Annotated in this window: 54 protein-coding genes (2 of these 54 cut by a window edge); 49 read left to right on the top strand and 5 right to left on the bottom strand. The window is 39.8% G+C overall.

The annotated features are described in order from the left end of the window. The 9 genes from acnA to H7T93_RS00625 form a co-directional block, all read left to right on the top strand. A protein-coding gene (acnA, locus tag H7T93_RS00665) for an aconitate hydratase AcnA (protein ID WP_070476384.1) crosses the window boundary here: on the top strand, nt 1–2,256 show its 3' portion. The gene continues 408 nt to the left of window position 1, outside the view; the window shows 2,256 of its 2,664 coding nt (coding positions 409–2,664); its start codon lies beyond the left edge, outside the window; it ends in the stop codon at nt 2,254–2,256. A gap of 1 nt (nt 2,257) precedes the next feature. After that, nucleotides 2,258–3,382, top strand: coding sequence for a citrate synthase (locus H7T93_RS00660; protein ID WP_014634261.1), 1,125 nt, complete (start codon nt 2,258–2,260; stop codon nt 3,380–3,382). A gap of 13 nt (nt 3,383–3,395) precedes the next feature. Then, the gene (icd, locus tag H7T93_RS00655) at nt 3,396–4,571 is read left to right on the top strand and encodes an NADP-dependent isocitrate dehydrogenase (RefSeq protein WP_048674467.1); all 1,176 of its coding nucleotides are present in this window, start codon (nt 3,396–3,398) and stop codon (nt 4,569–4,571) included. 261 nt (nt 4,572–4,832) lie between these two features. Then, nucleotides 4,833–5,096 (top strand): phosphocarrier protein HPr, encoded by a 264-nt coding sequence (locus H7T93_RS00650; protein WP_002884015.1) that lies wholly within the window; start codon nt 4,833–4,835, stop codon nt 5,094–5,096. A 4-nt stretch (nt 5,097–5,100) separates the two neighbouring features. Then, entirely contained in the window at nt 5,101–6,834 is a 1,734-nt protein-coding gene (ptsP, locus tag H7T93_RS00645; protein ID WP_175057513.1) for a phosphoenolpyruvate--protein phosphotransferase, read from the top strand. Nucleotides 6,835–7,052: 218 nt separating this feature from the next. Beyond that, on the top strand, nt 7,053–8,486 hold the full coding sequence (locus H7T93_RS00640) for an NADP-dependent glyceraldehyde-3-phosphate dehydrogenase (protein ID WP_175057514.1): 1,434 nt from the start codon (nt 7,053–7,055) through the stop codon (nt 8,484–8,486). Nucleotides 8,487–8,601: 115 nt separating this feature from the next. Then, nucleotides 8,602–9,429: an alpha/beta hydrolase gene (locus H7T93_RS00635; protein ID WP_004182709.1), complete on the top strand. Its 828-nt coding sequence runs from the start codon at nt 8,602–8,604 to the stop codon at nt 9,427–9,429. A 46-nt stretch (nt 9,430–9,475) separates the two neighbouring features. Beyond that, entirely contained in the window at nt 9,476–10,216 is a 741-nt protein-coding gene (locus tag H7T93_RS00630) for an esterase family protein (protein ID WP_002884014.1), read from the top strand. 46 nt (nt 10,217–10,262) lie between these two features. Then, entirely contained in the window at nt 10,263–11,426 is a 1,164-nt protein-coding gene (locus H7T93_RS00625; RefSeq protein ID WP_002890685.1) for an ATP-grasp domain-containing protein, read from the top strand. A gap of 52 nt (nt 11,427–11,478) precedes the next feature. Here the strand turns inward: H7T93_RS00625 and H7T93_RS00620 are convergent, their stop codons facing one another. Further along, nucleotides 11,479–12,561, bottom strand: coding sequence for a DEAD/DEAH box helicase (locus H7T93_RS00620; RefSeq protein WP_175057515.1), 1,083 nt, complete (start codon nt 12,559–12,561; stop codon nt 11,479–11,481). Between the two features lie 91 nt (nt 12,562–12,652). Between H7T93_RS00620 and udk the strand changes: the two genes are divergently transcribed. The 7 genes from udk to mprF all read left to right on the top strand — a co-directional run bounded on the left by udk (nt 12,653) and on the right by mprF (nt 24,580). Beyond that, complete coding sequence (gene udk, locus H7T93_RS00615) at nt 12,653–13,288, top strand: uridine kinase (RefSeq protein ID WP_002890688.1); 636 nt, start codon at nt 12,653–12,655, stop codon at nt 13,286–13,288. Between the two features lie 36 nt (nt 13,289–13,324). Next, nucleotides 13,325–15,244, top strand: coding sequence for an ABC-F family ATP-binding cassette domain-containing protein (locus tag H7T93_RS00610; protein WP_049528783.1), 1,920 nt, complete (start codon nt 13,325–13,327; stop codon nt 15,242–15,244). A gap of 89 nt (nt 15,245–15,333) precedes the next feature. Continuing rightward, complete coding sequence (locus tag H7T93_RS00605; RefSeq protein ID WP_048674474.1) at nt 15,334–15,594, top strand: YiaA/YiaB family inner membrane protein; 261 nt, start codon at nt 15,334–15,336, stop codon at nt 15,592–15,594. Nucleotides 15,595–15,733: 139 nt separating this feature from the next. Then, the gene (locus tag H7T93_RS00600; RefSeq protein ID WP_175057517.1) at nt 15,734–18,355 is read left to right on the top strand and encodes an ATP-binding protein; all 2,622 of its coding nucleotides are present in this window, start codon (nt 15,734–15,736) and stop codon (nt 18,353–18,355) included. Between the two features lie 12 nt (nt 18,356–18,367). Next, a complete protein-coding gene (locus H7T93_RS00595; RefSeq protein ID WP_175057518.1) occupies nt 18,368–20,905 on the top strand; it encodes a hypothetical protein in 2,538 nt (845 codons plus the stop codon). 403 nt (nt 20,906–21,308) lie between these two features. Then, nucleotides 21,309–22,028 (top strand): alpha/beta fold hydrolase, encoded by a 720-nt coding sequence (locus tag H7T93_RS00590; protein WP_175057519.1) that lies wholly within the window; start codon nt 21,309–21,311, stop codon nt 22,026–22,028. Then, nucleotides 22,025–24,580: a bifunctional lysylphosphatidylglycerol flippase/synthetase MprF gene (gene mprF, locus H7T93_RS00585; RefSeq protein ID WP_175057520.1), complete on the top strand. Its 2,556-nt coding sequence runs from the start codon at nt 22,025–22,027 to the stop codon at nt 24,578–24,580. The genes H7T93_RS00590 and mprF overlap by 4 nt, the downstream gene beginning before the upstream one ends. Nucleotides 24,581–24,634: 54 nt before the next feature. Here the strand turns inward: mprF and gatD are convergent, their stop codons facing one another. Both gatD and murT read right to left on the bottom strand, forming a co-directional pair. Then, nucleotides 24,635–25,423 (bottom strand): lipid II isoglutaminyl synthase subunit GatD, encoded by a 789-nt coding sequence (gene gatD, locus H7T93_RS00580; RefSeq protein ID WP_048674479.1) that lies wholly within the window; start codon nt 25,421–25,423, stop codon nt 24,635–24,637. Further along, nucleotides 25,423–26,766, bottom strand: a complete 1,344-nt coding sequence (murT, locus tag H7T93_RS00575) for a lipid II isoglutaminyl synthase subunit MurT (RefSeq protein ID WP_201041572.1) — start codon at nt 26,764–26,766, stop codon at nt 25,423–25,425. The genes gatD and murT overlap by 1 nt, the downstream gene beginning before the upstream one ends. Nucleotides 26,767–26,867: 101 nt before the next feature. Between murT and cdaA the strand changes: the two genes are divergently transcribed. The 32 genes from cdaA (at nt 26,868) to H7T93_RS00415 (ending at nt 55,722) form a co-directional block, all read left to right on the top strand. Continuing rightward, nucleotides 26,868–27,719, top strand: a complete 852-nt coding sequence (gene cdaA, locus H7T93_RS00570; RefSeq protein ID WP_084914693.1) for a diadenylate cyclase CdaA — start codon at nt 26,868–26,870, stop codon at nt 27,717–27,719. After that, nucleotides 27,716–28,681 (top strand): YbbR-like domain-containing protein, encoded by a 966-nt coding sequence (locus tag H7T93_RS00565; RefSeq protein WP_201041571.1) that lies wholly within the window; start codon nt 27,716–27,718, stop codon nt 28,679–28,681. Before cdaA ends, H7T93_RS00565 begins: the two co-directional genes overlap by 4 nt. Before the next feature lie 220 nt (nt 28,682–28,901). Beyond that, complete coding sequence (gene glmM, locus H7T93_RS00560; protein WP_013990769.1) at nt 28,902–30,254, top strand: phosphoglucosamine mutase; 1,353 nt, start codon at nt 28,902–28,904, stop codon at nt 30,252–30,254. Nucleotides 30,255–30,256: 2 nt separating this feature from the next. Beyond that, nucleotides 30,257–30,697: a GtrA family protein gene (locus H7T93_RS00555; RefSeq protein WP_175057522.1), complete on the top strand. Its 441-nt coding sequence runs from the start codon at nt 30,257–30,259 to the stop codon at nt 30,695–30,697. A 98-nt stretch (nt 30,698–30,795) separates the two neighbouring features. Further along, the gene (locus H7T93_RS00550) at nt 30,796–31,482 is read left to right on the top strand and encodes a tRNA (adenine(22)-N(1))-methyltransferase (protein ID WP_201041570.1); all 687 of its coding nucleotides are present in this window, start codon (nt 30,796–30,798) and stop codon (nt 31,480–31,482) included. Continuing rightward, nucleotides 31,472–32,260, top strand: a complete 789-nt coding sequence (locus H7T93_RS00545) for a Nif3-like dinuclear metal center hexameric protein (RefSeq protein WP_175057524.1) — start codon at nt 31,472–31,474, stop codon at nt 32,258–32,260. Before H7T93_RS00550 ends, H7T93_RS00545 begins: the two co-directional genes overlap by 11 nt. Nucleotides 32,261–32,272: 12 nt before the next feature. Continuing rightward, the gene (locus tag H7T93_RS00540; protein ID WP_037600988.1) at nt 32,273–33,100 is read left to right on the top strand and encodes a ZIP family metal transporter; all 828 of its coding nucleotides are present in this window, start codon (nt 32,273–32,275) and stop codon (nt 33,098–33,100) included. Between the two features lie 66 nt (nt 33,101–33,166). Then, nucleotides 33,167–34,255, top strand: coding sequence for an NAD(P)/FAD-dependent oxidoreductase (locus tag H7T93_RS00535; protein ID WP_175057525.1), 1,089 nt, complete (start codon nt 33,167–33,169; stop codon nt 34,253–34,255). A 186-nt stretch (nt 34,256–34,441) separates the two neighbouring features. Further along, nucleotides 34,442–35,788: an acyl-CoA thioester hydrolase/BAAT C-terminal domain-containing protein gene (locus tag H7T93_RS00530; RefSeq protein WP_175057526.1), complete on the top strand. Its 1,347-nt coding sequence runs from the start codon at nt 34,442–34,444 to the stop codon at nt 35,786–35,788. A gap of 212 nt (nt 35,789–36,000) precedes the next feature. After that, nucleotides 36,001–36,870 (top strand): glucose-1-phosphate thymidylyltransferase RfbA, encoded by an 870-nt coding sequence (rfbA, locus tag H7T93_RS00525; RefSeq protein ID WP_002883992.1) that lies wholly within the window; start codon nt 36,001–36,003, stop codon nt 36,868–36,870. After that, entirely contained in the window at nt 36,870–37,463 is a 594-nt protein-coding gene (locus H7T93_RS00520) for a dTDP-4-dehydrorhamnose 3,5-epimerase family protein (RefSeq protein ID WP_195917799.1), read from the top strand. The genes rfbA and H7T93_RS00520 overlap by 1 nt, the downstream gene beginning before the upstream one ends. Before the next feature lie 271 nt (nt 37,464–37,734). Continuing rightward, entirely contained in the window at nt 37,735–38,781 is a 1,047-nt protein-coding gene (gene rfbB, locus H7T93_RS00515; protein WP_070476375.1) for a dTDP-glucose 4,6-dehydratase, read from the top strand. 64 nt (nt 38,782–38,845) lie between these two features. Further along, a complete protein-coding gene (locus H7T93_RS00510; protein WP_201041569.1) occupies nt 38,846–39,934 on the top strand; it encodes a hypothetical protein in 1,089 nt (362 codons plus the stop codon). A 210-nt stretch (nt 39,935–40,144) separates the two neighbouring features. Further along, entirely contained in the window at nt 40,145–40,885 is a 741-nt protein-coding gene (locus H7T93_RS00505) for a hypothetical protein (RefSeq protein WP_070476371.1), read from the top strand. Between the two features lie 95 nt (nt 40,886–40,980). Then, nucleotides 40,981–42,117 carry a radical SAM family heme chaperone HemW gene (hemW, locus tag H7T93_RS00500; protein ID WP_013990758.1) on the top strand — a complete coding sequence of 379 codons (1,137 nt, stop codon included), beginning with the start codon at nt 40,981–40,983 and terminating at the stop codon, nt 42,115–42,117. Next, entirely contained in the window at nt 42,118–42,861 is a 744-nt protein-coding gene (locus H7T93_RS00495) for an acyl-ACP thioesterase domain-containing protein (RefSeq protein ID WP_070476369.1), read from the top strand. Nucleotide 42,862: 1 nt separating this feature from the next. Next, nucleotides 42,863–43,636 carry a TIGR01457 family HAD-type hydrolase gene (locus H7T93_RS00490; protein WP_021145568.1) on the top strand — a complete coding sequence of 258 codons (774 nt, stop codon included), beginning with the start codon at nt 42,863–42,865 and terminating at the stop codon, nt 43,634–43,636. Beyond that, the gene (locus tag H7T93_RS00485; protein ID WP_070476367.1) at nt 43,626–44,270 is read left to right on the top strand and encodes a TIGR01906 family membrane protein; all 645 of its coding nucleotides are present in this window, start codon (nt 43,626–43,628) and stop codon (nt 44,268–44,270) included. The genes H7T93_RS00490 and H7T93_RS00485 overlap by 11 nt, the downstream gene beginning before the upstream one ends. An 8-nt stretch (nt 44,271–44,278) precedes the next feature. After that, the gene (locus H7T93_RS00480; protein ID WP_070476562.1) at nt 44,279–45,013 is read left to right on the top strand and encodes a PHP domain-containing protein; all 735 of its coding nucleotides are present in this window, start codon (nt 44,279–44,281) and stop codon (nt 45,011–45,013) included. A 161-nt stretch (nt 45,014–45,174) separates the two neighbouring features. Then, entirely contained in the window at nt 45,175–46,098 is a 924-nt protein-coding gene (locus H7T93_RS00475; RefSeq protein WP_070476364.1) for a phosphodiester glycosidase family protein, read from the top strand. Beyond that, complete coding sequence (locus H7T93_RS00470; RefSeq protein ID WP_037610984.1) at nt 46,079–46,468, top strand: hypothetical protein; 390 nt, start codon at nt 46,079–46,081, stop codon at nt 46,466–46,468. Before H7T93_RS00475 ends, H7T93_RS00470 begins: the two co-directional genes overlap by 20 nt. A 749-nt stretch (nt 46,469–47,217) precedes the next feature. Next, nucleotides 47,218–48,270, top strand: coding sequence for a histidinol-phosphate transaminase (gene hisC / locus H7T93_RS00465; RefSeq protein ID WP_021144335.1), 1,053 nt, complete (start codon nt 47,218–47,220; stop codon nt 48,268–48,270). Then, on the top strand, nt 48,267–49,247 hold the full coding sequence (locus H7T93_RS00460; protein ID WP_201041568.1) for an ATP phosphoribosyltransferase regulatory subunit: 981 nt from the start codon (nt 48,267–48,269) through the stop codon (nt 49,245–49,247). The genes hisC and H7T93_RS00460 overlap by 4 nt, the downstream gene beginning before the upstream one ends. Next, nucleotides 49,240–49,890: an ATP phosphoribosyltransferase gene (gene hisG, locus H7T93_RS00455; protein ID WP_021144333.1), complete on the top strand. Its 651-nt coding sequence runs from the start codon at nt 49,240–49,242 to the stop codon at nt 49,888–49,890. The genes H7T93_RS00460 and hisG overlap by 8 nt, the downstream gene beginning before the upstream one ends. Continuing rightward, nucleotides 49,887–51,170, top strand: a complete 1,284-nt coding sequence (hisD, locus tag H7T93_RS00450; RefSeq protein ID WP_021144332.1) for a histidinol dehydrogenase — start codon at nt 49,887–49,889, stop codon at nt 51,168–51,170. Before hisG ends, hisD begins: the two co-directional genes overlap by 4 nt. Nucleotides 51,171–51,189: 19 nt before the next feature. Then, nucleotides 51,190–51,774: an imidazoleglycerol-phosphate dehydratase HisB gene (gene hisB, locus H7T93_RS00445; protein WP_201041567.1), complete on the top strand. Its 585-nt coding sequence runs from the start codon at nt 51,190–51,192 to the stop codon at nt 51,772–51,774. Continuing rightward, nucleotides 51,771–52,379 (top strand): imidazole glycerol phosphate synthase subunit HisH, encoded by a 609-nt coding sequence (gene hisH / locus H7T93_RS00440; protein ID WP_021144331.1) that lies wholly within the window; start codon nt 51,771–51,773, stop codon nt 52,377–52,379. The genes hisB and hisH overlap by 4 nt, the downstream gene beginning before the upstream one ends. A gap of 47 nt (nt 52,380–52,426) precedes the next feature. Then, a complete protein-coding gene (hisA, locus tag H7T93_RS00435; RefSeq protein WP_201041566.1) occupies nt 52,427–53,146 on the top strand; it encodes a 1-(5-phosphoribosyl)-5-[(5-phosphoribosylamino)methylideneamino]imidazole-4-carboxamide isomerase in 720 nt (239 codons plus the stop codon). Nucleotide 53,147: 1 nt separating this feature from the next. After that, on the top strand, nt 53,148–53,906 hold the full coding sequence (hisF, locus tag H7T93_RS00430) for an imidazole glycerol phosphate synthase subunit HisF (RefSeq protein WP_064524677.1): 759 nt from the start codon (nt 53,148–53,150) through the stop codon (nt 53,904–53,906). After that, complete coding sequence (gene hisI, locus H7T93_RS00425) at nt 53,903–54,241, top strand: phosphoribosyl-AMP cyclohydrolase (RefSeq protein ID WP_004182677.1); 339 nt, start codon at nt 53,903–53,905, stop codon at nt 54,239–54,241. The genes hisF and hisI overlap by 4 nt, the downstream gene beginning before the upstream one ends. Nucleotides 54,242–54,249: 8 nt before the next feature. Beyond that, complete coding sequence (gene hisE / locus H7T93_RS00420; protein ID WP_002884043.1) at nt 54,250–54,564, top strand: phosphoribosyl-ATP diphosphatase; 315 nt, start codon at nt 54,250–54,252, stop codon at nt 54,562–54,564. Nucleotides 54,565–54,732: 168 nt separating this feature from the next. Next, the gene (locus H7T93_RS00415) at nt 54,733–55,722 is read left to right on the top strand and encodes a hypothetical protein (RefSeq protein WP_201041565.1); all 990 of its coding nucleotides are present in this window, start codon (nt 54,733–54,735) and stop codon (nt 55,720–55,722) included. A 102-nt stretch (nt 55,723–55,824) separates the two neighbouring features. Here the strand turns inward: H7T93_RS00415 and H7T93_RS00410 are convergent, their stop codons facing one another. Both H7T93_RS00410 and H7T93_RS00405 read right to left on the bottom strand, forming a co-directional pair. Further along, a complete protein-coding gene (locus H7T93_RS00410) occupies nt 55,825–56,508 on the bottom strand; it encodes a DUF4956 domain-containing protein (RefSeq protein ID WP_201041564.1) in 684 nt (227 codons plus the stop codon). After that, nucleotides 56,501–57,280, bottom strand: a complete 780-nt coding sequence (locus H7T93_RS00405; protein ID WP_201041563.1) for a polyphosphate polymerase domain-containing protein — start codon at nt 57,278–57,280, stop codon at nt 56,501–56,503. The genes H7T93_RS00410 and H7T93_RS00405 overlap by 8 nt, the downstream gene beginning before the upstream one ends. 382 nt (nt 57,281–57,662) lie before the next feature. Here H7T93_RS00405 and H7T93_RS00400 point away from each other — a divergent pair, with 382 nt between their 5' ends. After that, nucleotides 57,663–57,671 carry the beginning of a carbohydrate-binding domain-containing protein gene (locus H7T93_RS00400; protein WP_201041562.1) on the top strand. 1,254 nt of this gene lie beyond the right edge of the window, so 9 of the gene's 1,263 nt are visible here — the first part of the coding sequence; the start codon lies at nt 57,663–57,665; its stop codon lies off the right edge, out of view.

Below are 57,671 nucleotides of genomic sequence, written 5' to 3'. Positions count from 1 at the left end.
CTTGAAGATAATATCAATCTAGAGTTTAAACGTAATAACGAGCGCTATGAATTTCTTAAGTGGGCTGAAAAGTCTTTTGAAAATTATCGTGCGGTTCCACCAGCTACAGGTATTATTCACCAGGTTAATATTGAATTTTTGAGTGATGTCATTATTGAAAATGATGGGCTCCTATATCCTGACTCTATGTTTGGTACAGATAGTCACACGACTATGATTAATGGTATTGGCGTCCTTGGTTGGGGCGTTGGCGGAATTGAAGCTGAAGCAGCGATGCTCGGTGAAGCATCTTATTTTCCAATTCCAGAGGTTATTGGTGTACATTTGACAGGAGAGTTGCCTAAAATTGCAACGGCAACAGATTTGGCTCTCAAGATTACTCAGGTGCTTCGTTCTGAAAATGTGGTTGGTAAATTTGTTGAGTACTTTGGACCTGGCTTGAAGAGTTTGTCTCTAGCTGACCGTGCCACAGTCGCTAATATGGCACCAGAATATGGTGCGACCTGTGGTTATTTTCCTATTGATGACGAGACTCTTAACTACATGCGTTTAACTAACCGTGATGAGGATCATATCCAAGTCACTGAAGCCTATACAAAAGCCAATCATCTTTTCTATGATCCAAGTAAAGAAGCCAAGTATACTAAGATTGTTGAAATCGATTTGTCATCTATTAAACCTTCTATCTCAGGTCCTAAACGTCCACAAGATTTGATTCTCTTATCAGATGCTAAGCAAGAATTCCAGGATGCAGTGGTACGAGAAGCAGGTGTCCGTGGTTTCGGTTTGGATAAGGAAGAGTTAGTAAAAACTGCAAACGTTGACTTTGAGGATCATTCAGAAACAATTCAAACAGGTCATGTGGCCATTGCAGCTATCACATCATGTACCAATACTTCAAATCCTTACGTTCTTATGGCAGCCGGTCTTTTAGCTAAAAAAGCGGTTGAGAAAGGATTAAAAGTCTCTCCAACAGTGAAGACATCTTTGGCACCCGGTTCTAAGGTTGTTACTGGTTATCTCAAAGCTTCAGGCTTGCAAACCTATCTAGATAAGCTTGGCTTTAACTTGGTAGGTTACGGTTGCACAACCTGTATTGGGAACTCAGGAGACTTACGTCCTGAGGTGGCTAAGGCTATTGTAGACACTGATTTATTAGCGAGTGCTGTTTTGTCAGGAAATCGTAATTTTGAAGGGCGTATTAATCCACTTGTTAAAGCGAATTTCTTGGCTAGCCCACCATTGGTTGTTGCTTATGCCTTAGCTGGTAACACGAATATTGATTTGACAACTGAACCTTTAGGTTTTGACGACAATGGTCAAGCTGTTTATTTAGAGGATGTTATGCCATCTCGTGATGAAATTGAGACTTATGTTGATAAATACGTCACCCGTCAACTCTTCCAAGATGAATATGCCAGTGTCTTTTCTGATAGTGAGAAGTGGAATGCCATTCCTACTGAACAAAGTCAAAATTATAAATGGAATCAAAACTCTACCTATATTCAAAACCCGCCTTACTTTGATGCTTTAGGAGATGATTTGAGCATTAAACCATTGAAAGATTTGAAGGTTTTGGCTAAATTTGGAGATACGGTTACAACAGACCATATTTCTCCGGCAGGTAATATTGCCAGAAATAGTCCAGCAGCTCGTTATTTGACTGAGAATGGTGTTGATTATCAAGAATTTAATTCTTATGGTAGCCGTCGTGGTAATCATGAAGTCATGATGCGAGGAACCTTTGCTAATATTCGTATCAAGAATGAGCTAGCAGATGGAAAAATTGGTGGATATACTAAATATGATGGTGACATTCTACCTATATATGATGCTGCTATGAAATATAAAGAAGCTAATCAAGATACGCTTGTAATTGCCGGTAAGGATTATGGTATGGGCTCAAGTCGTGACTGGGCGGCTAAAGGTGCTAATCTTCTTGGTGTAAAAGTAGTGCTTGCTGAGAGTTTTGAGCGTATCCACCGTTCAAATCTCGTTATGATGGGGATTTTACCAGTCCAATTTATGGAAGGAGAAAATGCTGAAAGTCTTGGATTGACAGGACAGGAGACCTTTAGCTTTGACCTTTCAGAAAATCCAGGTGTCCATGATGTTATCACTGTTACAGCTTCAACACCTGAACAAACCAAAACCTTTAAAGCCTTGGTACGCTTCGATGCAGATGCTGACATTCGCTACTATAAAAATGGTGGTATCTTGCCAATGGTTGTAAGAAAAAAATTGAAGGGGGCCTAATATGACAACAGTTGAAATTAATGGACTTAAGGATATGATTGCCTGTAATACTAGGATTTCATCTATTATCGATGATCATTTATCGTATTCGGGATATGATATTTCTGAGTTTATGGAAAATAAAGCGTCTTTTGAGGAAGTGATTTATCTCTTGTGGAATGGTCATCTTCCTACGCAAATGGAACTTAAGTATTTTGAAGCTGAGTTGCGTAAGAACTATGATATTTCTGATGCTGTAGAACAATGCATTCTTATCCAGTCTCGTCCACATTTGCACCCAATGAGTGTGTTACGTTCAACAGTCTCCCTTCTTGGAGTTTACAATGTTGACGCCGAGGAAAGATCCATGGAGGCAATTTATCAGCAAAGTATTGAATTGATGGCTAAATTGCCTACAATTATTACGACTTTTGCACGCTTACGTACTGGTAAAATGCCTCTCAAACCAAGAGAAGATTTAGGTTTTGCAGCTAATTTTCTCTACATGCTGAATGGTGTTGAACCTTCTGAAATTGAAATTGAAGCTATGAATAAGGCATTAATTCTACATGCTGACCATGAGTTGAATGCTTCAACTTTTGCAGCGCGTGTTTGTGCCTCGACTCTGACAGATATCTATTCTTGTGTCACAACAGCTATTGGAGCTCTAAAAGGTCCCCTGCATGGTGGAGCTAATGAACGCGTCTTTGATATGCTTAAAGAAATCCGTGAATCTGGTGATGTTAATGCTTACTTGCAGGAAAAACTTGATTCTAAAGAAAAAATCATGGGATTTGGACACCGTGTATACAAGAAACAGGATCCTCGTGAAATTTTCTTAAGAGATATGGCTAAAAAGTTGACAGAGGGTACTGAGAATGAAGAATTCTTTAATATGTCTCAAGAAATTGAAGAATTCATGAAAGATAAGAAGGGATTGATTCCCAATGTGGACTTCTATTCAGCCACCGTATACCATACTCTAGGAATTGACAGCGATATCTTCACCCTTATCTTTGCTATGAGTCGTGTTGCCGGCTGGATTGCTCATATTCAAGAGCAGCAAAAAAATAATAAATTGATTCGTCCACGCTCGCAGTACATCGGACAAGAAAATATGACGTATATTCCTTTAGAAAAACGCTAGGGAGGAAAGCTATATGGCAGAAAAAATCGTAATGAAAAATGGACAGCTTCAAGTTTCTGATCGTCCAATTATCCCTTTTATTGAAGGAGATGGTGTTGGACATGATATCTGGAAGAATGCCCAAGCAATCTTTGATAAAGCAGTAGAAGTAGCCTATGAAGGAAAGCGTCATATTGAGTGGCAAGAGCTTTTAGCCGGTAAGAAGGCTTATGACAAAACAGGTGAATGGTTGCCGAAAGAAACCTTGGAGGCTATTCGAGAAAGTTTAGTAGCTATTAAGGGACCGCTTGAGACGCCAGTAGGTGGTGGTATTCGTTCTTTAAATGTAGCTTTACGTCAAGAACTTGATCTCTACGCTTGTGTTAGACCTGTTCGTTACTTTGACGGAGTAGCAAGTCCACTTAAGGAACCAGAAAAAACAAATATTACTATCTTCCGTGAAAATACTGAAGATATTTATGCGGGGATTGAATGGGAAGCAGGAACGGCAGATGTCAAGCGCGTGATTGAGTTTCTCCAGACAGAAATGAATGTTAATAAAATTCGCTTCCCAGAATCAAGTAGTATCGGAATCAAGCCAATTTCAATAGAAGGAAGTAAACGTCTCATTCGCTCTGCTATCGATTATGCTCTCAAGAACAATCTAAAGAAAGTGACATTGGTTCATAAAGGGAATATTCAAAAATTCACAGAAGGTGGCTTCCGTAAATGGGGTTATGAAGTAGCTCAGGAAGACTATAAAGCAGAATTGCTAGCTGGTCGTCTAGAGATTAATGATATAATCGCTGATAACTTTCTCCAACAGATTCTTTTGAATCCAGAAAAATTTGATGTTGTTGCCTTAACTAACTTGAATGGTGATTATGCCAGTGATGCCTTGGCTGCACAAGTTGGTGGTATCGGCATCTCCCCTGGAGCCAACATTAACTATCAAACAGGCCATGCTATTTTTGAAGCAACACATGGAACAGCTCCAGATATCGCGGATCAAGATAAGGCTAACCCTTGCTCAGTTTTATTATCTGGCTGCATGCTTCTAGATTATATTGGTTGGACTGAGGCAGCTCAACTGATTACAAGTGCTATTGAGAAGACATTTAAAGCTGATATCTTTACAGCTGACTTAGCATTTGGGAAACAAGCTTATTCAACGAGTGCCTTTAGCAATCAAATTCTTTCAATTATGTGATTGTTTTTGCTCGAAAATGAAAATTAACGATTGAAAACACCATGAAAGAAATTTTCTGAAATTGTTGTAAATAACTAGAGACTAGTATTTGTTTATGTTTTGAAAAATGAAAATGACCAGTAAAATGAGAGACAAGCTTTCGAAAAACTTGTAGAAAGTACGTTTTAACCTTGCTAATCTCAATTAGCTATGTTATAATTCTAAATTGTAAGGGTTATCATTGATAACTCAAATATTCCAAATGAAGAAGGAGAATCCATTATGGCTTCTAAAGATTTCCACATTGTTGCAGAAACAGGTATCCACGCACGTCCAGCTACTTTGCTTGTTCAAACAGCTAGCAAATTTGCTTCAGATATCACTCTTGACTACAAAGGTAAAGCAGTTAACCTTAAATCTATCATGGGTGTTATGAGCCTTGGTGTTGGTCAAGGTGCTGACGTAACTATCTCTGCAGAAGGTGCTGATGCTGATGACGCAATCGCAGCAATCGCAGAAACAATGACAAAAGAAGGATTGGCATAAGAATATGACAGAAATGCTTAAAGGAATCGCAGCATCTGACGGTGTTGCAGTTGCTAAGGCATATCTGCTTGTTCAACCGGACTTGTCATTTGAAACTGTAACAGTTGAAGATACAAGTGCAGAAGAGGCTCGTCTAGATGCTGCTCTAGCGGCGTCACAAGACGAGCTTTCTGTTATCCGCGAAAAAGCAGTTGAAAGCCTTGGTGAAGAAGCGGCAGCCGTTTTTGATGCTCACTTGATGGTTCTTGCTGACCCAGAAATGACTGGTCAAATTAAAGAAACTATCCGTGCTAAACAAGTTAATGCTGAAGCTGCTTTGACAGAAGTAACAGACATGTTTATCGCTATTTTTGAAGGTATGGAAGACAACCCATACATGCAAGAACGTGCAGCGGATATTCGTGACGTTACAAAACGTGTGCTTGCTAACTTGCTTGGTAAGAAATTGCCTAACCCAGCAACAATTAACGAAGAATCAATCGTTGTTGCTCATGACTTGACACCATCTGATACAGCTCAGTTGAACAAAAAGTACGTAAAAGCTTTTGTTACTAATATCGGTGGACGTACAAGTCACTCTGCAATCATGGCTCGTACACTTGAAATCGCAGCCGTTCTTGGTACAAATAACATCACAGAACTTGTCAAAGATGGCGACATTTTGGCGGTTTCAGGTATTACTGGTGAAGTTGTTATCAACCCAACTGAAGAGCAAATTGCTGAGTTTAAAGCAGCTGGTGAAGCTTACGCTAAACAAAAAGCTGAATGGGCTCTCCTTAAAGATGCTCAAACAGTTACTGCTGATGGAAAACATTTCGAATTGGCTGCTAACATCGGTACACCTAAAGACGTTGAAGGTGTAAATGATAACGGTGCTGAAGCTGTTGGTCTCTATCGTACAGAATTCTTGTATATGGATTCTCAAGACTTCCCAACTGAAGATGACCAATATGAAGCTTACAAAGCAGTTCTTGAAGGTATGAACGGTAAACCTGTTGTCGTTCGTACAATGGATATCGGTGGGGATAAAGAACTCCCTTACTTCGACCTTCCTAAAGAAATGAACCCATTCTTGGGTTACCGTGCTTTGCGTATTTCTATCTCTGAAACTGGTAATCAAATGTTCCGTACACAATTGCGTGCTTTGCTTCGTGCATCTGTTCACGGTAAATTGCGTATCATGTTCCCAATGGTTGCTTTGTTGACTGAGTTCCGTACTGCTAAAGGTATTCTTGAAGAAGAAAAAGCTAAATTGGTTGCTGAAGGTGTTGCCGTTGCAGACGATATCGAAGTAGGTATCATGATTGAAATCCCAGCTGCAGCTATGCTTGCTGACCAATTTGCTAAGGAAGTTGATTTCTTCTCAATTGGTACAAATGACCTTATCCAATACACAATGGCTGCTGACCGTATGAACGAACAAGTTTCATACCTTTACCAACCATATAACCCATCAATCCTTCGTTTGATTAACAATGTTATCAAAGCGGCTCATGCTGAAGGTAAATGGGCTGGTATGTGTGGTGAAATGGCCGGTGACCAAACTGCTGTTCCACTTCTTGTTGGAATGGGCTTGGATGAGTTCTCAATGTCAGCGACATCTGTTCTTCGTACACGTAGCTTGATGAAGAAACTTGACACAGCTAAAATGGAAGAATACGCTAACCGTGCTCTTACTGAATGTGCAACAATGGAAGAAGTTCTTGAACTTTCAAAAGAATACGTTAACGTAGACTAATCATAAAAAGTGGAGGCTTAGGCTTTCACTTTTTTTATATCTAAACGGAGACAAAATAATTGACTCATTCTTTAGTTAGGAGTAGAATACGGCTAACCTAGGTTAACAATTTTAACTATTTTTTGTCAAAATTTTCTGAATAATTCTCGTTTAAATCTTGGAATATTTCTAAAAAAATGATAAAATAGGTTTTATAATAGATAAAAGGAGTTACTATCTTGGCTAAACAATACAAAAACTATGTCAATGGTGAGTGGAAAACATCTGAAAACGAAATTACTATCTATGCACCTGCAAACGGTGAGGAACTTGGATCAGTTCCAGCAATGAGCCAAGCTGAAGTAGACGAAGTCTACGCAGCAGCTAAAGCAGCACTTCCAGCATGGCGTGCGCTTTCATATGCTGAACGTGCAGCTTACCTTCATAAAGCAGCAGATATCTTGGAACGTGATGCAGAAAAAATCGGTCAAGTTCTTTCTAAAGAAATCTCTAAAGGTTTGAAATCTGCAATCGGTGAAGTTGTTCGTACTGCTGAAATCATCCACTATGCAGCTGAAGAAGGTTTGCGTTTGGAAGGTGAAGTACTTGAAGGTGGTGCATTTGACGCTGGTAGCAAGAAAAAAATCGCTGTTGTTCGTCGCGAACCAGTAGGTCTTGTCCTTGCTATCTCTCCATTTAACTACCCAGTAAACTTGGCTGGTTCTAAAATTGCTCCTGCCTTGATTGCTGGTGACGTTGTTGCCTTCAAACCACCAACACAAGGTTCTATCTCAGGTCTTCTTTTGGTTGAAACATTTGTTGAAGCTGGTATCCCTGCAGGTGTCTTGAACTCTATCACAGGTCGTGGTTCTGTTATCGGTGACTACATCGTTGAACACAAAGCAGTTGATTTCATCAACTTCACAGGTTCAACACCAGTTGGTGAAAATATCGGTCGTTTGGCAGCTATGCGTCCAATCATGCTTGAACTTGGTGGTAAAGATGCCGCTATCGTTCTTGAAGATGCTGATCTTGACTTGACTGCTAAAAACATTGTTGCTGGTGCCTTTGACTATTCAGGTCAACGTTGTACAGCTATCAAACGTGTCCTTGTAATGGATAGCGTTGCAGATGAATTGGTAGAAAAAGTAACTGCTTTGGTAGGTAATATCACTGTTGGTATGCCTGAAGAAAGCGCAAGCGTTACACCACTTATCGATACAAAAGCAGCTGACTTCGTTCAAGGTTTGATTGATGATGCCGTTGAACAAGGTGCTACTGCTAAAACTGAATTGAAACGTGAAGGTAACCTTATCTACCCAGCTGTCTTTGACCATGTGACAACTGACATGCGTCTTGCTTGGGAAGAACCATTTGGTCCAGTATTGCCATTCATCCGTGTATCTTCAGTTGAAGAAGCAATCAAGATTTCTAACGAATCTGAATTTGGACTTCAAGGTGCTGTCTTCACACAAGACTACCCACGTGCATTTGCAATTGCTGAACAACTTGAAGTTGGTACAGTTCACATCAACAACAAAACACAACGTGGTACAGACAACTTCCCATTCCTTGGTGTTAAAGGATCTGGTGCCGGAACTCAAGGTGTGAAATACTCTATCGAAGCTATGACTCGTGTGAAATCAACAGTATTTGATATCGCAAACTACTAAGAGTGTAGCTATTCAATCATTAAAAAAGTGTAAAGAGTCCCAATAATAGGGGCTCTTTTTCTTTTAAAATATGGTATAATAGAACTAAATTTCGAATATAGAGAGTTTTCTGACAATGAATAAATCTTATTTTTACTTGGTTATGAAGACGCATGAGTTAGAGGTACCATACACTGGTCAACTTCGTCGTGTGCGTGTTCTTCTACCTAAGAACTATGAAACGGATACAGATCGTTCTTACCCTGTCGTGTATTTCCATGATGGTCAGAATGTTCTTTATAGTAAGGAGTCCTTTTCTGGCTATTCTTGGAAGATTATCCCAACAATCAAGCGTAATCCTGATATTTCGCGCATGATTGTTGTAGCCATTGATAATGATGGTCCTGGCCGTATGAATGAGTATTCTGCGTGGAAGTACCAAGAATCTAATATCCCTGGTGTCCAGTTCGGAGGTAAGGGTGTAGAGTATGCAGAGTTTGTCATGGATGTGGTTAAACCCTTTATTGATAAGGAATACCGTACCCTCTCTGACCGTCAGCATACAGCTATGATTGGTTCATCTCTCGGTGGTAATATCACTCAGTTTATGGGGCTTGATTATAAGGAGCAGATTGGTTGTCTTGGGGTATTTTCTTCAGCTAACTGGTTGCATCAGGATGCTTTTGATCGTTACATGTCGCGTCAAAAGCTCGATTCAGATCAACGTGTCTACATATATGTAGGAACTGAGGAAGCTGATGATACTGACAAGACCTTGATGGCTGGTAATATTAAGCAGGCTTATATAGACTCTTCATTGAGCTATTACCATGATTTGATTGCTCGTGGGGTTGATTTGGAAAATATCAAGATTCACATTCAGTCTGGTGCTGAACACAATGAAGAAGCTTGGGCTGAGAATTTACCAGACTGTCTTCGCTTTTTCGCTGAAAAATGGGACTAGTCTTTATTAACGCAAATTAATTTAATTTAGGAAAAGGAATATAAATATGAATATCGAACATCTTAGCCACTGGAGTGGTCAACTTAACCGTGAAATGTATGTTAACCGTTACGGTCACGCTGGTATCCCTGTTGTGGTTTTTGCCTCATCAGGTGGTAGCCATAACGAATACTATGACTTTGGTATGATTGATGCTTGTGCACGTTTTATCGAAGAAGGACGCGTACAATTCTTTACACTTTCAAGTGTTGATAGTGAAAGCTGGCTTTGTGATTGGAAAAACCCACATGATCGTGCTGAAATGCATCGCGCTTATGAACGTTATGTTATTGAAGAAGCTATTCCATTTATCAAACACAAAACTGGTTGGTTTGATCCAATGATGACAACAGGTTGTTCAATGGGGGCATACCATGCGCTTAATTTCTTCTTGCAACACCCTGATGTTTTCAATAAAGTAGTAGCCCTTAGTGGTGTCTACGATGCTCGTTTCTTTGTGGGTGAGTTTGGAGGGGACGAAGCTATTTACCAAAATTCCCCATCAGATTATATCTGGAACCAAAATGATGGTTGGTTTATCGACCGCTACCGTCAAGCTGAGATCATCGTATGTACAGGTCTTGGTGCATGGGAACAAGATGGTCTTCCATCTTACTATAAACTCAAGGAAGCCTTTGAACAAAAGAATATTCCAGCTTGGTTCTCTGAGTGGGGTCATGATGTCGCTCACGATTGGGAATGGTGGCGTAAACAAATGCCTTATTTCCTTGACAATATGAACCTATAATTTCTTTGTCCATCCCATCTAAATAACTATAAAAGAGGAATTACTAATGAATTATCTTGTTATTTCACCATACTATCCACAAAACTTCCAACAGTTTACAGTTGAACTTGCTAATAAGGGCATCACTGTTCTTGGTATTGGTCAAGAGCCTTATGAACAATTGGATCAACCTTTGAAAGAGGCTTTGACTGAGTACTTCCGTGTAGACAATCTGGAAAACTTGGATGAAGTTAAACGTGCGGTAGCCTTTCTTTTCTATAAACACGGACCAATTGACCGAATCGAATCTCATAACGAATACTGGTTGGAATTGGATGCTGCTCTTCGTGAACAGTTCAATGTTTTTGGTGCTAAGCCAGAAGATCTTAAGAAGACTAAATTTAAGTCTGAAATGAAAAAACTCTTCCAAAAAGCTGGAGTTCCAGTTGTACCTGGTGCTGTCATTAAAACTGATGAAGATGTGGATAAAGCTGTGAAAGAAATCGGTCTTCCAATGATTGCTAAGCCAGATAATGGGGTTGGTGCAGCTGCAACCTTCAAACTTGAAACAGAAGATGATATCAATCACTTTAAGGCTGAGTGGGATCATGAAACAGTTTATTTCTTTGAAAAATTTGTAACTTCAAGCGAAATCTGTACTTTCGATGGTTTGATTGATCATGACGGTAATATTGTCTTCTCGACAACTTTTGATTATGCCCACACACCACTTGACTTGATGATTTACAAGATGGATAATTCTTACTACGTTCTTAAGGAAATGGATCCTAAGTTACGTAAGTATGGTGAGGCAATTGTCAAAGAATTTGGTATGAAGGAACGTTTCTTCCATATTGAGTTCTTCCGTGATGGTGACGATTATATTGCTATTGAATATAACAACCGTCCAGCAGGTGGTTTCACAATCGACGTGTATAACTATGCTCACTCTCTCGATTTGTACAAGGGGTATGCGGATATCGTTGCTGGCGAACCATTCCCAGCTTCTCAGTTTGAGCCACTTTACTGTTTGGCGACTTCACGTCGTGCAAGCTCTCACTATGCTTATTCAGAAGAAGAACTTTTTGATAAGTATCGTGAACAACTTAAAGTTAAGAAAATCATGCCTGCAGCCTTTGCGGAGTTGCAAGGTGACTTCCTCTATATGTTGACAACTCCAAGTCGTGAGGAAATGGAACAAATGATTGAGGACTTTGGTAAAAAAGCCTAATTTGTATATGTTAAAAGCACTTCAGTTTACTCTGAAGTGCTTTTGTAATGCCTTATTTTTCGTGAAGTTCTTGATTTTTAAGAACCAGTTCTGAAACTTTGGCGAATTTTTTAAGTTTTTTGAGGTCTTCTGGATGGGTTACAAAGCTAATGACGCTACCTTCATTTCCCATACGACCAGTACGTCCTGCACGGTGAGTATAGGCTTCGCGATCTCGAGGAATATCGAAATTGATGACTACCTCTAGATTTTCAATATCGATGCCGCGTGCCAAGAGGTCAGTACCTAGTAAGAGTGAAATCTCATGATTCTTGAATTTTTCCAAGATAACCTTACGGAATTTGACGTTGATGTCACTAGCCAATGATACCGCTGAGGCCCCGTTAAATTGGAGGCGTTCTTCAGTAGCCCCAAGGTCAGAAAGACTGTTGAAAAAGACAAGGCCACGGAAGTCAGGAATATTGGAGAATTTACGAAGAAGTTCGACACGGTTACGTTTATCAACGCTGATATAATAATGTTTGATGGTGTCTAATTCCTGATCAGATAGGTCATAAACGATGGTATTTTCGACAAGATTTTGATCATCAATTTTGTTGGTTGCCGAAATATAAATCATTTGATGGTCACGAGGAACATGGTGGCTGATTTTTGTCACAAAGTGGTATTGGCTATCACTGAGAAGCTCATCAAATTCATCTAGGACGATGGTGTTGACATTCATCATCTTGATCTTTTTGAGTTTAATCAGCTCAAAGACACGGCCAGGTGTTCCGATGAGAATTTCCGGTCCTTTCTTCAGGCGTTCAATTTGTCTCTTTTGACTAGAGCCAGAAAGGAAGAGTTGGGCAGTGAGTCCTAGTGGCTCAGCCCATTGTTTGGTCACATCAAAAATCTGTCCAGCAAGCTCTGAATTGGGTGCTAGGATAAGCAATTGCTGAGATTTTTTGGGCTTGAGTAAGAGGAGCAATGGGAGAAGGTAGGCTAGAGTCTTACCTGTTCCTGTAGGACTGATACCTAGGATATTGTCTCCTTCAGTGATTGGTGCAAAGAGTTCTTTTTGAATGGCAGTCTCTGTAGTGATTCCTTTTTCTTTAAGGAGGTCTTGCCATTGTTCAGGAAAGTTTTTAAACATAAAAGTCTCATTTTCTATATGGATTTGCTTTTATTATATCATGATTTAGTGTAGAATAAATAAGAAAGACTATATTAGATAGGAATTTACCATGCCTAAAAAACCGATTATTATTGGGGTTACGGGTGGCTCTGGTGGGGGTAAGACCAGTGTTTCTCGTGCCATTCTATCAAATTTTCCAGATGAGAAAATTGCTATGATTGAGCATGATTCTTATTATAAGGATCAGTCACATTTGACTTTTGAAGAGCGTGTATCAACTAACTACGATCATCCCTTTGCCTTCGATACAGATCTTATGATTGAACACATCAATGAGCTGATTGCTGGGCGTCCAGTGGATATTCCGATTTATGACTACACCCAACACACTCGTAGTGAAAAGACTTATCGTCAGGAACCACAGGATGTCTTCATTGTTGAAGGGATTTTGGTACTTGAGGATAAACGCTTGCGTGACTTGATGGATATCAAGCTTTTTGTAGATACTGATGATGACATTCGTATTATCCGTCGTATCAAGCGTGACATGGAAGAGCGTGGCCGTAGCTTGGATAGTATTATTGAGCAATATATCAGTGTGGTTAAACCTATGTACCACCAGTTTATCGAACCTACGAAACGCTACGCAGATGTGGTGATTCCTGAAGGTGTCACAAATACTGTTGCTATCGATTTGATTAATACTAAGGTAGCAAGCATTTTGAAAGAAAGTCAGAAAGCCTAAGCAGGAGCTTGGCTTTTTTGGTATAATTGAAACGTTATGATTATTTTACAAGGAAACAAGATTGAGCGCTCTTTCTCAGGGGATGTGCTCTTTGATAATATTAATATTCAGGTAGATGAACGCGATCGTATTGCCCTTGTTGGACGTAACGGTGCTGGGAAATCAACCCTATTGAAAATTTTGGTTGGAGAGGAAGCGCCGACAAGTGGTGAAATCAACACAAAACGTGATTTGAATTTGTCTTACTTAGCTCAGGATAGTCGCTTTGAGTCTAGCAATACCATCTATGCGGAAATGTTAAATGTTTTTGCAGGTCTTCGTGCAGACGAAAAACGCCTTCGTGACATGGAAATGAAGATGGCTGAGTTAACTGGGTCAGACTTGGACAAGTTAATGACTGACTACGATCGCCTTTCTGAGGATTTCAGACAGCGAGGTGGTTTTACCTATGAATCTGATATCAGAGCCATTCTCAATGGTTTTAAGTTTGATGAAAGCATGTGGGAGATGCCTATTTCAGATCTTTCTGGAGGGCAAAACACGCGCTTAGCTTTGGCGAAAATGCTGCTTGAGAAGCCTGAACTCTTGGTACTGGATGAACCGACTAACCACTTGGATATCGAAACCATTGCCTGGTTGGAGAATTACCTGGTCAATTATCAGGGAGCTCTAATCATTGTCAGTCACGACCGTTATTTTTTGGATAAGGTGGCGACAGTAACCCTGGATTTGACCAAACATAGTTTAGATCGTTATGTCGGAAACTATTCAAAATTCATGGACCTTAAGGCTGAAAAGTTGGCCACTGAAGCAAAGAACTTCGAAAAACAACAAAAGGAAATTGCTAAGTTGGAGGACTTTGTTAATCGTAATATTGTCCGTGCTTCTACAACTAAGCGTGCTCAAGCCCGTCGCAAACAGCTAGAGAAAATGGAACGTCTGGATAAGCCAACAGAAGGCCAGAAGTCAGCTAATATGACTTTTCATGCGGATAAGGTCTCTGGGAATGTGGTCTTGACAGTTAAGGATGCTGCTATTGGTTATGACGATGAGATTCTATCGGAGCCTATTTCCCTGGATGTTAAGAAAATGGATGCAATCGCCATTGTGGGTCCAAATGGTATCGGGAAAACAACCTTTATCAAGTCGGTAGTGGGTAAATTGCCTTTTATCAAGGGAACGTCAACCTATGGTGCTAATGTTGAAGTGGGTTACTATGACCAAACACAATCTGCCTTGACACCGTCGAACACTGTTCTTGATGAGTTGTGGAATGATTTTGCGACAACTCCTGAAGTTGAGATTCGTAACCGTCTTGGAGCCTTTCTCTTCTCAGGTGATGATGTCAAAAAGTCTGTTTCAATGCTTTCTGGTGGTGAGAAAGCTCGCCTGCTCCTAGCTAAATTATCAATGGAAAACAACAACTTTCTCATCCTAGATGAGCCGACCAACCACCTGGACATTGACAGCAAGGAAGTCTTGGAAAATGCCCTCATTGACTTTGATGGAACGCTTCTCTTTGTCAGTCATGACCGTTACTTTATCAACCGTGTGGCAACCAAAGTGATGGAAATTTCTGAGGATGGGGCAACCATTTATCTTGGAGATTATGATTACTACCTTGAAAAGAAGGCGGAGCTTGAAGAGTTAGCACGTCTTGAAGCAGAGGAAAATCAAGTAACAGAGGAAGTCCAAGTAGCTTCAGCGGGTGCTAGTGATTATCAAGCTCAAAAAGCCAATCAAAAAGAGATGCGTAAATTAAGCCGACGCATTGAGCAAATTGAAAATGAGCTAGAGACGATTGAAGAACGATTGGAGGAAATCTCTGCTGCCATGCTTGAAACAAATGACGTGGCAGAATTGTCTGACTTACAGAAAGAGCTGGATGACTTATCAGTCAATCAAGAAGCTCTGATGGAAGAGTGGGGTGACCTATCAGAACAATTGGAAAGTTAAGGAATGATGAGAACCTTTTCATGTTTTGAGTTGTGAAAGGCTTACATTGTTGGTATAATAGTCTTAGTATATAAAAGGAGACTAACTTTATGAACAAAGTAAAGAAAAAAGTGTATCGTAACACAACATCTTTCAACATGATGGCATGGGGATCATTTGGCTTCTTCGTAATCTTGATGTTGGTAGGCCTCTATACCCTTAAAGAGCCTTTGATGGTTAAGGGTTACTATCTCATGGGATGTGTTGGTTTGATTTCATCTTCATTTACAGTATCTAAGGTTGTCCGTGATAACCAAGAAGATGAAGAAAACTATAATAAGCTCATCGCTCAACAAACTTTCGAACAATAAGAGGAGAAGCCTGAAAAGGCTTTTTCTTTTTGCAGATTTCATGAAAGCTTTATTGTTATGGCTGAAAATAAGTGATAGAATAAGGGAGTCATGAAAATCATTTTCATGGTTAAAAGTTATCTTATTAGGAGAATATTTCATGGAGAACTACGTAGAGAAAATTAATTGGGAGAAGTTTAAAAAGCCGATAGTCATAGAGACAGTAACATTGAATGAGGATTCTGAAAACTATTTATTTAAAAAACAACTAGATGCTGTAAAAGAAATGTTGAATCATTTTGATAACGAAAAAGATTCAAAAGGTGAAGTAATATCAAGGAATATCTCAATTGCCGGGGAACGTGGGTCTGGTAAAACTTCTTTTTTAAAATCTCTAAAGAATATCTTGAGTGATGACTACTATGTTTTTGATATTGTGGGTTCTGAAATATTGTCTTCTAATATGACAATAATAGATGTTTTTTTATCACATTTAGATGGATTGATTAATATAATTTCTAAAGATAATCAAGGAAATTGTATAAAACTTTCAGAGTTGAAAAGGTTATTAAAAAAAGCTATGGCTGCCATTGGTGCTGAGAAGCAAGAAAAGGAGTACTATAAAAACGGGCAGCCAGAAAATGCGATGTTGCAGGCCTTATCTGATCGCCTAGGTTTAGAAGTTATTTTCGCAGATATATTAGATTGTTTGAAGGGAATACTTGAATTTCAAGGACAAATTGTAAAAGATTTTGTTTTGATCATTGATGATTTAGATTTAGTGAAAAATTCGTTGGTCTCTCAATTTTTGACTGAAATGCAACGCTATTTGGATAAAAAGCTAATCATTATATTTGCCTATCGAGAAAGACAGTTAGAGAATTCGTTATTTGAAGATAGATTTAATGATAATAAGAATCTTATTGGTCAAAATATTATTGAAAGTGATGAACTATATTCACAAATTGAACAATTCCTTGTTAAGCTAGTTCCCTATGGAAATAGAATAAAATTATATAGTCAAGATGATGTTTTAAAACTTCCAATTACAAAAATTTTAAGTTCACTTGAGATTATTGGTGAAAATCATTATATTGTAAATGACAATTTACATATAGTTAATTCGAGAAGTGAATCGTTAGAGTTTACAGTTGAGGAATGGTTTTATAAGTACATTCATAGGCACACAGATTTATACATTAAACCGGTAGATACAAGAGAAGATACTCATCAATTTTTACCTAGAAGTTTAAGGGAATTGATTCAATGTTTTGAAATGTTTGATAATATGAAGCCATTGGGAACGATTGATGATAAAGACTTCTCAAAAAATATACTTTCAAATCTTGAAATATTGAAACGCTATAAATCCTTTAAGGTAAGTATACAATTTGCTTCAAATTCTAGCATACTGGATTACTTTAATGAGTGGGAAGCTTCAAAACCGTTTCATAAAAATATGATAACATATCGTTTTTTAAATCGTAGTGATAAACTAAAAGGTTATCCTTATGATTTAGAAAATAGAACGGATTATAATATTACCTTTGGAGATGTATTGGCACGTATTGAGGCTGAGAAATATCAAAAAAATATTTTAAATAATAGATTAGAGAATTATTTTCTTTATATTGTTAAGCTTAATTATTCAATAGAGCTCTCGATTAATTTTTTTTGGAGTTATAATAAACTCAAAGATTTAGTAAAAAGTGGGGATTCGGTTATTAAGTCTTACAAGGAAAAAAGAATTAATTACTTTAACAATAACGGTTCTATTATACAGAAAGATGAACAGAAAAAATATTTTAAAGAAGTAATCACAGAAATCTATAAAAGGATTCCTGAACTAGATGAATTTTTGCAACTCATAAATTGCAGCTTTATGCCGGAAGACTTCAATTATTTTGATTACAGAAATCCTGAGAGAGATAATGGTGAATATACTCTTGATTTGAATAAACAGGTGAATTGTACTAATACAACATTTAATGACTTTGTAAATAATTTTATTAACTCTGAGATTAGTGCCTTTGGGGATATCAGACAGAATATCCAAAGAGGGTTTAGTCAATTTGTATATAGAAAACTTTATACTTTTAACCCTATTTATTTTGAACGAGCAGCTAAATATTACTTGTCATTTTATATCTCATGTAATAAGGGGGATTATGTAATCAATAGTATTATTAATCTAGTCGAGAAAGAGGAACAACAAGCACCTTATTTCTTCAAAAATGCTTTTCAGGTAGATATCTTTGTGAGACAAAATTATATATCAAGTACACCCACAAAACCTTTTGAGACTGTGCTTAAGAATATTAATGGTACTATATCTGGAAAGAAGGCTCTTTTGAACTTCGATTACGATGCTAATACCATGAGGACTTATATGTTTAACAATAAAAATGAAAAAAAAGAGTTTCCTATTAACTATCCTCCCTTATATCCACTAGACGATATAGAGTCTTATTCTAGTTACTATGAACATTTAGTAGGTGATTCAGAAAAGAATAATGAAAATAGTGAAAAGCTGTATAGAAGTAAGTTCAGATATTTTTATGAAGCGGTTAATTATTTTAAGAGTAAATTAAACGTGAAAATAGATACAATAGGGGATAGACGTGAAAAATTAGTTCGTAGATTGAAAAAAGATCTTGTATTTTTAAAAGGCGAAGAGAAGCAACAATTTGATATTATACTGAAACATATAAATGATGAAAAGACATATCTTAGAGCCGACTTTGATAAGTTAGCAGAGTTTTATAATAAATACTTAAAGTAAGGTAAATTGTCAATGAAACAGATAGATCGCTTTTTACGTGTATTTTATAAGGATTTTCCACTTCAAAGAGCTCTAAGAATAGAGATGGATGGTCACTTGCGTGACGAATCTTATTCTCAAAACTGGCATTCGTTTTTCTGGCTAACCCATAATAAATATGAATTTGGATTAGATTATCTTAATGAAGTAGAAAAAATATATCGGGAGATTTATTATGACTATAATGATGATGAAATTAATTGTTTACTAGATAAATATGTCGAACTATCAAAGAAGGTTTCGCCAACTGGATTTGAGGGGAATACAATAAACTTTTTTGTTTATATAGCGGATAACTTAATGTTTTATCGAAATGGAAAAGTAACGATTCATTTTGACCACCTCTTAGAGTGGAATGGTATTATTAATAAGATTGATGCAAACATTCTGTTTGCAATGAAATCTGCTTTAGAGGGACGAAATATTTTGTCTGACGATTCCCATAAGGTTAGCCATGATAATGCTAGGTTGAATTCTATACTTTCTAAGGGAATAAGTGATAACCATATGCATCTAAAGGGGTCTGGCTATACTAGTGACATGAACTGGTATGATTTTTCAACAGAAATTCACGGCGATTACTTACAAGCAAAATCTAAGATTTTTTTTGAGATTTTGAAAACCTTTGATATGGATTATGAACAGGAAGAACTGGCGTTTTTAAAAATCAAAGTCGTTAAATATTATCTTTTTGGGAAGTACTTAGTTCACTATGACGAAAGTGAAAAATATCAAGAGTTTAAGAAAAATGTTAGACTTTTACTTCACACAGTAAACAAAGAAGAGTTAGAGTTAATCCAGTCTAGAATTGATGATGACCTGAGTTCACTTTCTAGTTGTTGGGAAGAAAAGTATCGTTTTATTTCTGGAAATCCCAAATACCCTTTCTTAGTAGAAAGAATGTTTCTTAAAGAGTTATTTAGTGCTTATCTTAGTGGTAAAATGTCTCACTTTGATCTCTATTTGTTAAACTGTTATTTATTAGCTACTAATAGATTTAAGAAATTCTTTAGTCAAGATAATGTTGGAATGGGTTTTGAGAAGTTCAAACGTAGCGAAAATATTAAGGAAAATCTTCTCATTTGCGATGACAATTCTAGAATCTTGGATTCAGTCTTTGATAAATATTACTCCGAAAAGAATGTTAAGAAAGTTGAATTTAGGATTGCACCAAAGAAAAATATAAAGTCTTATAATTCTCTGATTAGTTCTTTAAATAGGGCGAATAAGAAGATTGCAATGAGGGTTAATAGAGAGAATGAACTACTCAAGTATGGTATTATTGTTCATTTTATTAAAGATAAAAACGATTTTAATATAGAGTGTGGGGTATCTCGTAAAGAAAAGTCATACATCAACTTGAAAAATCAAATCAATCCTTTACTTGCTTATTTTGAAAGTATTCAATATGCTGATGATAACGAAAAGAGTCAGTATGACAAGATTGTTGGTGTCGATACAGCTAATTATGAACTTAATGTTAGACCAGAGGTTTTTGGACCAAGTTTTAGATTGTTGCGTAAGGAAATCAAAGAATCTCATAGTTTTGGAATTACCTACCATGCGGGTGAAGACTTTACGACTCTTGCAAATGGCTTACGTGCTATGGATGAGGTTATTGAATTTTTAGATTATGGTTCGGGAGATCGTTTTGGACATGGACTTGCCTTAGGTTTAAATGTTAATGCTTATTTTAAAAAGAAACGTTATACGATTGTATCGAATGTTGAGGAGTATTTTGATGATATTGTTTGGATGTATCATTTCATTAGAGCTCATATAGATAGGTTTGAAGTTAAGGATTTTATTTCAAATTTATCTTATAAAGAATATGATATTTTAAGTATGTTGGAAAGAGAATTTGACCGAGTAAAGGGAAATTATAATTTTGATAAGTTATATACACTCTATGACTTTTATGAGGCATACAAGCTTCGAGGAGATGATCCTGAGGTTTATTTAGAGTATGGTGATAGGTGGAACTATGATAAAGTGAAATTTTGTTGTCAAACTAGAATTAATTGGCACGATTCGAAACATCAATCAGCTGCCAACAATCCTAAGGCAAGGGAATTGTATATAAAATATCATTACTGTGATAAATACAAAGCTAACCATTTTAAAACGTTTACAGGAGAAGCAAGTTCTATTTATATTGATGCTGTGAAGTTGGTACAATTTATTTTAAGACTAAAAATATATCGCATGGAGATTGGAATAGAGGGTAATCCAACATCTAATCGAAAAATATCTTTTATCAATAAATATATTGATCTTCCTTTATTAGAACTGAATAGTAGTTACATCAAACCAGAATCGAAATATAATTTATCAGTTTCTATTAATACTGATGATAGTGCGATTTTTCAGACTGATTTATCACAAGAATATGCCTATGTGGTGGCAGCCTTGCTTCGAGAAGGGCACGATATCGAGAGTGTTTATAAATATATAGACTATATTCGTGAATTATCCTTAATGCAGAGTTTTGTTAGGGATGAAGATTATTAAAAAATTTAAGTTCATATTGAATAAAGCTTGTATTCTATCAGTCATGTTGTTGTATATGGAGACTTACTGTTGTGAGAAAAGTGGCTGAACCATTTTAGAACCAGCCACTCGGAATTTTTGAGACTTTAGGCTCAAAAATTAGTCATGGAATTTCGAAGAAGGTCGCTGACATCCGTACTCACTTAAGGAAAGTCTCAAAAAGATTTCATTTAAAGAAGCCTGAAAAGGCTTTTTCTTTTTGCAGAAAATGCACAAATATTCTGACTCTTGCCTAGTGGAAGTGTTATAATGGAGTGAAGGGGTAAGATGGTTTTGGAATGTGATAAGTTCAACTCATCAGCCCTAATGCCTTATAAGACTAATTATCGTATAAGAATGCGTTAGTGAAAAGGTAGGTAATATTATGGAATTCAAAGTGAAAGATGGTCAAATCATCTATTATCGTGATCTCGGTAAAGGCTTTCCAATTGTTTTTTTGCATGGCAATAATTTGTCAGGAAATTACTTTGGTAAGCAAGGAATTCTGTATCGAGACTATCGTTTAATTTTCATTGATAGTCGTAATCACGGCAGGTCCAGTCGTCAGAGTGTTAAGATGACCTTTGAACAGATGGCTGCCGATTTGGAGGAAATTTTGCAATATTTGAATATCAAGAAGGCCTTATTTGTCGGTCATAGTGACGGTGCTAATTTGGCTATGGTTTATGCTAGTCGTTATCCTGACCGGATTGCGGGACTCTTACTTAATGCAGGGAATATGACCTTTAATGGGTTGACGAGACGCTCAAGATTCGCGGTCTATATACAATATCTTTGCTTAAAAGCCTTGTCACCATTTTCATCTAAAATGGATATCATGGCTCAGGTAACGGGTCTGATGCTTCATGACTTGCCGTTAGATAGGGAACGTCTACATCAGGCTGCCTATCCTGTTTGGGTAGTTATGGGGCAAAGGGATGTTATCAGTATTAGGCATTCTAGAGAGATTTCAGAGCTCTTTCCGGTTCATAAGCTCTATGTCCAACGTCGTGAAGGGCATCGTCTAGCTCAACGTAAATATAAGGTCTTTAATCAAATGATTCGTGAGCTTGTGAGAATTAGTCGAAAAGAGGTGGTGGCATGAAGCGTCTTTTAGAGAGACTTCAACCTTTAAAAGCAGCCGTTAAATCCATCTTCTTTATCTCGATTACGGTTCTTGTCGTCATAGAATTGGTTCGTCTAAAACGGACCATCACTTTAGAGTCACTGGAGTCAGCTCTGTCCGGTTTGTCTATTTGGCATCTTGTTTTGATGGCTGTCATCGGACTAGTCGCTGTCTCCCCCATGCTCTTTTATGACATCATACTGAATAAGGAGCTAGAAACGGATTATTCCAAATCCTATATCTTAGAAACAAGTTGGGCTGTCAATACCATTAATAACTTGGCTGGTTTTGCTGGTTTGGTCGATGTGGGTCTGCGATATTCCTTTTATTCTGAGGATGGGCAGGAAAAGACAGGTGTCAAGGCACTTTCTCGTTTATTGCCTTACTTTATGTCGGGCCTATCCCTTTTAAGTGGTTTGGTATTCGCTGTTTTTTGGTTCTTCCCTCTAAGTCCAGACTTAAGAAAATATTGGTTACTCTTATTGGGTATTTTCCTTTATCTGCCTTTTATTTTCTTTGTTTCTAGTCGTGAAAAGTTAACCTATTTTGGTCAAGTACCGTTGAAAACGAGGCTAAGTCTTCTTTTAGCTTCGACAGCTGAATGGGGAACGGCCCTGGGGAGCTTTGTCAGTGTGGCTTATTTAATGGGCTTACATGTTCCACTTTATAATCTGATTCCTCTTTATTTCCTAGCGGTTATTATTGGTATCTTCTCTATGATTCCGGGTGGGATTGGTAGTTTCGATTTGATTGTGATTACCGGTCTGACCTCTATGGGGGTTAGCAATGCTCTTGCGGTTAGTCTGCTCTTGCTCTTTCGTTTAACCTACTACGTTATTCCCTTCATGCTTGGTGTTGTCTTCTTTTTCAAACACATGGGAGGACGTATCAACGAGAAATACTTCAAACTTTCTTCACGAGTATTTGGTGGAAGTCTCCACCGTTTTCTCGTATATTTGCTACGTTTTTTAGGGATTTTCTTGATTTTGTCTGCCCTAATCCCTGAACGCTTGGCTAATGTCTACTTTATTAGCCGTTTTGATCCTATTCAGGAACAGTTGATTTGGCAATTTCCAAGTATCCTATTTGGTACCCTATTCATTTTCATGGCTCGTCTCATTAGACGTCGGGTTAAGGGTGCTTTTGTTGCCTCCTTGATAACCTTTGTCTTGGCCTTAATTTATGTCAATCTCAATGGTATTTCATGGGCCATGTCTTTCCTAATTTTACTCTCTTTGGTGCTTATGTTGATCATCAGAAAAAGGTTGTATCATCGTTACTTTGTTTATAGTTGGGAAGACAAAACCAAGGATTTTCTTTTCCTAGCCTTTACGATTCTGGTTCTTCTCGTTTTGGGTGGCAGTGGTTTTTGGTCTCATTTGTTGCCACCTAAGAACCGGGATGTTCTTGGACATTTTGTTCATATTTGGTTTGATATTTTACTGGCATCAGTTATCATTGCAACCATAGTTTGGGGAGTCTTGAGAATTTTGGCACCCCGCAGGCTTTTTGGTCAAAGCATGGATAATGAGCGCTTCACAGCTCTCCTTGAGAAATATGGAGGTGCATCAGAAAGTGCCCTGGCTTATTTACATGATAAACGCCTCTTTTGGTATCGTGTCGATGGACAAGACCAGGTAGTTTTCCAATTTGCACAAACCAGTAACAAGTGTGTGGTTATGGGAAATCCGATAGGTAATGAAAACTATTACCGAGCAGCTTGGGAATCTTTCTTGAAGACCTTGTCGGATTGGAATTTACAAGCCTTGTTTTATGAGGCAGATGAGAGTATTACCCTGATGCTTCATGATTATGGCTTTGATTTTATGAAATTTGGGGAAAATGCCATGGTTGATTTGACGTCATTTTCTGTTGATGGTAAGCATGGTAAGAAGTTCCGTAAGCCAACCAATCGTGTCGAAAAAGCAGGTTTCCAGTTTAAGTTACTTGATCCTCCATTTTCAGAGACTCAGATGCAAGAAATGAAGGCTGTCTCAGATATTTGGCTTAACGGTCGTAAGGAGAAGGGCTTCTCTCTTGGTTTCTTTGATGTAGCCTATTTGCAGCAAGCACCGATTGCTATTGTTGAGAGTGAGGAGGGAGAAATTGTAGCCTTTGCCAACATCATGCCAACCAAAAACAAACGGGTGGCGACGATTGACCTTATGCGTTATGACTTTGAAAAGGCACCCGAAGGTATCATGGATTACCTCTTTGTGAAACTCTTCCAGTACTTCCAAGCAGAAGGAAAGCAGTACTTTGATATGGGAATGGCTCCACTCGCGAATGTGGGTACTGAAGAAGATAGTTTTTTGGAAGAGAAGGTTGCCAATTTGGTCTATGTCTTTGCGCAGCGTTTTTACTCTTTTAGTGGGCTCCAACGTTATAAGGAGAAGTTCTCTCCAATTTGGTCTCCCAAATACATTGTTTATCCTAAACGAACTTGGCTCTTGTTTGATATGATTGCCATTCTAAGGATTGATAATCGAAAAATTGAAGACAGATTGAAGAAAAGACGACTTTGGAAATAGATATGAAAAAATAGCGAAACCCTAAGGATTTCGCTATTTTGCTATGTCATAGAATTATTTTTCAAATTCTGCTTTTGATTTAGTATCTGCGTATTCTTCAGCGACTTCGCTTGAAAGAATATCATTGTAACTTGGCAATTTAATGTCTTGGCCATATTTGTTACGAAGGGCAGTAGTGACCAAACGGTAGGCCAGGTTGGCGTTACGAGAAAGAATTGGTCCATGGAAGTAGCTACCATAAACATTTTTATAGTGGACACCCTCAGAACCGTCTTCCTTGTTATTACCATTACCGTAGACCACTTTTCCAAGTGGTTTTTCATCATCAGAGAGGAAGGTACGCCCTTGGTGATTCTCAAAGCCATAGTAAGTTTCATCGAACTCTTCGTTATGGATCTTGATGTCACCAATATAACGATTATTTTCTTGATTGAGGGTGTAGTGGCCCATAACACCGATACCATCAATGCGGACACCATTAGCCTGGATGTAATATTGACCAAGAAGTTGGAAACCACCACAGATGGCAAGAACTACTTTGTTATCTTGGATGAATTGACCAATGGCCTCACGCTTAGTTGGGAGGTCTTTAGCAACAATAGATTGTTCATAGTCTTGACCACCTCCAAAGAAGACCATGTCGTAGTGGTCCTTGTCGAAGTCATCACCAACTGAAACGATGTCGAAGGTCATCTTAGCACCAAGTTTTTCACCCACGTATTTGATCATAAGGACATTTCCGTTGTCACCGTAGGTATTGAGTAGATTACCATAAAGGTGGGCAACATTTAGGTCATAGGTGTAGTCACGATTTTCTGGAGATTTGAGTGAAGTATAAGTCATTAGTTCATCTCCTTTCCGACAGCATGACGTTGAGCAAGAATATCACGGAATTCAAGCATAGCAGTATAGGTCGCTAAGATATAGGCATGATTGCAATCTTGTTTTTCAATCAAGGCCATAATATCTTCAAGTTTTTCTGCTTGCGTAATCTTTTCTTCTGGATAGCCGGTTACACGAAGACGGCGGGCAATTTCAGAATGGCGAACACCACCAGCGTTAATCTCAGGGATATCCATCTCGAGAATGCTTTCAAAGTTGGCATCCCAAATCCAGCTAGTATCAATACCATCAGCATAATTGGCGTTAAGAAGGACTGACAAGCTAAATGGATAATCTGCAAGTTTAATCATATCCAGAGCTTGGCTAGCTCCCACTGGATTCTTAATTAGTACGAGAGTACATGATTTGTCACCAATCTTAAAGGTTTCTTGGCGTCCAAAGACAGCACGACTCTTATCAAAACCAGCTTTGATTTGCTCTGGAGCCACTCCGAAGAACTCAGCGACAGAGACGGCAGCAAGGGCATTGTAGATGTTATAAAGACCACCGACATTAATCTTGTAATCTTGTCCATCAATGACAAATTCAGAAGTAGTGTTAGTGATTTTAGTCAACTCTGTTAGCTTATAGTCTAATTCTGGACGGTGGAAGTCACAGTTGAGGCATACATAGTCACCCAGATTAGCATAAGTATTGAGGTGATACTGAAGAATGCTCTCACAATTAGGGCAGACAATTCCTTCGGTATTATAATGTGCCAGCTCTGGATCATGCTTTTCAGTGTCAAAACCGTAGAATCGCACGGGATTGACTACTTCTTTAGAATTGAAAAGAGGACTGTCTCCATTAGCCAAAATAGTAGCCTCAGGCGCCTTAGCAGCACCATCTAAAATCATCTGATAAGTAGTATAGATTTCACCATAGCGGTCCATTTGGTCACGGAAAATATTTGTGAAGACAAAAAGACTTGGAGTGATGTATTCAGTGATTTTAGGAAGACTAGCCTCGTCAATTTCTAAGACAGCGATTTTCTTACCAGACTTGGCTTTTTTAGCTGTTAGGAAAGTAGAAGTGATTCCTGTGATCATGTTGGCCCCACTAGGATTGGTCACAATCTCACCAAAAGCTTCTTTAAGAATACCTACTGTCAAAGCTGTTGTAAGAGTCTTACCGTTGGTTCCAGTGACAACGACAATTTCGTAGTCCTTGGCTAAAGTGTCTAAAATATCTTTGTCAAATTTAAGGGCAATTTTTCCAGGCAGGGTTGAACCACGTCCCAATTTTGAAAGGACGAAATGGCTAGCTTTACCCGCCAGAATTCCCATGGTAGTTTTCATAGTCATGAATTTATTTTATCACAAAAAGTAGTGATTGTAGTCTCAAAATAGTTAGAATTCGTGGTATAATAGAAACTGTTTAAAAATTAAAAGAAAGTGTGATATGTATGGGAATACTTTCGTCCATTGATATTGATTTTTGGCGGTCACTCTTTGATAGTCCGCTGAAAGTTATCGTCAATAGTTTGGACATATTGATTGTTGCTTTTTTAATTTATCGCTTTATTAGGGCCTTACGAGGAACAAAAATTATGACCCTTGTTCAAGGGGTTGTCTTATTTATTTTAGTCAAACTGATTTCTGATTTTATAGGCTTCACGACGATTTCTTATTTGATGAATCAGGTCATCAACTATGGAGCCATTGCGGCGGTTGTGATCTTTGCGCCAGAGCTTCGTTCTGCACTTGAAACCTTTGGACGTACGCCTCAGCATTTTTTGCAAAATAAAGAGGTTAGTTCAGATGAGAAGTTGGTTCAAGCCTACGTTAAAGCTGTTAAGTACATGAGTCCTCGTAAGATTGGGGCCTTGGTTTCTATTGAACAGACTCAGACCTTACAAGAGCAGATTGCGACTGGAATTCCACTTGATGCGGTGGTGACTGGGGAACTTTTAATTAATATTTTCATTCCAAATACACCGCTTCATGATGGGGCAGTTATCATCAGAGATAACAGAGTTGCGACGGCTTGTTCTTATCTGCCATTGACGGAATCTAATAAGATTTCCAAAGAATTTGGAACTAGGCATAGGGCTGCCATTGGTCTTTCAGAACAAACAGATGCGCTTACCTTTGTTGTGTCAGAGGAGACTGGTGCGATTTCCATTGCTTACAAGGGAAATTTCATCCATGATCTTTCTATTCAAGAATTTGAAGAAGAGTTGAGTCTTATCTTGTTGAAAGAACAAGAACCACGTCAGTCATTCTTCCAACGTTGGATGGGAGGTAGCAAAAAATGAAGCGTTTGGTAAATTTCTTTAAAAACGATCGTTTATGGCAGATACTAGTTGCACTCTTCTTTGCTGTGGTACTCTTTTTCACAGCCTGGTCGGGGAACTCGCAAAATAAAAGCAATAGTTCAAGTGCATCTAATACCTTTACACAAACCGTTGAGTCGGTCCCTGTGGATATTAAATATGATAGTGATAAGTACTTTATCAGTGGTTATTCCTATGATGCCGAAGTCTATTTGACAGCGACAACACAGCTGGCTTTAACGACTGAGACAAGTAGTGATACACGTCACTTTAAATTAGTTGCTGATTTGTCAAATTTAGGCCAAGGAACCAGTCGAGTACCTATTCAGGTTAAGGATCTTCCAGCTGGAATGTCTGCGCAAGTATCGCCATCAACCTTGACGGCGACTATTGGTAAAAAAGCCAGCAAGACCTTTGACGTCGTAGCTAACATCACATCAGATAAGTTGGCAAATGGCTATGAAGTTAAAAAAGTTAGCCTGGATGCAACCAAGGTAGAGGTGACATCGAGTGAAGATATCATTAACCAGATTGATCATGTTCAAGCAGTATTGGAAGGCGATTCCAACCTGTCTGAAGATTATGATGGGAACTTGGTCCTTCAAGCAGTTTCGACAAATGGAACAGTCCTAGCAAGTTCAATCTCACCAGCTAAGGTGCATGCCAAGATTAGTTTGCGAAAATTAAGCAAATCTGTTCCTGTTAAGGTCGAACTGACTGGAGATAAGGCTAGCAATGTGTCTAGTATCAGCTATAGCTTTAATCGTGGACATGTGACTATTGTTGGTAGCCAAGAAGCTATGGATAAGATTGATAGCATTACAGTCCCTGTGGACATTAGCCAAGTGACTAAGGACACTTCAAAAACAATAGACCTTAAGGCAGAAGGTGTTACGGTTCAGCCTGGCACTGTTAAGGTTAACTTAAAAGTTACGCAAAAATAGGGGAGTTACATTTTTCCTAAATTCATGTATAATGAATGGGATTGAGAGGGACTAATCTCATAAAAATGTAACCAATTAAAAATGTTTAAAATCAAGGGTTGAAAATATTGGCGAAATCTTATAAAGTTAGATTGTCTAGATAGATTTCACTAGATTGACTCTTGCTAAACAGCATCACAGTTTAAGGAGGATTTAGTGCTCAAGCACTAATAATAAAATTATGGGTAAATATTTTGGAACAGACGGTGTTCGTGGAGAAGCAAACGTTGAACTTACGCCTGAATTGGCCTTTAAATTAGGTCGTTTTGGTGGTTATGTGCTTAGCCAACATGAGACTGGCCGTCCTAAAGTTTTTGTGGCACGTGATACACGTATCTCTGGTGAGATGTTGGAATCTGCCTTAGTAGCAGGTTTGCTCTCAGTGGGTATTGAAGTCTACAAACTTGGAGTGCTTGCGACACCTGGCGTCTCATACTTGGTCCGTACGGAAAATGCAAGTGCTGGTGTTATGATTTCAGCCAGCCATAATCCAGCTCTTGATAATGGTATCAAGTTCTTTGGTGGCGATGGCTTTAAATTGGATGATGCGCGTGAGGCGGAAATTGAAGCCCTTCTCGATGCTGCAGAAGATACGCTTCCACGCCCTTCGGCTGAAGGACTTGGAACACTTGTGGATTATCCAGAGGGTCTTCGTAAATACGAAAAATTCTTGGTGGCTACAGGTGTTGACCTCGGTGGCATGAAAGTTGCCTTGGATGCGGCTAATGGAGCAGCTGCGGTATCTGCACGTAACATTTTCCTTGACTTGAACGCAGAAATCGCTGTTATTGGTGACCAACCTGATGGCCTTAACATCAATGCTGGTGTTGGTTCGACACACCCAGAGCAGTTGCAAGCCTTGGTTAAAGAAACTGGCTCAGCTATTGGTCTTGCCTTTGATGGTGACAGTGACCGTCTCATCGCTGTTGATGAAAATGGCGATATTGTTGATGGTGATAAGGTGATGTATATCATTGGTAAACATTTGTCTCAAAAAGGCGAGTTGGCTAAAAATACTATTGTAACAACAGTTATGTCAAACCTTGGTTTCCACAAGGCACTTGACCGTGAAGGCATTAACAAGGCAGTGACTGCTGTTGGTGACCGTTATGTTGTCGAAGAAATGCGTAAAAACGGCTACAACCTTGGTGGTGAACAGTCTGGACACGTTATTATCATGGATTACAACACAACTGGTGATGGTCAATTGACAGCTATCCAATTGACTAAAGTCATGGTTGAAACAGGTAAGAGCTTGTCTGAATTGGCTTCAGAAGTGACCATCTATCCACAAAAATTGGTTAATATCCGTGTGGAAAATAGCATGAAAGATAAGGCTATGGAAGTTCCTGCAATTGCCGCTATCATTGAAAAAATGGAAGCTGAGATGGCTGGAAATGGACGTATCTTGGTTCGTCCAAGTGGTACTGAACCTCTTCTTCGTGTTATGGCAGAAGCCCCAACAGATGATGAAGTGAACTACTATGTTGATACGATTGCTGATGTTGTTCGTGCAGAAATTGGATTGGACTAAGTATGATAGCTAAGCTCAGAGCCTTCATGGCCACCGAAGTTTTCAAGTACCTTTTCTTTGGTGTCTTGGCAACTTTGGTCTATATGGTCAGTCGTACTTTGATTTTCCAGTTTACCCAACAAGGAACACTTTCAGCAGTCTTAGCGAATGCGATTGCCATAATCTTTGCCTTTTTTACAAATGACATGTTTGTCTTTAATCAGGAAAAGACAGGTATGGTTACGCGCTTTGTTAAGTTCGTGGGTGCTCGCCTATTGACCTTGGTCTTGGATTTGGCTCTGGCCTATTTCTTGGTCGATACCTATCCAGAAATTATTGGTCAATTTGTTGGTTATAGTCATGCTTGGGTAAACGGTATCGAGAGCCTCTTCTCTCAGGTCCTTATCATTGTATTGAACTATATTATTTCTAAATTCTTCGTCTTTACAGGCGAGAAAGTATAAACAAAAAGGAAGTTGTTAGGAAATGTGTTAAAAGCATTTCTTACCAACCTCCTTTTTTGATATAATTGAAGAGACTTAAAAAAATAGAAAGATGAAACATGTACGTACAATTATCTCAACGCCTTAAGGACGTAGCAACTTATGTTCCCGAAGGCGCAAAACTCTTGGATGTAGGCAGTGATCATGCCTATCTTCCGATTTATTTACTTGAAAAAGGTTTGATTACTTCAGCTATTGCTGGAGAAGTGGTAAAAGGCCCTTATGAGTCTGCTCTTGCTAATGTCTCAGCTTCTGGTTTCCAAGATAAAATCGAGGTGCGCTTGGCTAATGGCTTGGCTGCCTTCGAACCTGCTGATGCTGTCACAACCATCACAATCTGTGGCATGGGGGGACGTCTTATTGCGGACATCCTTGATGCTGGAAAGGACAAACTTAAGGGCGTAGACCGTCTGATTTTACAACCAAATAATCGTGAAGATGATCTCCGTATCTGGTTGATGGAAAATGGTTTTGAGATTATTGCAGAGTCTATCATGACTGAAAATGGCAAATACTACGAAATCATGGTGGCAGAAGCTGGACACATGAGCCTTTCGGACAAGGAAGTGCGTTTTGGTCCTCATCTCATGAAAGACCAATCTCAGGTTTTCCAGCTCAAATGGCAACGCGAAATCAATAAATTAGAGATTGCTTTAGGATCCATTCCACTGGCCAATCAGGCTGATCGTACAGCTATTGAAGATAAAATTCAAACCATTAAGGAGGTTTTGAATCATGTTAGCTAGTGAACTTATTAAGACTTATGAAGAATTTTGTCCACCGGAGCTTTCTATGGAAGGTGATGTGGTTGGCTTGCAGATTGGTAGTCTGGACAAAGAGATTCAGAAGGTCATGGTTACTTTGGATGTTCGTGAAAATACGGTAGCCGAAGCCATTGAAAAAGGTGTGGACCTCATTATTGCTAAACATGCTCCAATTTTTCGTCCAGTTAAGGATTTGGTGTCTTCGCCTGACCGAGATATTTTACTTGACCTGGTTAAGCATGATATTGCAGTCTATGTGAGTCATACTAATATTGATGTCGTTAATAATGGGCTTAATGATTGGTTCTGTGACTTACTTGATATTAAAGACACCACTTATTTAACGCAGATTTCTGAAAATCATGGAATCGGTCGAGTAGGTGATATCGTGCCTCAGACTATTGAAGAACTTGCTCTTAAAGTCAAGTCTGTTTTTGGCTTAGATAGTGTTCGCTTGGTTCGTTATAATCATGACAATCCTCTAGTTAGCCGTGTGGCTATTTGTGGGGGTAGTGGTCAAGGATTTTACCAGGATGCTTTGAAAAAGGGCGCACAAGTCTTCATCACTGGTGATGTTTACTACCATACAGGACAGGAAATGATTACTAATGGTCTCTTGGCAATTGATCCTGGGCACCATATCGAAGCCCTTTTTATCTCAAAGATTGCTGAGAAACTTGAAGCTTGGAAACTTGAGCATGATTGGAATGTGACGATACTTGAAAGTCAGTCCTCAACCAATCCTTTTGACCATTTGTAGGAGGATGTGTCTGTGACTTGGCTTTTACATCAAAATGTGGTCTTTTTGGCCTTGCTTGCTGGTCTTTTTACTTGGGGCTGTACCATTGTCGGATCGGCCATTGTTTTCTTCTTCAAGAATATTAGCCGTAAATTGCTAGATATCATGATGGGCTTTGCAGCTGGTGTCATGATTGCGGCCTCTTTTTGGTCGCTTTTGGACCCCTCTTTAACTTATGCGACTCAAAATGGCTATGGGAAGTGGTCATGGTTCCCTGCGGCAGCTGGTTTCTTGCTTGGAGGTGTTGCCCTTCGTTTGATTGATGCCGTTGTTCCCCATTTGCATTTGGGGAATGACATCTCTAAAGCAGAAGGTATTCAACCTCGTAAGAAAAAGTTGTCCAAGACAGCCCTGCTCTTTTTGGCTATCACCATTCATAATTTTCCAGAGGGATTAGCAGTCGGTGTGACTTTCGGAGCCTTGGCTGGTGGCAATATGACATTCGCGGGTCTTATGGGAGCCATTGGTCTAGCTATAGGTATTGGTTTGCAGAATGTCCCCGAAGGTGCAGCCCTCTCAGTTCCTATTCGAGCAGATGGAAAATCTCGTATCAAGGCCTTTTATTGGGGATCTATGTCAGCCATCGTGGAGCCTATAGGGGCTGTTATGGGAGCTGCCCTTGTCATGTTGATGATGGCAATCATTCCTTATGCTTTGGCCTTTGCGGCTGGTGCCATGATTTTTGTGGTAACGGAGGAATTGATTCCTGAATCACAAACCAATGGTAATACTGACGTAGCAACCTTGGGCCTTATGGTTGGCTTTGTCGTCATGATGGTCATGGACGTGGCCTTGGGGTAAAAGAATAATAAAAAGCTGTGCCTATTGATATAGGACTCAGCTCTTTTCAAATAGATGGAGTAAAAAATGAAAATTGCAATCGTTGGTGCAGGTATCGTCGGTTCAACGGCTGCCTACTACTTATCAAAAGAAAAAGGCGTAGAAGTTACAGTATTTGATCATGGTCTTGGACAAGCAACCAAGGCAGCAGCAGGGATTATCAGCCCCTGGTTTTCCAAGCGTCGTAATAAGGCCTGGTATCGCATGGCCCGTTTGGGAGCCGATTTTTACCAAGATTTAGTTTCAGATCTTGAAAAAGATGGTTATGACACGAGCTTCTATGATCAGTCTGGTGTAGCCCTTCTCAAGAAAGACGATAGTAAATTGGACGCTTTGTACCAGCATGCAGAAACGAGACTAGAAGAATCACCCATTATTGGTGAACTCTCTATAAAAAATGCTGAGGATCTCCCTGAATTCACTGGATTTGACCATTATCTCTATGCTTCTGGAGGAGCCAGAGTGGAAGGGGCAGAGTTGATAGCTACCTTGATTGAGGCCTCTGGTTTTGTAAAGGTGGAAGGACCAGTTACACTCTCTCCTCTTGACAATGGCACTTACGAGATTAATGCTCAAACTTTTGATAAGGTCATTCTCGCTTGTGGTGCCTGGCTAGGTCAAACGCTTGAACCCCTTGGTTTTGAAGTAGATGTTCGCCCCCAAAAAGGTCAATTACGTGACTATTTCTTTGAGGGGTTAGATACTGGTAAGTTGCCTGTTTTGATGCCAGAGGGCGAACTAGATGTCATCCCCTTTGCTGGTGGAAAGATTTCGGTAGGAGCCAGCCACGAAAATGACCAAGGCTTTGATTTGACAGTTGATGAGACTGTACTTGCAAGTCTGGAGGAAGAGGCTAAGACCTATTTCCCTGACTTAAGTACGGCTAAGTCCTTCTCAGAACGTGTGGGAACGAGAGCCTACACGAGTGATTTCTCTCCTTTCTTTGGAGAAGTTCCAGAACTTGAGAGTGTCTTTGTTGCTTCTGGTTTAGGATCTTCAGGGCTCACGACGGGGCCACTGATTGGAAAAAATCTGGTTGATTTGGCCATGAACCGACCTGGTAGTTTGGACAGTGCAGACTATCCAGTGGCTCAGTACGTTAAGAAAAAAGACTAATAGTATTAAAGCCCTCCAATATATTGAAATTTATGAATCAGTTAGCTATTTCTCCTTATTGAGGGATGCTAGCTGATTCTTTTTTTATTAGAGTTCCTCATATCTATTTCTTATTTAATTAGAAGATGATAAAATAGTAACTGTTCATCGATTGTAGGTGAATACTAATAAAAAAGGGGAGGGACTATGTTCCAAAAAGTTAAAGTATATGTGACAGTCATTGTTACTTTGCTAGCCATAAGTTTAGGCCTATCTGTCAAAGCAGGGGCAGCAGAAGACTTGGCTGTGACAAAGACAAGTATTGTTCTAGAAAGTTATGAGTTTGGACCAGCTGTAACCAAAGTCATTTTTGAATTTAATCAGAAGGTCACACCAGAGGTTGTCCACAGCTCAACTCAGGTTACAACAGCAGGGGTCAGTCGTCAGGTAACGAACTCTTATGTGTCTGATGATCAGGGGCATGTGGTCTATTATGACAATAGCAAGTACGTGACGCTTGAATTGAGCCTACCATCTTATAATCGCTACAACATGGGTGGGAATGCTGAACCTATGTATTTTAACCTTTCTACTTGGACCAATCAATGGCTGGAAAGTTATATGGTATCAATGAAAGACTTGTCAGTAGTGGCAGGGGGTAGTAGTCAGTCACAGATGGTTTCATCTGAGCAAGATGCCATCAACAATCGTTTGATGCCAACGACGGAGGTTTTCGACGAGCGAGGACAGGTAGGTAACATGCAGTATGCGGCTTATAGTGCCCAGACTGGTACGGGGAATAGCACCAAACCATTGATAGTCTGGTTACATGGCATTGGTGAAAGAGGGACAGATATGAATATTCCGCTTCTTTCAAATGACGTCTATGCGCTTACCCAGCCTGAGATTCAAGGCCATTTCTTAACAACTGGTGATCAGGCGCGTGGGGTTAATGTTCTGGCTGTTCAAACACAGACACCTTGGGGGTCAGATAATGCAGCACAACTCAAAGAGACCATTGATACCTACCTAGCTAATCACCCTGAGGTAGATAAGGGACGAATCTATCTTGCGGGAGTTTCAAATGGTGGTGGTATGGTCTTGACCATGGGAGCAACTTATCCAGATTATTTTGCAGCTCTGATTCCAATTGCAGCGCCACTAACTGTTGACCAATCTGGAATTGATAAACTTAAGAGTCAGCCTATGTGGTTGATTCACACGAAAGCAGATACAACAGTACAACCAGAAAATAGTGTATTGCCTTTATATAAGAGCTTGATTACCTCTGGAGCTACTAACAAGTGGTTCTCATACTTTGAAACAGCTACTGGGACTGATCTTCCTGGGACAGAGTATGATGGACATTGGGCTTGGATTTATTTCTTCCATGACCAAGTGATTGGCGTTCAGCATCCTGAAAATACGAAAAATTGGGACGGATATAGTGGTATGGTAGCCACTGATCCAACCAATGGAGGTGGCTCTCGTGCCAGTGTCAATGGACAAACTTATAACAGTATCTTTGACTGGATGAGTGCACAAAGACACTAAGAGGATGATAAGCACACTTCCCAAAGGGAATATTGCAAGATATTATCTTCAATCGAAAAGGGTTTCAATCGAAATCCTTTTTTGATTGGATTAAGAAAATGGACACTTGTGATTTTCTTAATGAAAGCTTAAGAACATAAGGTTTACCGTGACAAGAGGGCTGAAAAATGCTAAAATATAGGTAATATATTAGAGAAAAAAGGAGCCTTCTTATGAAAGGTATTATTCTTGCAGGCGGTTCAGGGACACGTTTGTATCCATTGACACGTGCTGCATCAAAACAACTGATGCCGATTTACGATAAACCAATGATTTACTATCCACTCTCAACGCTTATGTTGGCTGGTATTAAGGAAATCCTCATCATCTCAACGCCACAGGACCTTCCACGTTTTGAAGAGCTCCTTGGTGATGGTTCTGAGTTCGGAATTTCACTTTCTTATGCAGTACAACCAAGTCCAGATGGATTGGCTCAAGCCTTTATCATTGGTGAAGACTTCATTGGTGACGATAGTGTTGCCCTTGTCCTCGGGGACAACATTTTCCATGGCAATGGTCTTTCTGCCATGCTTCAACGTGCTGAAGCTAAGGAAAAAGGTGCCACAGTCTTTGGTTATCAAGTTAAGGACCCAGAACGTTTTGGAGTTGTTGAGTTTGACGACAATATGAATGCCATCTCAATTGAGGAAAAACCTGAGCATCCAAAATCAAACTTTGCTGTAACTGGTCTTTATTTCTATGACAATGATGTTGTGGAAATTGCCAAAAACATCAAGCCAAGCCCTCGTGGCGAACTTGAAATCACGGATGTTAACAAGGCTTACTTAGAACGTGGTGACCTTTCTGTTGAACTTATGGGACGTGGCTTTGCTTGGTTGGATACAGGCACTCACGAAAGTCTCTTGCAAGCTGCTCAGTACATTGAAACAGTTCAACGTTTGCAAAATGTTCAAGTGGCTAACCTCGAGGAAATTGCCTATCGCATGGGCTACATTACTAAAGAGCAGGTCCTCGAATTGGCACAACCACTTAAGAAGAATGAATACGGGCAATATTTGCTCCGTTTGATTGGAGAAGCATAATGACTGAACAATTTTTTGGTAAAGAATTAGCTGCACGTAAGATTGAAGCCATCCCAGGTTTACTTGAATTTGATATTCCAGTACATGGAGATAACCGTGGATGGTTCAAGGAAAACTTCCAAAAGGAAAAAATGTTGCCGCTTGGTTTTCCAGAATCATTCTTTGCAGAAGGAAAATTGCAAAACAACGTTTCTTTCTCACGTAAAAATGTTTTACGTGGTTTGCACGCTGAGCCTTGGGATAAATACATCTCAGTAGCAGGTGAAGGAAAGGTTCTTGGAACATGGGTTGACCTTCGTGAAGGCGAAACGTTTGGGAATACTTACCAAACAGTCATTGATGCCTCAAAAGGAATCTTTGTTCCTCGTGGTGTTGCCAATGGTTTCCAAGTTTTGTCTGATAAGGTCGCATACAGCTATCTTGTGAACGACTACTGGGCACTTGAGCTGAAACCTAAATACGCCTTTGTCAACTATGCTGACCCAAGCCTTGATATCAAGTGGGAAAACTTGGAAGAAGCAGAAGTCTCAGAAGCAGATAAAAATCACCCATTGCTCAAAGACGTTAAACCACTAAGAGCAGAAGATTTGTAAGAATATAGCTCTTAAAACAATTAAGAAAATCATTATATAGTTTTTAGCTTTGTTATAAACGAGCGAAGCGAGCTATATGAATAGCTTTCCGCCGTGAGAAAAGCACCTGAACCATTGTGTTTCAGGTGCTCGGAGGTTTTGAGACAATAGGCTCAAAACTTAGTCATGGAACTTCTTCGAAGTTCGCTGACGTCCGTGCTCACCTAAGGAAAGCTAAAAAAGATTGATTTAAGGAACGATTAAGAAAAAAACAATATTTTTTGGAGATAAAATGACTGAATACAAAAACATCATCGTAACTGGTGGCGCAGGTTTCATCGGTTCAAACTTCGTACACTATGTCTACAACAATCATCCAGACGTACATGTGACTGTCCTTGACAAACTCACTTACGCTGGTAACCGTGCCAACATTGAAGAAATCCTTGGTGACCGTGTTGAATTGGTTGTTGGTGATATTGCTGATGCTGAATTGGTTGATAAATTGGCTGCTAAGGCTGATGCTATCGTTCACTATGCGGCTGAAAGCCACAACGATAATTCATTGAACGACCCATCACCATTTATCCACACAAACTTCATTGGTACTTACACACTCTTGGAAGCTGCTCGTAAATACGATATTCGTTTCCACCACGTATCAACAGACGAAGTGTATGGTGACCTTCCATTGCGCGAAGATCTTCCTGGACACGGTGAAGGTCCTGGTGAAAAATTCACAGCAGAAACAAAATACAACCCATCATCACCATACTCATCAACTAAGGCTGCTTCAGACCTTATCGTTAAAGCATGGGTGCGTTCATTTGGTGTTAAGGCAACTATTTCAAACTGCTCAAACAACTATGGACCATACCAACACATCGAAAAATTCATTCCACGTCAAATCACCAACATCTTGTCAGGGATTAAACCAAAACTTTATGGTGAAGGTAAAAACGTCCGTGACTGGATTCACACTAACGACCACTCAACTGGTGTTTGGGCTATCCTTACTAAGGGCCGTATCGGTGAAACTTACTTGATTGGTGCTGATGGTGAAAAGAACAACAAGGAAGTGCTTGAGCTTATCCTTGAAAAAATGGGTCAACCCAAAGACGCTTACGACCGTGTGACAGACCGTGCTGGTCACGATTTGCGTTACGCTATTGATTCAACAAAATTGCGTGAAGAACTTGGTTGGGAACCACAATTCACAAACTTTGAAGCAGGTTTGGAAGAAACAATCAAGTGGTACACAGATCACCAAGACTGGTGGAAAGCTGAAAAAGACGCTGTCGAAGCTAACTACGCTAAGACACAAGAAGTGCTTAAATAATTGGAAAATCTATCACTTCCAAATTAGTGATAGATTTTTCTGTTAAGAACTGTTAGGAGAGATGATGAATAGAAAAGAATGGATTGAATATTTTGAAGCGATTAATAATCGTAAGCCCACTATTCAGGAGTGTCAGCAGGCCCTTCTAAATGGTGAATTTGTTATGGAAGGAAAACAAGCCACTTTTTCCAACAATGGAAAGTCTGTGACTGAAGAAGTCATGCCTTTACCAAATCAAATGACTGGTCAAATGGTCAACCCAGCTTATTCACAGCAAATGGTCTTTGTTAAGAAGAAAAAGTTTGGCAAGAAGACTTTTATTGGTCTTGGGATTGCTTTATTTCTTGTTGTAGCAACAAGTCTTGTCCTCTTTTTGTTTTCTTCTAAAGGAACAAACTTGGGTGGCTTGTGGGTAAATGGTAATAATGCTGGTTTGGTTTATGAGTTAAGTGGGAAAAAGTCAAAACTTGTTGCAGGCCATAGGGAAGAAGAAATCAAAGAAATCTCTATTGGACAGAAAGTAAGACAGAAGTTTGAAACAAGCTTAGAGGACGTCAGTGATTCAAAACTAAAAACGATTGCTGATTTTGACAAGAAATACCAATTACAGACAAAAGAGATCATCCTGGTAAAGACGAAAGTGTTTGGATACTATAATCTGATTCAGAAAGATGGGACAAACTTAGTTCTAGATTTATTCTTATCAGACCTCTACTACGGATCAAGAAGTACCAAAGATTTAAAAAAGACATGTCTTTTTCATAAGGCAGCGGTTCCAAAAGTTTTTGTTGGGCAATGGAAAAAATTTGATTCCGATGATGATTCAGAAGGAGAAGGGACTATCTCTGAAAATGGGGTTGTTACTACAGATTCTGATGGTAAAGATATCTTAATTGCTAAGCCTTTAAAAGAATATCTGGTGGATCAATCAGGCAGTGTAGATAATGATAAGGTGCAAAAAGAGTTTGCTAAAATACAGAAGTCTCTTAAGTCACATGGTTTTCAGGCTAAGAGTGTTAATGACATCTACCACGATGCGAGCAAGTCATACTATTATGTCCTTGTAGATGGTGGTAAGCGCATTATTCTCTTAGAGGATAGCTTTAACCTTCTCTCTTATAAAGGTTATCTTGAAAGAGAAGACACTCGCTAATCACAATATCTCTATCAGATAAGATAAGAAGTACTTAAATAATAGTCAAGAGTCTAACATTCCTCTAGGAGTGATGGGCTTTTTTTACTTGTAAATACGACATTAACTTATGACAGTGATACAATTAATTACATAATTGTTACAAAAATTACATAAAATACTTGAATTTTGTAACAAAATAGATATAATAGACATATAGAAAAGAGGTTTATGAAAATGAAAAGAAAAGTTATTCGTGTTTGTTCCCTTGTTTTGTTGTCTGTAGCTGTTTCTGGAGCACTTGTCGGATGTGGCTCTAAGTCAGAAAAAGACACTGCAGCATCATCTACAACGTCAACTTCTAAAGTAGCGAAGTCATCTCCTAATACAAAAACATCTGAGAAGAAGTCTGCTAAAAAGGCTAAGACAGAAGCTTCAGCTTCAAAGGATTCTCAAGGTCAAGAAGAAGCGAGTGCTCCTGAAGCTAGCTCTTCAAAAAATCAAGCCTCAGCTGGAAATGATGCTCAAGCAGGGACAAATAGTAGTGCTGCTTCTGAGTCAAACAAGTCTAGTCAAGCAACAGCTGATACCCAAAGTGATGCTCCTGTCCCAGCAGCTTTGGTAGGAACTTGGACTGGTACGAGTCCTCAAGCAACAGACATTAGTTTTACAGTTGATGCTGATGGCAACATCACTTCAAAGGCAAATTTCAATGTCGATTACGAACCCTATCGTCAAAGCTCTACAACTGCAACAGCTGTTCAAATTTCTGGTAATCTCTACGTTTGGGAGGGTGGCGATTTTTCTACCTTGCTTCCTGGGATTACAGGAATAGGGGGAGCTGGTTTCCAAGCTAAGCCTGGCTTTATTCTTGAAAATGGAACTTACACGCCAGTTCAATTTATCTCTGACTTGGGACCAACCTTTGATTATAGCAACTATAATGCTTTCCCATTCTCATTAACAAAATAAAGTATAGAAGCTATCTGAAGAGATGGCTTCTTTTTTGGCTCAAACTCTTATCATTCGAGGTCTCATTTCTGCTTAAAAAATGGTAGAATAGTTACATGCAAACAAAACCAACGTCAGCCTATGTGCACATTCCATTTTGCACACAAATTTGTTATTATTGTGACTTTTCCAAGGTCTTTATTAAAAATCAGCCCGTTGATGACTACCTACGGGCTTTGATTCGTGAGTGGGAGCTTTTAGATATCAAGGAGCTTCGCACCCTTTATATTGGTGGTGGGACACCGACAGCTATTTCTGCGGAGCAATTGGACTACCTTTTAAGCAATCTTCAGAAAAACTTGGATTTGTCTAAGTTGGAGGAGTTTACCATTGAGGCCAATCCTGGGGATTTGACGGTTGATAAGATTGAGGTGCTCAAAAAATCAGCTGTTAATCGCGTATCTTTAGGGGTTCAGACCTTTGATGACAAGCACTTGCGTCAAATTGGTCGCAGTCACAATCAGGCACAGATTTACGAAAGTATTGATAGCTTAAAGGCTGCTGGTTTTCATAATATTTCTATTGACCTCATTTATGCACTACCTGGTCAAACCATGGATCAGGTCAAGGAAAATGTGAGAAAGGCACTGGAACTGGATATTCCACACCTAAGTCTCTATAGTTTGATATTGGAACATCACACGGTCTTTATGAATAAGATGCGTCGAGGTAAGCTCAATCTCCCAACGGAGGACTTGGAAGCAGAGATGTTTGACTATATTATCCAAGAGTTGGAAAACAATGGTTTTGAGCACTACGAGATTTCAAACTTTACCAAACCTGGGATGGAGAGTCGTCACAATCTCATGTATTGGAATAATGATGAGTATTATGGTGTGGGTGCTGGAGCCTCTGGTTATGTCAATGGTGTTCGTTATCGCAATAGAGGCCCTATCCAGCATTACCTAAAGGCTATAGCTGAGGATGGCCATGCTAGACTTCACGAAGAACATCTGACTAAGGCGGAGATGATGGAAGAGGAGTTCTTCCTTGGTTTGCGTAAAAAGTCGGGTGTGTCTATTAAACGTTTTGAAGAGAAGTTTGGCTTGTCATTCGCGGATACTTATGGAGACATTGTAAAAAAACTACAGGAAGATGGGCTCTTGGTCAAGGATCCAGAGGTGGTTCGTATGACTAAACGAGGACTCTTTTTGGGTGATAGTGTCGCTGAACAATTTATCTTGGAGGATTAGATGGGATTAAAATTTAGTATTCCTTATCAAATTCCGTTTTATGAGACGGATATCACGCATCAGGTAAAATTACCGCACTTATTGGCGTTTTCATTGCAAGTATCTGGTATGCAGTCAGAGTCTCTGGGAAATACGGATAAGGAAGTTTTTGATAAGTACGGTCTGGTTTGGATTGTGACAGACTATGCGATTGAGATTGACCGTCTGCCTCGCTACAATGAAAAGGTGACGATTACAACGGAAGCTATTTCCTATAATAAGATTTTCTGTTACCGTAATTTTTACATCACAGATGAAACTGGTCAGCAAATTATGCTCTTTAAGACTACTTTTGCTCTCATGGATTATGAAACGCGTAAGGTAGCAGAAGTGCCAGATGAGGTGGTAGCACCTTATGGGGCTGATAAGACTAAAAAGTTGCTTAGAGGGCCTCGCTATAAGGCTTTGGAAAATCCAATTGAGACTTTATATCGTGTGCGTTATTTTGACCTAGACATGAATGGCCACGTTAATAATAGCAAGTACTTGGAGTGGATGTTGGATGTTTTCGATTTGGACTTTTTGACCAAGTACACACCAGCCCATATTGACCTCAAGTATGTTAAGGAAATTCATCATGGGTCAGAGATTTATTCAGGCTATGAGTTTGACCAAGAAAGTTTGAGCAGTCAACATCAGATTTGTGTTGATGGCAATATTCATGCTCAGGCCATTATCCAATGGAAAGAAATAGGAGACGAGTAAGATGACATATAAAGGTTATTTGATTGATTTAGATGGAACTATCTACAAGGGGAAGGATCGTATTCCTGAGGGAGAAGCCTTCGTTAAGGAGTTGCAGAAGCGTCAGATTCCCTATCTTTTTGTGACTAATAACAGTATGCGTACACCAGAGATGGTGCAAGAGCTTTTGCGTAATCAGTGTGAGTTGGAAACGCCCCTTGAGACCATCTATACAGCTACTTTGGCGACAGTTGACTACATGAACGATATGAATCGTGGCAAGACGGTTTATGTTATCGGTGAGACTGGGCTTAAATCTGCAATTGCGGAAGCGGGATATACGGTAGATGAGGAAAATCCTGCCTATGTTGTGGTGGGCTTGGACCGTGAAGTCACTTATGAAATGTTGGTTAAAGCAACGCTTGCCATCCACAAAGGGGCCATATTTATTGGAACTAACCCAGATTTGAATATCCCAACTGAACGTGGTCTTCTTCCAGGTGCTGGTTCCCTCTTGGCCCTTATTGAGGCGGCTACCCGTGTGAAACCAATCATTATTGGTAAGCCTAAAGCTATTATCATGAACAAGGCTCTTGAAATCCTTGGGACAGAACGTAGCCAAACTATCGTGGTTGGTGACAATTACTTGACTGATATTACAGCTGGTATTAAAAATGACTTTCCAACACTTCTTGTGACAACTGGATTTACCAAGGCGGAAGAGGTTGCGAATTTACCAGTAAAACCCGACCATGTACTTTCTAGTCTAGCGGAGTGGGATTTTGATGCGAACTAGGATTAATGCTGTTCTGACTCCGATTTGGCTCTTGGCCTTGTCTATTCTGGTGACAATTTATCTGGCATGGGGATTCTATTATTTTGATATTGACTGGATGCATCTTATGGACTATGTCATTATCGGAAAGACGGAGCTTTGGCATAATTTCAATGTCCTCATGCAGTACTTGACCTTTCCTTGGGTTGGTCATCTGACTATGGCTGATTTTCCATCGTCGGAGAGTGGGCTAAAGCATTTTCATGATGTGAAGTGGCTCTTTCATTTGGTACAGGGGCTTGTTATTCTACTGGCTTATCCAGCTGTGACCTTTCTTTGGCGAAATGTGAAGAAGGGCACCTTTGGTCTTTATCGTAGGCTTTATATGAGTTTAGCTGTTTTACCAATCCTTATTGGGGTTGTGGGAGTTTTTCTCGGATTTGATGAGTTTTTTACGCTCTTTCATGAAGCCCTCTTTCCTGGAGATAGCAGTTGGCTCTTTAATCCAATCTTGGATCCGATTATCAACGTTTTACCAGAAGAGTATTTCCTTCAATGTTTTGTGATTTTCTTTATTATTTATGAGGGGTTGGTGGTGAGTTTGACCTGGTTGGCCCATAAGCAGCTTACAATGTATTTGAAAAATAAGGAGTAGTTATGTCTATTCGTGATAACCATTTGCATACCCATCATTCCTATGATTCGGATGCGAACTTTACTGACTATTTGACACATTTTGATGGGGAGATTGTAACGACTGAGCATTATGATCTCTCTAATCCTTATACCAAACAGGACGATGTGCCCGAGTACGAGGCTTATAGTCACGAAATCGAAAGTCTTAACCTCAAGTATGGCAATCGTATTAAACGTGGCATCGAGATTGGTTATTACCAGCCTAGAGAAAGCGATATTTTAGACTTTTTGGATGGTAAGGACTATGATCTCAAACTGCTTTCTGTTCACCATAATGGGGTCAATGATTATCTTGATGATGAGGTAGCTGATATGGACAAGGCAAGCATTATTCAAGAGTATCTGGACAAGTTGGAGTACGCTATTGGTCGTGTAGACGCAGATGTTCTGGCTCACTTTGACTATGGTTTCCGCCTGTTTGAGGTGACTGTTGATGAACTAAAAGCCTATGAGGAGCAGCTTAAACGTATTTTCCAGAAAATGATGGCTAATGATTTGGCTTTTGAGCTGAATGCAAAGAGTATGTATCTCTATCATCACGAAGATCTTTATCGTTATGCCTTGGGGCTTGTTAAGGATTTGGGATGTTGCAAGTATTCTATCGGCTCTGATGGTCATAAATTAGAGCATTTCCGTCTGAACTTTGATAAGATTCAGGGGCTCTTGAGAGAATTTGATATTACTGAAGATATGATTATATAGCGAAGATGGCTTCAACTGAAGCTGTCTTTTTCTTAAGGAAAACTTAAAGAAAAGGCGTTGTTGTGGGAATTATAGAAGATTTTAAGCTTTGCTTGTTATGCTAATGTCAAGCAAAAGGAACTTATGGTTTCTATCTTATCTTTCAAAATTGGAGGTCTTCTATGAAATTTCTCAAAAGGCATGCCTATGCCTTACTCTTTACCCTTTTTCTGATGGGGGCAAATGTTTACTCTCTCTTAAAGGTCTTTGTCATTCCCTCAGCGGTCTCAACGGTTTCGGCCAATACGACTAGTTCAACCACAGCGTCGTCGACGGCATCTACTAGCACTGGTAAGGTGACTAAGACGGATACGACTTATAAAGATGACAATATGGATATCAAAATCACAACAGGTAAAACCAGTGATACCACTTACTATGTGGCAGATATCCAGCTTTCGAGTGCAGATTACCTTAAAACGGCTTTGGCACAAAATACCTATGGGACCAACATCACTGACACTACTTCAAGTATTGCCCAGCAAAACAATGCAATCTTTGCCATCAATGGTGACTATTATGGCGCTAATCAGTCGGGTTATGTGATTAAAAATGGTCAAGTCTATCGTGATACTGATCGAAACAGTGATTACGAGGACCTTGCCGTTTACTCAGATGGTAGCTTCAAGACCTTTAAGGAAAGCGATACAACGGTTCAAAAATTGGTTGATTCAGGTGTGGTGAATACCTTTGCCTTTGGTCCAACCTTGGTTGAAAATGGTAAGGTAGCTGTATCAGAAAATGAAGAGGTTGGTCAAGCCATGGCTGACAATCCACGTACAGCCATCGGAGTTATCGAAGAAAGTGACGGCAGTGTGCACTATATTGTCATTGTCTCTGATGGTCGTACCAGTGAGTCGTCAGGATTGACTCTTTATGAAATGGCAGAGTTGATGAAATCTTATGGCGTGACGACAGCCTACAACCTTGACGGTGGTGGCTCATCTACCATGTACTTCAATGGTCAGGTCATTAATAAGCCAACCACAAACGGAAACAAAATTTCAGAAAGGGCGGTGAGCGATATTGTTTACATCGGTTACTAAAAAATCAGCCAGCAAACACTTTTTCACCTACATCGGACTAACCATTTTTAGTCTAGTCTTTACCTTTGTTTATGAGCGCTTTTCTTATGGTGAATCATCCATGTTTATGCGCATGATGTTCTTTGCACCATTGGCTGGAGCATTTATTTATCTACTTACTGGACTGGGAATGTCTTGGGTGAAGAATCGTGCCTCAAAACTTCTCTTTAATTCAGCCATTGCTGTTGTCGCTAGTGCTTGTTTAGTTAAAGGTATTGTTGAAGTCTCAGGCCGTACGACTAGCGTGGATATGCCCTATTGGTATGTGGCAGCTGGACTACTTTGTTTGAGTCTCCTAACGGGATTTATCAGACCTAAAAGACTGGCTTAACAATGAGAGCTTGGAGCTGTGCTTCAGGCTTTTTGTCTTGCTTTGAAAAATTATTTAGGATAAATATACAAATTATAATATGAAGAAATGATTTCAATTTGGGAAATAGTCCAAAGAAATTGTCATAAAAAATAACTGAGCAAGATTTTTTGTGATAGGAATTTAGATAGAACGAGATCTTCTGTAGTGATGAAAGTACTTGAAAAAATAGTGGTTTCCAGTTAAGCTATCACAGTCAGAAGTCTCTTTAGGGATCCACTTGGTTTGTAAAAAGATACCGCATCAACTTTTTATTTATTTGAACTCAATTTCACAGCAGTTTGTTTTGGCTATTAAATATACAAGGAATTCAAGTTTTTATAAAAATATACAAAAAAGACTTGCTTTGTTCTGAATTTTTAGGTAAAATGAACTAAAATCTAAATCGTTGATAGAAAAAGTCAGATCGTTTCACAGAGAATGCGGGAAGCTGAGAACGCATGAGATCAAAGACGACACATTCTTGAGAGCGTATGCGAACTCTGGATGACAGTAGTGTACGACGGGTGGTTCCGTTAGAGACTAGGAGTTACAAGAGAGATTTTGTGACTTCATGAGGAAGAGGGGGCGACCCCTGTTCGAATTAAGGTGGAACCACGTGCCAACGTCCTTGCAAAAGTTGTTTTTGTGAGGGCGTTTTTTGTTACCCTTGCTTTTAGCATTTGTAGCTAGTAGTACAATTGGTCGGAGTTGAACAGAAAGGATAAACTATGGAAATCAAAGGATTACGAAAGATTGAACCCTATGTAGCGGGTAGTCAGCCTGCTGAGAAAAATATCATTAAGTTGAATACTAATGAAAATGCCTATGGACCAAGTCCAGCAGTCCATCAAGCTTTAGCATCCTTTGATGTCTATCAGTTACGCAAGTATTCGACTTTGGATCAAGCAGCTTTACGTCAGGCTTTGTCTGAACAGTTGGGTGTGCCTGCCGATAAAGTGATTATCGGAAATGGCTCAGACGATATCCTGTCAATGGCTTTCCTAGCTTTCTTTAATAGCGAGGAAGAAGTTTTGTTTCCAGATTTGACCTATGGTTTCTACAAGGTTTGGGCAGATTTGTACCACATCCCTTTTAGAGAAGTGCCCTTGAGTTCTTCATTTGACGTTGATACTCAAGATTATCTGGTTGAAAATGGTGGGATTGTTATTACCAATCCTAATGCGCCAACAGGTATTTATAAACCGCTCGATCAAATTGAGGAGATTGTAAAGGCTAACCAGTCGGTTGTTGTGATTATTGACGAAGCCTATATTAACTTTGGTGGGGAGACGGCCTTACCACTCCTAGAAAAGTATGACAATGTGTTTATCACTAGGACCTTTTCTAAGGATGCCTCCCTTGCTGGTCTGCGTGTCGGCTATGGCATCGGAAGTCCTAAACTAATGGCTGTAATCAATGCCGTCAAAAATTCAGTCAATCCCTATAATGTGGATAGCATCGCAGAAGTTTTGGCGACTGCAGCCGTTAAGTCTTGGGATTATTATGAGGATACCTGCGCTAAGATTATGGCTACACGCGACTGGTTTAGTCAAGAATTGAAGGCTATTGGCTTTGATGTTCTTCCTTCGAAAACCAATTTTGTTTTGGTTAAACCACACGGAGTGACTGCAGGTCAATTGTTTGACTACCTTCAAAGTAAGAAAATCTATGTCCGTTATTTTCCAAAAGTGGAGCGTATTTCAGACAGACTACGCATCTCTATTGGAACTCAGGATGAGATGGAGCGCGTACTAATGACAATACAGGAGTTACAAGCATGAAAAAAACGGCATTAGCCTTAGGAATGCACGATAAACTTTTCAAACGTGCCCGTACCATGTATCGGATTGAACACCGTATCTGTGACTTGTTGATGACAAAGGGCTTTCTTCGGATTGAGACACCAACCTTAGAGCATTTCGAAGTCTTTAGTGATCTTGTGGACAATGGAAACTATAATTTCTTTGACAAAAATGGAGAGCTTGTTAGTTTACGTCCTGATATTACCAGCCAAATTGGGCGTGTGATTGCTTCGACTCAAGTTCATACTCCGATTAAATTTTCTTACTCTGGAAAAGTCTTTAACTACAATGAGGAGATGCGTGGCTTGTCCAATGAGCATACGCAGGCTGGTGTGGAAATCATTGGTTTTCCAGTTCATCAGGCATTGGAAGAAGCAATAGCTTCTGCTAAAGAGGCTCTAGATGCTGCAGGGGTCAAAAATTTCAAGTTTGAATTTTCACATGCCCGCCTCCTACAACTCATTTTTGAAGAATTAAACCTTCCAGCTGTAAAAGAAGCAGAGTTGGCGGCCTATATCCGTGATAAATCGATTACCGGTCTTAAGGAGTTCACCAAAGAAAATCCAAGTCAATATGACAAGGTCTTGGAGCAGTTACCCTTCTTGTTTGGTGAGACAAATGCTGTCCTGACCAAGGCTAGACAGTTAACAGACAGTGAAGCCTTTTTGACGGCCTTGGATAGTTTGGAAGTTTTAACTAATCGTTTATCAGATAGTCTCCCAGAGACGACGCTTGATTTGGCTCAATTGCCAGCAGTGCCTTACTACACGGGCATGATGTTTAAGGTCTTCGGTGACAAGGTACCAGATGCCTTTGTATCAGGTGGCCGTTACGATAAACTATTTGAACGCTTTGGAGCTACCGAGTTAACAGCGGTTGGCTGGGCCATTGATATCGACTCAGTTTATCAAGCAGTACATGACGATGTGGAATTTGGAGGTGACTTGGATGACTAGCAATCAAATCACAATTGCCTTGACCAAGGGACGTATTGAGAAAGATACGGTTAAATTACTGGAAAAAGCTGGCTTTGATATGTCTTTCATGGCCGATAAGGGACGTAATTTGATTTTCGAGAGTCCTGACAACCGCTTCCGTTTTCTCTTGGTCAAAGCTCCAGACGTGACTACCTATGTTAGACACGGTGTCGCAGATATTGGGATTGTCGGTAAGGATGTTTTGGTCGAACATCCGACAGGCTATTTAGAGATGTTAGACCTTAATTTTGGTCTTTGTAAATTCTCCGTAGCATCAACAGAAGACTATAATCCTGATGACCATAAGCGTAAACGTATTGCGACCAAGTATCCAACCATTGCGACGGATTATTTTAATCAAAAGGGTGAGGATGTCGAGATCATTTCGATTCAAGGGAGCGTTGAGATTGCCCCCGTCATTGGTCTAGCAGATGCCATTGTCGATATTGTGGAAACGGGGAATACCCTTGTTGCAAATGGCCTAAAAGTTTATGAAGATATTTGCCGTATTTCAGCACGAATGATTGTGAATAAGGCTTCTTTGAAAAATAACAAGGAAGTCCTGCCATTCATTCGTAAGATTGAATCACTTGTAGGGAACGAGGAGGTACCGTTCGAATGAAACGATTAACTGGAACAAATAAAGAAATTGCTGAGCTTCTTTATCAGGAGCAATTGGAACTTTCAAAAGAAAATAGAGACGTTGAAAGCACGGTTCAAGCCATTATTGAGGATGTCAAAAAACGAGGAGACGAGGCCCTTCGTGACTATTCAGCTAAATTTGATAAGGTTGACTTGACTGATTTTGAGGTTGGACAGGATTTGATTGATCAAGCCTTTAAAGAGATTGATCCAGAGGTTTACCAAGCCCTAGTTAATGCCAAAGAAAACATTGAATCTTACCACAAGCATCAGTTGGAGGCTGGTTTTGAGGATCAACCAAGTGAGGGTGTTATTCGTGGTCAATTGATTCGTCCCATCAATCGTGTAGGTGTTTATGTGCCTGGAGGAACTGCGGCTTATCCATCATCAGTTCTTATGAATGTCATCCCTGCTAAAATTGCTGGGGTTAAAGAGATTATTATGATTACGCCGCCACAAGAACACTTTGTTCCTGCTATCCTGGTAGCTGCAAAATTGGCTGGTGTGGATAGCATTTATCAAGTTGGTGGGGCTCAAGGGGTTGCGGCCTTGGCTTTTGGTACAGAAACGATTCCAAAGGTTGACAAGATTACAGGTCCCGGAAATATTTTCGTGGCGACTGCTAAGAAGCAAGTTTACGGTATTGTCGGTATTGATATGATTGCAGGACCATCAGAAATCGGTGTTATTGCTGATAGTAGCGCTAATCCAACCTATGTGGCAGCCGATCTCTTGTCTCAAGCAGAGCACGATACACGTGCACGCGCCATTTTGGTAACAGATTCTCAAGCCTTGGCTGATGCAGTTGAAAGTGAGATTGAACGTCAACTCAAGCTTTTGCCACGTGAGGCGATTGCTCGTCCATCTATCGAAAATAACGGTCGAATTATTATTGCCAATGATACAGATGCTATGTTTGAACTCATGAACTTGGTTGCGCCAGAACATTTGGAAATTGCTATGAACAAGGCCTATGATTATCTAGAAAAAGTGGAGAATGCTGGTTCCGTCTTTCTTGGTCACTTTACCAGTGAACCAATTGGTGACTACTATGCTGGTGCTAATCACGTTCTTCCAACGACAGCAACCAGCCGATTTTCATCAGCTTTAGGTGTGCATGATTTTGTCAAACGTATCCAATATACGCAGTATGACAAAGCATCAGTCAATAAGGCTCAACACGATATCACAACCTTGGCTTACGCGGAAGGTTTGCAGGCCCACGCTAAGGCTATTGAAGTCAGAAACGACAATAATTGAGAGAGTAGAGGAAGAAGTTATGAGACAAGCAGAAATTGAACGTAATACCTTTGAAACCAAAATTAAGTTAAGCCTCAATTTGGATGCTCAAGAACCAGTAGATATTCAAACAGGTGTCGGATTTTTTGACCACATGTTGACCTTGTTTGCCCGTCACGGCCGTATGTCTTTGGTGGTGAAGGCTGATGGCGACCTTTGGGTTGATAGTCACCACACCGTTGAAGATGTCGGTATTGTCCTTGGTCAAGCTCTTAAAGAGGCCTTGGGCGATAAAGCAGGAATCAACCGTTATGGAATGGCTTTTGTACCTATGGATGAAACCCTCGGAATGGCAAGTTTAGACTTGTCTGGACGTAGCTTCTTGGTCTTTGATGCTAGTTTTGATAATCCCAAATTGGGTAATTTTGACACAGAACTGGTAGAAGAATTTTTCCAAGCCTTGGCCTTCAATGTTCAGATGAATCTCCACCTCAAGATTCTCCACGGAAAAAATAATCACCACAAGTCAGAAAGTCTTTTCAAGGCTACAGGACGTGCCTTGCGTGAAGCCATCACAATCAATCCTGACATTCACGGTGTAAACTCGACAAAGGGGATGCTATGATTATCGTCATTGATTACGATGCGGGGAATACTGCAAATGTTCTGCGTGCCCTTGAAAAGATTGGTGTGACTGCAGAATTGTCTGCTGATAAAGAAAAAATCCTAGCTGCAGATGGTTTGATTTTACCTGGTGTGGGTGCTTATCCAACAGCCATGGCAGAGCTTGAGCGAAGAGGCTTGGTAGCTGTTATCAAAGAGGCCGTAGCAAAGGGAGTTCCACTTTTAGGAATCTGCTTAGGCATGCAAATTTTAACGGAAAAAGGACTGGAACATGAGGAAACAAATGGTCTCGGCTTTATTCCAGGTGTTTGCCGTGCTATTCCAGCCAGCAAGGAGCAACCTGTCCCACATATGGGGTGGAATGATTTGGCTGTTAAGCAAGCCAGCCCTTTGACAGATGGTTTAGACGGCCAAGCTGTCTACTTCGTTCACAGTTATTTCACGGATGTTCCTAGCCAATATATTGATGTTACCGCAGATTATAGTATCGAGGTGCCAGCCATGATTCATAAAGACAATGTTTATGGAGCTCAATTTCATCCCGAAAAATCAGGTGATATTGGTTTAGGTATTATTGAACAATTTGTAGGTTTATGCAAAGCCTAAAAGCTCTTGAGAGCAAAGTTTTTCACTTAGAAAGGATGGTAGGGGAGATGCAAATTCTACCAGCAATTGATATTAAGGATGGACAGGCTGTTCGCCTCTTTAAAGGAGACTTCAACCAACAAACCGTTGTTAATCCAGATGTTATTGAGCAGGCAAAGACCTTTAAGAATGCGGGCATTCAATTTATTCACGTTGTCGACTTGGATGGTGCCCTTGATGGTCGTGCCACTAACCGTGACTTGATTGCAGAGGTCAAGAAGGTTTCTGGACTTGGCATCGAAGTTGGTGGTGGTATCCGTACCTTGGAGCAGATTCGTGATTATTTGGCAGTTGGCATCGACCGTATCATTATCGGTTCAATGGCCGTTAAAAATCCTGACTTCGTTAGAGCAGCTTTAGAGGAATTTGGTGCTGATAAAATTGTCGTAGGTATTGATGCCAAGGCAGGGTTTGTCGCTACTGAAGGCTGGTTGGAAACCAGCAATGTGGACTATATTACCTTGGCCAAGGAAATGGAAAAGATGGGCGTAACCCTCTTTGTCTATACTGATGTTGATCGAGATGGCACACTGACAGGACCCAATCTTGATCACTACAAACGTTTGGTATCTGAACTCACAACCGCCAAAGTCATCGCTTCCGGTGGGATTGCAGAAGTAGCCGACTTAGATCACCTAGAAGAGATTGGTGTGTCAGGAACCATTGTCGGTAAAGCCTACTATAACGGCAATATCACATTAGACCAACTCAAGTCTTTCGGAGGTTAAGATGCTTAAAAAACGTATTATTCCTTGTTTGGATGTCAAGGATGGTCGTGTTGTCAAGGGAGTTAATTTTGTGAATTTGACAGACGTTGGAGACCCTGTTGATTCTGCGCGTGCCTATTATGAAGCTGGTTGTGATGAACTTGTTTTCTTGGATATCACAGCGACTTCAGACAATCGTGAAACAACGGTTGACATGGTGCGTCGTGTTGCCGATCAGGTCTATATCCCCTTCACAGTTGGTGGTGGTATCCGTTCAGTTGAAGACATGAACAAGATGCTCAAAGCCGGCGCTGACAAGGTTGCCGTCAATTCCTCAGCCCTTGCCAATCCACAACTAATCGCTGATTGTGCTCAAAAATTTGGGAATCAGTGTGTAGTGGCTGCGATTGATGCCAAAAAGATGGCTGATGGGAGCTGGCATGTCTTTGTGGCGGGAGGCCGTAAGGATACAGGTAGAGACCTCATCCAATGGGCTCAAGAAGTCGTCGCCTTGGGGGCTGGAGAAATTCTCTTAACCAGCATGGACAAGGACGGCACTAAGTCTGGTTTTGATTTGGAAATGCTCAATCGTGTAGCGGAAGTCGTCGATGTTCCGATCATTGCCTCTGGTGGTGCAGGAAATATTGAGGACATTGTAGAGGTCTTTGAAAAGACAACAGCAACGGGTGCTCTGGCAGCCTCTATCTTCCACTTTGGTGAGGTGAATATAGGCGAAACCAAACAAGTCTTGGCAAATGCAGGAATTGAGGTGAGACAATGACAGAGGTTAAACTTGATTTTGACAAACAAGGCGGATTGGTACCAGTCATTGTGACAGATTACAAGACGGGGCAGGTGCTCATGTTGGCCTATATGAATGAGCTGTCCTATCAGTTGACCCTTGAGACCAAACAAATGCATTACTGGAGCCGTTCTAGAAATGAGCTTTGGCATAAGGGAGCCACATCTGGTCATTTCCAACATGTCAAAAGCATCAAGACAGATTGCGATCAGGACACCCTGCTTATCGCTGTGGAACAAGAAGGAGCAGCCTGTCATACAGGAGCCTACAGCTGTTTCTTTACAGATATATATGATGACAATCAAGATAGATAGGAGTAGCTATGTTAGAAACACTTTATAAGGAAGCCTTAGATCGTAAAAAAAATCCCAAAGAAGGATCTTATACCAATTACCTTTTTGACAAGGGGCTAGACAAGATTCTTAAAAAGGTTGGCGAAGAAGCAACAGAAGTTGTGATCGGAGCCAAAAATGCTGATAAAGAAGAAATTGCCAACGAGACAGCAGACGTCCTCTATCACCTAGCAGTCATGCTCGTTGAAACAGGGGTCAGCCCTGAAGACGTTGAAGCCGTACTTAAAGCCCGTCAAGGCAAACAAAGCAATGTCCATGACCGAAAAGAAGTAACGGATTATTAAGGATTATCTCAACCGATTGAGACTAAAACGAAAAGCCTGAAGTGATTTAGGCTTTTTTGCTAGAGGAAATTTAATGATTTTGTCCCTCTCATATTCAAAAGAAGGAGTCACAGTCGTGTTATAATGGGTATTATATCTGTATGTAGGAAAAAAGAGGTAAAGGTAGTTATGGGGAAGTTTATTCTTAGGCGAAAAGGTAAGGGAAAGTTGATAGCGATTAGTACGATTTTATTAACTGTGGCTTGCTTCCTGACTTATTATATTAGCTCTCATCAATCAAAAGCTAATCACTCAAAGGAGCATTCTTCAAAGGTTGCGTATGATATAACTGAAGATTCGTTAAAAGATAGTAAACCTGTAGTTTTTGGAGATAAAAATCAATTTGTCCTGGCCCCTTCAAAGGCACATGTTACTCAAAATTATATCGTTGATCTCAGATTTGTATCCTATAAGGGAAAAGATGTTACGGTTCAAAAGACTGATGGCTCTGAATATATCTTAGTCACCCTTGACCTCAATGATAACTTTAAGCGTAAGGAATATGACCTTTATAAGGCAACAGAGGCTTATAAAAAAGATGCTAAAATCTGGAAAGTCTTTGATTATTTAACCTATGAAGGGAAGGACCTAGCCATTATTGCCTTGGTTAAGGATGATGTTCATTACACAATTGATGAGTATGTTGGAGTTGATTTATCAAATGGGAAAGTTGAAGCTTTACCAGAAGAATTGAAAACTTTCTATAATCAATCTGATAGCAAGCTTAGTGCATATAATGATGGGTATTATTCTAATGTTATTAGATCTGCTTCTTTAAACAATATCGCAGAATCTTATAATTTGTTTGTTTCAGATAGTATAACTCATCTTGAGTCTGATGGGGAAAAAGGAAATGATGATAATGCAAAAGCATTAAATCTTTTTACGGATTATCCTGATTTTTGGAATAAAATATATGGAGATGTGCCTTACAGTATCTATCCTCGTCCGGAGTCTGTCAGTGCGAAGGAGTGGCTTAATGCAACACTTCATTGGTTAGCTCCAGCAGGTGGTGAAGATTTGACGGTTTATGCGGTTAAAGATGGGAAAAAGACAGATTATCCCATTAAAAGTTACTCTGAATTAGAGGCATGGAAAGAATCACAACCTACTGAGTAATATTAGAGTCGTCCAAGAGAGTGGATGGCTTTTTTTGTTTGCTTGATTTTGATAAAAAAGAAAACAAGCTCATATCAGAGCTTGTTTCTAGGAGATTTTGTCTTACAAATTCTTTTTCTTTTTAGCTTTTTTGGTTAGGGCAAGGTCACAATTTTCAATACTTGAGATAAGGTGGTTAGTCAATTGGAAGTCATCTACTTGGGGATTCAAGTCCACTTCGTAGACCAGCTGCATGGTCTCGCCCCCACCCGTGGTGTTAAGGGAAATCAAGTCACATTCGCTGGTGAAATTGAGCAAGGTTTTAGTGATTTTTTGATCAATCGAGCCTTGGTAGGAGACGTTAATGGTCAGGAGTCTACGACGTTGGTTGTCGGTACGACTTTGACGATTTTCCAAAAGGAGCCAAACAGCTAATAGAAAGGTGGTGAAGAGGACGGCCAGTAGCAAATAGCCTGTGCCAGATGCCAGACCGATAATCATGGCCATAAAGACGGCGATTAGCTCTCTGGAACCGCTGGTAGCAGAACGAAAACGAATGAGACTAAAGGTCCCCGCCACGGCGATAGAGGTCCCCAAACTACCATTGACAAGGAAGATAACTAGGGTCATCAAGCATGGCAGTAGGGTCAAACTAATGACAAATTCTCTGGTGTAGAGGGTCCGGTATTTATAAGTCCAGGTCAAGGCTAAGCCTAAAACAAGGCTGACCAGTAAGGCCAGCATGAGTTGAAGGGGACTTGCAGTTGCGGTTGCATCATTAAAGATAGAATTGAAGAGATTAGACATAGGCAGCACCTCCTTTTTCTTGAACAGGATGTGGCCCGTAGTCTAGACCTTGAGACTTATGATAGGCACAGCTATATTTTGAGAATTTCTGCTCTTCCAAACCATGTTTGTCTAAGATAGCTTGAAGCCATTCTGGCTTTTTGCCAGGTGCCTTGATTTCCATGATAATCGTATCTTCATCAAGAAGGGGAAACCCATGATTTCCCTTGAAGAGACTGACGTCTTCATCACGGTAAGTTAGATTTTGGTCAAGGGTAACACGAACTTTATTGTAGGCATAGCCTTGGATAGTCTCTTTTTCTTTCATTGAAAAACGGTCGTAGTAGATATACATACGAGGTTTGAGACCTTCATCATAACGCTGACGTAAGTGGTGAATATCCTGTAACAGCTGACGATCGGTGATTTGGCTATGATTCTTACCGTCTGTCATCAAGTTAGTGATGGCAAGGGGTGTTGAAACGAGACGAAACTTATGACCGATTCCCTCCTCATCTTTAGCTTTGACCTCTAAAAAGACCTTACTATCAATTTTGGGATTGGCTAGGTAGGTACGCATGCGGATTTTCTCTTGACGGTGATTACCATCTAAGGCATCTTGGATGACGTCAAAATTATCCGTATCAAAGTAAATATTTGAAATGGTAGATGTCGGATAATCATCCTCTACCAAATACTCCTTAAGATCAGTGAGCAGGTCTTCAAGATTTTCCTTTGAGACCACATATTTTGTTTCAATCCGTTTAAAACGTGTTTCCAATTGTTTAACCATGAAAAAACTCCTTTTATAGATAAGATACAAAGCCGTAAAACAACTCTCAGGAAAATAGGGGGGACCAGTCGCAGGAGTTTATCTCCAAGCAGGGCTTATCTTTTCCCCCGGGTTGTAGGCGAGTTCAATTAGATAAGGTACAAAGCCTTCACTTTAAGATTTGGCTTTTATTTTTGTAGTAGAAAATTAAGTTGAGGGCAAATATACTATTTTATATAGCACTTACTTGCTCGCCTATTAGTCTATGGGACTTTTCTGAAAGAAGGCCTAAGCCAAACTTTCACCAAACTTAACTTAAGAAAAGTTTTAGTTAACCTTCAGAAATGTTTTAGGGAAGTTCCGTAAACTGTAATCATCAAAACGAATCCGAGAGGAAAAATAAATGAAATCA

Source organism: Streptococcus sp. 9.1 (assembly GCF_016648815.1).
GTDB classification, from domain to species: domain Bacteria; phylum Bacillota; class Bacilli; order Lactobacillales; family Streptococcaceae; genus Streptococcus; species Streptococcus salivarius_E.
This window is presented reverse-complemented; position numbering and strand designations above follow the sequence as displayed.

Coding starts and splice junctions, on each gene's coding strand:
- hemW (WP_013990758.1), top strand. CDS start 40,981: ATGCAAACAAAACCAACGTCAGCCTATGTGCACATTCCATTTTGCACA.
- H7T93_RS00605 (WP_048674474.1), top strand. CDS start 15,334: ATGAACAAAGTAAAGAAAAAAGTGTATCGTAACACAACATCTTTCAAC.
- hisI (WP_004182677.1), top strand. CDS start 53,903: ATGACAGAGGTTAAACTTGATTTTGACAAACAAGGCGGATTGGTACCA.
- H7T93_RS00620 (WP_175057515.1), bottom strand. CDS start 12,561: ATGTTTAAAAACTTTCCTGAACAATGGCAAGACCTCCTTAAAGAAAAA.
- H7T93_RS00520 (WP_195917799.1), top strand. CDS start 36,870: ATGACTGAACAATTTTTTGGTAAAGAATTAGCTGCACGTAAGATTGAA.
- H7T93_RS00405 (WP_201041563.1), bottom strand. CDS start 57,280: ATGGTTAAACAATTGGAAACACGTTTTAAACGGATTGAAACAAAATAT.
- hisA (WP_201041566.1), top strand. CDS start 52,427: ATGCAAATTCTACCAGCAATTGATATTAAGGATGGACAGGCTGTTCGC.
- hisF (WP_064524677.1), top strand. CDS start 53,148: ATGCTTAAAAAACGTATTATTCCTTGTTTGGATGTCAAGGATGGTCGT.
- H7T93_RS00475 (WP_070476364.1), top strand. CDS start 45,175: ATGAAATTTCTCAAAAGGCATGCCTATGCCTTACTCTTTACCCTTTTT.
- H7T93_RS00630 (WP_002884014.1), top strand. CDS start 9,476: ATGAATATCGAACATCTTAGCCACTGGAGTGGTCAACTTAACCGTGAA.
- gatD (WP_048674479.1), bottom strand. CDS start 25,423: ATGACTTATACTTCACTCAAATCTCCAGAAAATCGTGACTACACCTAT.
- H7T93_RS00415 (WP_201041565.1), top strand. CDS start 54,733: ATGGGGAAGTTTATTCTTAGGCGAAAAGGTAAGGGAAAGTTGATAGCG.
- H7T93_RS00545 (WP_175057524.1), top strand. CDS start 31,472: ATGTTAGCTAGTGAACTTATTAAGACTTATGAAGAATTTTGTCCACCG.
- H7T93_RS00590 (WP_175057519.1), top strand. CDS start 21,309: ATGGAATTCAAAGTGAAAGATGGTCAAATCATCTATTATCGTGATCTC.
- ptsP (WP_175057513.1), top strand. CDS start 5,101: ATGACAGAAATGCTTAAAGGAATCGCAGCATCTGACGGTGTTGCAGTT.
- H7T93_RS00550 (WP_201041570.1), top strand. CDS start 30,796: ATGTACGTACAATTATCTCAACGCCTTAAGGACGTAGCAACTTATGTT.
- hisE (WP_002884043.1), top strand. CDS start 54,250: ATGTTAGAAACACTTTATAAGGAAGCCTTAGATCGTAAAAAAAATCCC.
- H7T93_RS00485 (WP_070476367.1), top strand. CDS start 43,626: ATGCGAACTAGGATTAATGCTGTTCTGACTCCGATTTGGCTCTTGGCC.
- H7T93_RS00510 (WP_201041569.1), top strand. CDS start 38,846: ATGAATAGAAAAGAATGGATTGAATATTTTGAAGCGATTAATAATCGT.
- H7T93_RS00555 (WP_175057522.1), top strand. CDS start 30,257: ATGATAGCTAAGCTCAGAGCCTTCATGGCCACCGAAGTTTTCAAGTAC.
- icd (WP_048674467.1), top strand. CDS start 3,396: ATGGCAGAAAAAATCGTAATGAAAAATGGACAGCTTCAAGTTTCTGAT.
- H7T93_RS00600 (WP_175057517.1), top strand. CDS start 15,734: ATGGAGAACTACGTAGAGAAAATTAATTGGGAGAAGTTTAAAAAGCCG.
- H7T93_RS00565 (WP_201041571.1), top strand. CDS start 27,716: ATGAAGCGTTTGGTAAATTTCTTTAAAAACGATCGTTTATGGCAGATA.
- hisH (WP_021144331.1), top strand. CDS start 51,771: ATGATTATCGTCATTGATTACGATGCGGGGAATACTGCAAATGTTCTG.
- H7T93_RS00505 (WP_070476371.1), top strand. CDS start 40,145: ATGAAAATGAAAAGAAAAGTTATTCGTGTTTGTTCCCTTGTTTTGTTG.
- hisD (WP_021144332.1), top strand. CDS start 49,887: ATGAAACGATTAACTGGAACAAATAAAGAAATTGCTGAGCTTCTTTAT.
- hisG (WP_021144333.1), top strand. CDS start 49,240: ATGACTAGCAATCAAATCACAATTGCCTTGACCAAGGGACGTATTGAG.
- H7T93_RS00660 (WP_014634261.1), top strand. CDS start 2,258: ATGACAACAGTTGAAATTAATGGACTTAAGGATATGATTGCCTGTAAT.
- H7T93_RS00635 (WP_004182709.1), top strand. CDS start 8,602: ATGAATAAATCTTATTTTTACTTGGTTATGAAGACGCATGAGTTAGAG.
- H7T93_RS00530 (WP_175057526.1), top strand. CDS start 34,442: ATGTTCCAAAAAGTTAAAGTATATGTGACAGTCATTGTTACTTTGCTA.
- rfbB (WP_070476375.1), top strand. CDS start 37,735: ATGACTGAATACAAAAACATCATCGTAACTGGTGGCGCAGGTTTCATC.
- H7T93_RS00410 (WP_201041564.1), bottom strand. CDS start 56,508: ATGTCTAATCTCTTCAATTCTATCTTTAATGATGCAACCGCAACTGCA.
- udk (WP_002890688.1), top strand. CDS start 12,653: ATGCCTAAAAAACCGATTATTATTGGGGTTACGGGTGGCTCTGGTGGG.
- H7T93_RS00625 (WP_002890685.1), top strand. CDS start 10,263: ATGAATTATCTTGTTATTTCACCATACTATCCACAAAACTTCCAACAG.
- hisB (WP_201041567.1), top strand. CDS start 51,190: ATGAGACAAGCAGAAATTGAACGTAATACCTTTGAAACCAAAATTAAG.
- H7T93_RS00650 (WP_002884015.1), top strand. CDS start 4,833: ATGGCTTCTAAAGATTTCCACATTGTTGCAGAAACAGGTATCCACGCA.
- mprF (WP_175057520.1), top strand. CDS start 22,025: ATGAAGCGTCTTTTAGAGAGACTTCAACCTTTAAAAGCAGCCGTTAAA.
- H7T93_RS00495 (WP_070476369.1), top strand. CDS start 42,118: ATGGGATTAAAATTTAGTATTCCTTATCAAATTCCGTTTTATGAGACG.
- rfbA (WP_002883992.1), top strand. CDS start 36,001: ATGAAAGGTATTATTCTTGCAGGCGGTTCAGGGACACGTTTGTATCCA.
- H7T93_RS00610 (WP_049528783.1), top strand. CDS start 13,325: ATGATTATTTTACAAGGAAACAAGATTGAGCGCTCTTTCTCAGGGGAT.
- glmM (WP_013990769.1), top strand. CDS start 28,902: ATGGGTAAATATTTTGGAACAGACGGTGTTCGTGGAGAAGCAAACGTT.
- H7T93_RS00490 (WP_021145568.1), top strand. CDS start 42,863: ATGACATATAAAGGTTATTTGATTGATTTAGATGGAACTATCTACAAG.
- H7T93_RS00460 (WP_201041568.1), top strand. CDS start 48,267: ATGAAAAAAACGGCATTAGCCTTAGGAATGCACGATAAACTTTTCAAA.
- hisC (WP_021144335.1), top strand. CDS start 47,218: ATGGAAATCAAAGGATTACGAAAGATTGAACCCTATGTAGCGGGTAGT.
- cdaA (WP_084914693.1), top strand. CDS start 26,868: ATGGGAATACTTTCGTCCATTGATATTGATTTTTGGCGGTCACTCTTT.
- H7T93_RS00595 (WP_175057518.1), top strand. CDS start 18,368: ATGAAACAGATAGATCGCTTTTTACGTGTATTTTATAAGGATTTTCCA.
- murT (WP_201041572.1), bottom strand. CDS start 26,766: ATGACTATGAAAACTACCATGGGAATTCTGGCGGGTAAAGCTAGCCAT.
- H7T93_RS00535 (WP_175057525.1), top strand. CDS start 33,167: ATGAAAATTGCAATCGTTGGTGCAGGTATCGTCGGTTCAACGGCTGCC.